Genomic DNA, 57,671 nt, shown 5'->3' on the forward strand with positions numbered 1-57,671 from the left:
TCGCGCGCGAGACCGCCTATGTCGGCGCTGGAACGGTCGAATTCCTGCAGGACGCCGACACCGGCAAGTTCTATTTCATCGAGGTCAATCCGCGCATCCAGGTCGAGCACACCGTCACCGAGCAGGTGACCGGCATCGACATCGTCAAGGCGCAGATCCACATCCTCGACGGCTTTGCCATCGGCACGCCGGAATCGGGCGTGCCGGCGCAGAAGGACATAAGGCTGAACGGCCACGCGCTGCAGTGCCGCATCACCACCGAAGACCCCGAGCACAATTTCATCCCGGACTATGGCCGCATCACCGCCTATCGCGGCGCCACCGGCTTTGGCATCCGTCTCGACGGCGGCACCGCCTATTCGGGCGCGGTCATCACCCGCTTCTACGATCCGCTGCTGGAAAAGGTGACGGCGTGGGCGCCGACGCCGTCCGAGACCATCGCCCGCATGAACCGCGCCTTGCGCGAATTCCGCATCCGCGGCGTGGCGACCAACCTCACCTTTCTCGAAGCGATCATCAATCACCCGAGCTTCGCCGACAATTCCTACACGACCAGGTTCATCGACACGACGCCGGAGCTGTTCCAGCAGGTCAAGCGGCAGGACCGCGCGACCAAGCTGCTCAACTACCTGGCCGATGTCAGCGTCAACGGCCATCCCGAGACGCGCGGCCGTCCGATGCCCAAGGCCGATGCGGCGGCACCGGTGGTGCCCTATCTCAACGGCAAGGTGCCTGGCGGCAGCAAGCAGAAACTCGATGCGCTCGGCCCGGAGAAATTCGCGGCCTGGATGCGTGCGCAGAAAGAGGTTCTGGTCACCGACACGACGATGCGCGACGGGCACCAGTCGCTGCTCGCCACCCGCATGCGCACGCATGACATCGCCGGTATTGCCGGCACCTATGCACGGGCGCTGCCGCAGCTTCTGTCGCTCGAATGCTGGGGCGGTGCGACCTTCGACGTCGCCATGCGCTTCCTCACCGAGGATCCGTGGGAGCGGCTGTCGCTGGTGCGCGAGGCGGCGCCCAATCTGTTGCTGCAGATGCTTCTGCGCGGCGCCAACGGCGTCGGCTACACGAACTACCCCGACAATGTCGTGCAGCATTTCGTCCGCCAAGCGGCCAGCGGCGGCGTCGACCTGTTCCGCGTCTTCGACTGCCTGAACTGGGTGGAGAACATGCGCGTCGCCATGGACGCGGTCGGCGCCGAAGGCAAGCTGATCGAAGCGGCGATGTGCTACACCGGCGACATACTCGATCCGGCGCGGGCCAAATACGACCTCAAATATTATGTCGGGCTGGCGAAGGAATTGCAGGCCGCCGGCGCCCATATCATCGCGGTCAAGGACATGGCCGGCCTGCTGAAGCCAAGTGCCGCGCGCGTGCTGTTCAAGGCGCTGCGCGAGGAGACCGACCTGCCGATCCATTTCCACACGCATGACACTTCGGGCCTGTCGGCGGCTACGGTGCTCGCGGCGGTGGAAAGCGGTGTCGACGCCATCGACGCTGCGATGGATTCCTTCTCGGGCAACACGTCGCAACCATGCCTCGGCTCGATCGTCGAGGCGCTGAAGGGCACCGAGCGCGATCCGGGACTCGATCCGCAATGGATCCGCCACATCTCGTTCTACTGGGAAGCGGTGCGCAACCAGTACGCCGCGTTCGAGAGCGACCTCAAGGGACCGGCCTCGGAAGTCTATCTGCACGAGATGCCGGGCGGCCAGTTCACCAACCTCAAGGAGCAGGCGCGTTCGCTGGGGCTGGAGACACGCTGGCACGAGGTGGCGCAGACCTATCACGACGTCAATTTGATGTTCGGCGACATCGTCAAGGTGACGCCGTCGTCCAAGGTCGTCGGCGACATGGCGCTGATGATGGTAAGCCAGGACCTGACCGTCGCCGATGTCGAGAACCCCAGCAAGGACATCGCCTTCCCGGACTCCGTGGTGTCGATGCTGCGCGGCGATCTCGGCCAGTCGCCCGGCGGCTGGCCGCCAGCGCTGCAGAAAAAGGCGCTGAAGGGCGACAAGCCAATCACGGCGCGGCCGGGCTCGCTGCTCAAGCCGGCCGATCTCAAGGCCAGCCGCAAGGAGATCGAGCAGAAGCTCGAGCGCAAGCTCAGCGAGTTCGAATTCGCTTCCTGGCTGATGTACCCGAAGGTGTTTTCCGACTTCGCCGCCACGCAGGAGATCTATGGGCCGGTCAGCGTGCTGCCGACGCCGACCTATTTCTACGGCATGAAATCGGAAGACGAGATCTTCGTCGACATCGAGAAGGGTAAGACGCTGGTGGTGCGCTGCCTGGCGATCGGCGATGTCGACGAGAAGGGCATGGTCACCGTGTTCTTCGAGCTCAACGGCCAGCCGCGCCGCGTGAAGGTGCCGGACAGGGCGCATGGCGCCTCCGCTGCCAAGGCGCGGCGCAAGGCCGAGCCGGGCAACGAGGCGCATGTCGGCGCGCCGATGCCGGGCGTGGTCTCCGCGCTTGCCGTCGCCGCCGGCCAGGCGGTCAAGGCCGGCGACGTGCTGCTCTCCATCGAGGCGATGAAGATGGAAACGGCGCTGCATGCCGAGCGCGACGGCACCATTGTCGAGGTGCTGGTCAAGGCCGGTGACCAGATCGATGCGAAGGACTTGCTGATCGCCTTCGGTTAAGGTGGGTCGATATTCAGGTGATGCCGGCCTGCAAACGCCGGCTTCCTGCGCTTCCGGTGCTCACGTACTTTAAGTACGCTCCGCTTCGGTTTTCGGAAACCACCTTGTTTGGCCGCTTCGCGTCCGTCTTCGACTCCGGCTCGGCCTGACCCGAATCTTTAGGGTGTGCCCAACCCTTCATGTCGCATCGATAACGGCTTGACCCGCGCCGCCCGCTCGGGCATCGAACCCGCTCGAATTTGCCGCGGCGAGAATCGCCTGAGCGCGGCGCCGAAACGACGTGGAGAAAAAATGGCCGACGACATCACCGAGACCAGCCAGACTGTTGCCGCCGGCCAGTTGCGCGCCTTCATCGAGCGCATCGAGCGGCTCGAGGAAGAAAAGAAGACGATTTCCGACGACATCAAGGAAGTGTTCGCCGAAGCCAAGGGCACCGGCTTCTAGTCGCCCCCTTTTCCTGTAGGCTACAAATCAAATCAACAACTTAAGCAGGCGACACTTCGTCGAATTGGACGACACGCCTCCCGTGCCAGGAAGGGTTCATAAATGGCCGACGACATCACAGACACCAGCCAGACCGTAGCCGCAGGCCAGCTGCGCGCATTCATCGAGCGCATCGAGCGGCTCGAGGAAGAAAAGAAGACGATCTCCGACGACATCAAAGAGGTGTTCGGAGAGGCGAAATCCACGGGTTTCGACACAAAGGCCATCAGGACTATTCTCAGGCTGCGCAAGAAAGATCAGGCCGAGCGCCAGGAAGAGGAAGCGATCCTCGATCTGTACAAGGCCGCGCTCGGAATGGTGTAAGTTCCACTCGTCTGTGGAGCGATCTTTTCGCGCCATTCTGCGTGGTGTGGGATTCTCACAGCTGCTGGTTTGCAGTTCAAGATGCTGGCTGGACGGAGGCCAGCATCTGATCGCGAGCCCTTTCTAACGATCTTCGTGAACGTGTTGTTGAGGCAGTGGGCGCCGGCGAGAGCTGCCGTGTGGCGGCATCTCGCTTTGCGTTGCTGTTTCCTCGGTGGTGAATTGGTCGCAACGTTACCGTTCCACGGGGTAGGTGGCAGCCTGGCCGCAAGCGAGCTCTGGAACCGCCTCGGACCTTCATCGTGGCGAGGGCCTATCAGACCGCTGATCTGACGCTGCATCGGCTCCGATGTCATCAGGTCGCAAGACGATTGCTGCCGCGAATGAAGAGCCAGGTTGAGAAATTCCGCGAGTTGGCGTGCAAAATAGGCGCGTCTGAAACCGAAGAGCTTTTGAATGAGGCGCCACGGAAGGTGGCCGCGAAGCGAGTGGTGAAGGTTGAGAAGGCGAAGCCAAAGGGATAAACTGGCTTACGAGATGGGGCCTGATGGTTTGGCGAGTTTCACTTTTTAGGTGGACTTTTTCGCGGAATGGCCTGTATGTTTTTTCGGAACGGTGGCGCTGGACCTCTTATAAGTTACCCAGGGGCCGTTTCACTAAGAGGCTGCCTTCGGGCAGCCTTTACTTTTTCGGCGGCTTTTTGTGATCCCCCTTTGGGGATGACTGAAAACAATTCCGCCCTAGGCTTCCGAGCGGTCATTTCGTATACCGCCCGATCATTTACAAGGTTGCCGTACGCATCAGCCCTAGATGTCGGGTTGCGTGTGCATGACATCTTATGCGTGATCATAGCTACGGCATCCTCGCTTAGAGCGCTGACAATCTGATGCACAATGTCATCAATGGTGTATCCGTCCTTTGAGCGGCTGCCGTAAATATGACCACCAATAAAAAGAATCTCATTTTCCTCGAGGGCTGGTTGCTTGAAACTAGCCCGCCCCGCGTTGATTGCGGGAAATCGCAGTTCAGTGAATGACCCTATGAATAATTGGGGCTTTCTGGCCATTCTGAATGGACGGCGCAGCATCGGGTATTATTGGCACAATCGGATTTTCCCCAAAGTTATCCGACCGTCGCAAACTGGCGGGTGACTTGTCTACCTGTACTTTCTAAAAACAGTTGGCGGCTTTCGGCGTCGGTGGCGCTCCGCCGAAGGCGCGTTATGACCGATAGAAAAATGTTGAGCGCAATTTTCAATGCCGTTTGCGGATTGTCGGGGAAACTCACAAACGAGATCATGATTGTTGGCGTCATCGGCGGAGATGGGCGAATCCTGAGAACGATTGCTGCCGCGAATGAAATTATGCCACCGCCAGAGGTTTGAGCTGCATTTGTTGTTTTGGCTGGGCTCCCAGATTTGCGCCGGCAGGTTACCATCAAGGGCAAAGTGGGGGTGGAAGCCATGTTAACGACAACGATAGCGTATGTGCACCAGACATCTTCCTTAGGCAAAGAAGATCGGCTTGAGTTGTTACGGAAAATGATCAGGGATTATGCGACCAATGAGATGGTCGATATAAGAACGCCGCAGTTCCTCTGGCCGATCCTTTGCCCGCTGGAAATCGGCTTGACTTCCGAACTCGGATGGGAACTCGGGCCAACTCCTGACCACCAGAAATATGGCTGGGAGAGCTCTTATGACTGGGTCATCGAAGCTGTGACGGAAATCTATCCCGGATGGAACCGTGTCGAAGAAGAATTTGGCTGGGGTGCGATGCTGAACATCGAAAAGCCCAATATCGCGCACGCGATCGCGCGCCCTGCTGGAGCAGAATTCATCGGCGTTGAAAGGATCAAGAATGCCCGCAAGCTCAGGAGCGCGAAGGGGATAAATTGGTATCGAAAGGCCTTGGATTTCCAGTTCGCGGGTCTATGAACGTCATCAATTCAATGAGGCTGCTGGTCGTGAATACGGCTTTGTCGGATGCCGTATTCACAGTCATGCAAACCTTGGTGTCGTATCTGTCGATACGAATCTTGCGATCCCCTAGCATGCGCACATACCTGCCATGCTCCTCCTGAAAATGCTCCATAAGTATTTTTCGGAGTACAGTGTTTCGAACGGCCCCTAAAACTTTTCCAAGGCCCTCGGGGCAAAGCCGCTCTCCTCGCCACCATCGTCAAGTTTCAAGGAGAAGAATAGCTTCCCCTGCCTGACTTCTACGAGAATGTTCACTGTATTGCCTCCCATGGAAAGAAGCGCCTATAGCGCGTTCCGGTAAATATTTCCGCGACGAAATTCGACCCTATGCCCGGGAGAGTTTCCAAGCGCTGGTCCGGAAGTTCATGATAAAAACGGGAACACAGAGTCTACCCTACTGGAGTCGAGGACACCCTGACCGCCTCGGCCGCCGCAGCTCCGGCAATGTAGTCAGACGATAAGCGCCACCGAACCGGAGATGGCTGGTTTTAGCAGGTGTTGTCCCGCTGCTTCGCCGCGTTTTGCCATGCGTTGCAATGTGCGCGCTTGGCCGCTGCATGCACAGGATGACTGGCCGCGCCTGCCCGGACGCTTCCCTCAATGGACCGCCAACAGGAGCTTCGAATCCGAAAGGTCAGGACTGATGCTCGTCCGTATCCAAGACGAGCCGGCGGCTTGGTGCATTTCGTAGTCCTCGCGTGCGAATGCGACAGGTGCATGAGCGGCCTGCATCTCCCGGTGACAGCACCCTTTCTCAATCTTTCGCGACGATGGTCCTCGACGCAATCGGAGAGGATTCATGGTTTCACTGGGCTCTTATTTGAATGACGGAAAGAGGTGGTTTTTCGCGATAACGGAAGGTGGGGTGACGGCGACAGACGCATACGAGGGCAGGCAAGGAGCCCTAAAGGCATTGATGGAGGCAGGGTTTTTGGAAGATGCGGCACGCGTTATGCTCGTGAGCATCGTTGTGCGCCGGTTCAACGATGCAGATACTCCAAACGTTCTGGAGGATTACCGAACGCTCGAAGACGAGGAAGGGCTGGAAAACTATGTGACGTTCGGTCCTGGCGGCAGAGTCATTGGCACCGTTCGCCACACGCTCGCGTCGGCTTTAGACGAAGCCGACGACCGCCTTCAGCTAGGAACGCGCTGACTTCCTAGCCTTCTCGCGCTCTATGGCTTCTATGTAACCGGGAGGCAATTTCAACCAAGCACGGAGGAATTGTTGATTGAGAGGGTGGTCCAGCTTGAACAGGCTGCCCTCCCCGTGGAGGCGTTCATAGGCGAACGCTTCTTCCGCACGCGTGAGGAGCTTTTTGTACTCCGTCACGACATCGGGATCCGCCGACGCTTCCAGGTGATGCCCGGTTCGGTTGATGAAACCTCGCAAAGTTCCATAGGAGCCTCGATCCTCCTTCGAGAGCATGGCTCCCAGCAAGATCCGGTCGTGATTTGGCAGTCGTTGTCCTAGCTTTTGCATCGAAGCTTCCCGCATGACGATCCCGATGGCCAATCAGAACCTGGGATCTTGTCAGGCACAAGGTATCTCGATGGGACGCTTCGTTTGAAAGCCTGACGTCAGCGGTTTCGCCAGCCTTCAGTGTCGATCACAACGTCGCCGTCTTGGTGAACCGAGCGATAGGTTGTCCATAGCTACAACAGGTTCTGCCTGCGGAGAGCGACGCCTGGCCCCCGCTCCGGAGTTGACGGAAGAAACTCTACGCCTTCCTTCTCAAATGCGAGCCGAAGTTTTTCCACCGCATCAAGTGCGATTCCTTTTCCGCCTGACTCGATACGAACGACCGTCCTGCGGCTCACGCCTGCGCGCTCAGCGACTTGCTCCTGGCTGAGGTTCACGAGCGCCCGCGCTGCACGTAGCGCCCGCAGAGTGTCAGAAATTGAATCCATGGAGCAGCAAGTCCGCCCTCGGTTTATTTTGTCAACAATTGGCGCGTGGAGTGACATAGCTATGGACCTACACGGGCGAATCATGCACAAAAAGTGACATCTAGCGTGAGCGCTGCGAACCGATAGGTTCCCGGATCGAATCCTTCGTTCCCCAGGACTTGTAGGTCTGACGGCGTTGGGAAGCAGGATAGGAGAGCCAACCGTGTACTATTTTGGAAACAAGAACGGCGATGTCGACTACGACGGCATCCGGCGAGAGATCGAAAGGTTAGAGAAGCTCGTCGTCGACCTCTGGCTGGTGGCCTCGCCGTTCGACTGCCGCCGCCTGTATAGCGAGAAGGCGTTGTCAGACGCTCCGCTTCTGGAGGACTGGCGACAGGCTGTCCGCCCCGTCCCTTGCCTAGTCGGCTTCTCGACCGGGCACCCGCTTCTGCCCGGTTGCGAGCGACCGATCGTGACCTCTGATATCTGGCTTTTCTCCGAAGAGCTGCGCATAGCTCGATCAATGTCCCGTTGGTACCGCTTGGGGAATCCTTCCCGCGACATGTCGAAGGACAACTGAGATGGCATGTCCGTGCAAGAAAGGAACTCGAACTCCCGCTCCCTTTGGTTGCCTGTCTCGCCTGCAGCGCGGCGCGCGCGTGGCGAGCGGGAATCCTGCAGACAAGCATTCGAGCCTTTGGGCTGCACGGCGCCGATCCAGAGGCGCCCCGGCGTTTGGCCGACTGAGATGACTGGAGCCAGATATGAAACTTTGGATCTGGTCTGACCTCCATCTCGAGATGCAGAATCCTTCGTTCGTGGATAGGGCACCTGAGGGCCGACCTGATCGTATGCGCGGGTAACCTCTGCCACGCCGACACGCTTGGCGATCACGCGCGTTGGCTTATCGAGCGATACAAACTGCCGATGGTTTTCGTGCCCGGCAATCACGAGTTCTTCAGCGATCGCGGAGTCTGGCCACTGCGAACGAAACCTTCCGACCATCTTTTGATGAAGGACGTGGCCGAAGCGTCGCGATCGTGGCGGCAACGACTTTACGTTCTAGACGACGACGTCGTGGAGCTCGGCGGAGTGCGGTTTGTCGGAGGCACGCTTTGGACCGATTTCAAGACGGACCTAGTGAACGACGCCGGCCTTCCGCGACGGATGCAATCGGCACTCACGAAACTGGTGGACTTCTCCAGAATCTGGCTGGGCGACGGCGAACTGCTGACACCGCAGGTCATGCTTGGGTTTCATTTGCTGACGAGCGGCTTCATCGCGCGAGAGCTGGCTTTCCCTTTCGACGGCAAAACGGTTGTCGTCACGCACCATCTGCCCCATCGGAATTGTACTCCTTCGGCTTACGTCGGCCGGGAAACCAATTTTCTGTTTGCCTGCGCGAAGGAAGCATTCGAGGGGATCCTGAATTCGGATGCGGCTCCCCCGCTCTGGATTTGCGGTCACACGCATCATCCAAGCGACTTCAGGGTCGGCCGGACCCGGATCGTCTGTAACCCGATGGGCCGCCTAGGGGTCGCCAGCGAGCGCGATGGCTTTCAGTGGGACTTCGTGATCGACACGGAGGATCTCCCGTGATGGCTCCGAGTGCCGGACGGTCGAATCCTCAGGGCTTCGGATGTAGGCGTTGCCCTGGCCCGAGATGGCCGCGCTACGCCGCGCGCTGTTCAATGCCTTATGATCGGAGAACGTGATGCCCGGTTCTAAGCCGAGATCGGCTGCCACCAACAAATCTAACGGTATCAAGCATGATCTGCCGGCTAGGGCGTGTCTCGACACTATCGCCCGCGAGGCGGGCGCGAAGCCGCGTTGCGGTCATTGTTGAAACGGGGAAGCGAATGACCTCGCCTAGATGATCGCGTGACTGTCGAAATGAGGAAATCCAATCAGCGCCGAGGTGTGAATTCTGGCGGCCTTTCTGCGCGGATGAAATCCAAGGACTCAATCCTATGAAGATATGGTTGCTCTCAGATTTGCATCTGGAATTTGCTGACCTGGGAAGGCCACTGACCATTCCGGACGCCGACGTCTGCGTGGTCGCTGGTGATCTCTGCCGGGCCCCCGCCAACGGTGTTTTTTGGCTCGCAAAGCATATCGCTCCGGCGATGCCCTGCATCTATGTCGCCGGCAATCATGAATTTTACCGAGGATCGATCCGAGAGGGACTTGAGGACGGGCGCGCTGCGGCCGAACAGTTCCCGAATGTGCATTTCCTCGAAGACAATTTCGTCGTCATCGACGGCGTCCGTTTCCTCGGCGCCACACTATGGACGGATTACCGAATCCAAGGGCATCCGGAACTGGCCATGGCCTACGCGCGCGAGCGCATGAATGACCACAAACTGATCGCGAAACGGCGGAATCCTTGGCAAAGATTCGTGCCGGAGACGGCGTTTAAGATGCATCAGGAATCCCGTCTGTTCATCACTTCGGCGCTGAAGGCAGATCCGATTACCACGATCGTCGTCACGCACCATCTACCGCACGAGAAATCGATTCCTTCTAGATTTGAGGGCGATCCGCTGAATGCCGCCTATGCGAGCGACCTTTCCGACTTGATCGAACAGGGACGTCCAGCTTTGTGGGTGCATGGGCATACCCACGCCAGCTGCGACTACCAACTCGGCCAAACGCGTATCGTCTGCAATCCTCGCGGCTACGACAGCGAAAACCAAGATTTCAACCCTGCGCTCGTCGTTGAAATTTGATTGTCCGATATTCTTGCAGCATCGGTTTCATACGCACACGTTGCAACCGGCCGCAGAGCCGATCCGACCCATCATGTTTCAGACGCAGGTCGAGTTTCAGCGCACTTTCTACTAAGCGATCGTGAAGAGCGGTATTGGAAGTTCCAGCAGGACGTAGGCGAGGATTTCGGATTCGCGCCGTGCCCGGCGATCATGTTGCCATCTGATTCTTGACTCTGGAAAGGCCGTATAGCGACATCATGCGCCGATCGGTTTTTCGCATAGGCGGCGGGCACAAGCGCCAACCGCGGTTGGACGCGACCAGGGATATGGCTGTCGCCAAATTGTCCACCCCATGATCCAGTCTGATGTCGACCCGGAGAGCCGTTCTTGCAGCGCGAGATTGAGGTATTCTGCTGCTTGGACCACCTTCGCCGCCGGTTTCATAAGACGCGATGGGCTGCCAGGGCACTCTTGCGCCATTTCTCGACGAATCTGAGAAAGACCTGAAGCGGCATGGGCGTTTGACGACGGCTGGGATGATAAAGGAAAACGCCAGGCAGCGTGCGATTCCAGCCCTCCAGCAACGTCACCAGCCGGCCTCGCGCAAGGTGCCTCGCTACAATCTGCTCTGGAAGGTAGCCAATGCCAACTCCTTGGAGGGTGGTGCTCAGTAGCACGTCAAGATCATTGACGATGAGCGAGCCTTCGACGGAGATCTCGGTATGCTGGTCGCCCTTGGTGAGAACCCAGGGCTGTACGGAGCCATCAAAGGGCGAACGGAATTGGATGCAGTCGTGGGCGTGCAGATCTTTTGGAAGCGACGGTTTCGAACGGCGCGCCAAATAACTCGGAGCGGCGACCGCAATCATTCTGAACTCGTCCGCAATGCGCAAGATCGTCATGTCGCGCTCGATTCTGTGCCCGACTCGAATTCCGGCATCGAACCTGCCGCTGACAATGTCGCTGTCCGTGTCATCGACATGGATTTCAAGGTGAATGGCAGGGTATTCCGCGAGAAACGGCTGAATGAGTGGCGCGAACATCATCGGGGCCAATATCGCGGCGGTCGGCCGCGAGAGAGCCAGGCGCAATGTTCCAATTGGCTTGTCGCGGAACGAATTGACACTCTCTAGAGCGTGATCGATGCCTTGGAGGATCGGCTGTACTTCCGCCAGAAGGCGAAGCCCAGCCTCCGTCATGGCGACGCTTCGCGTGGTGCGATTGAACAGCCGAACGCCGAGCCGGTCCTCGAGCGACCGGATGGTCTGGCTCATCGTAGGCAGGGCGATTCCGACCTCCGCCGCCGCTTTCGTGAAGCTGAGATGTTCCGCGACTGCCACGAAGGCGGTCAGTTCAGTGAGTTGGACAGGAGCCATTCGTCGTCGAAGCCAAACAGTTCCTTCCAATACTCGCGATAGCCAATGCGTCGGCCGATCCCGAAGTTCCCAATCGGGCGGTTCGGCCTGACGCGGAAGGCGACACCCGTCGCACATATGTAGCGAAAGCCAGGCAATCAATGACCGCGCACCAGGCGAGAAGGCCTCGTCGCGACATTGTGATGGTCAGTACCGAACGGTTCAGACCGATTTATTCCCATCGGTCACTTTCCGTGGGTCGCGGCCTCAGGCCGCGCCGGGGTGCGGCGCCAAGCGGATCCGGAGCGGCATATTGACCGCAGTCAAGATTTGGCAGCGGCCGGTTCGGTGCGCGGGAGACAGGATAGTCTTCGTAGAATCCAAATACCCTCTTCCGGGTATCTCCAATTATCATTTGCCGGCCAATCCCCATCTCGAATCCACGCGGATCGTGAACCGCGTGCGGTGGCCCTATCGGACTCGACATGACGGCAGGATCCCGAACTCAGCTATGCGATGCCGAAGGTTTCCCTTCTCGGCGACCAGCCTGAACTGGAAGGAGTGCTTCATGAGAACCTCAACGACAATCCTGGCGACGATCGCCTTGAGTGCTGTGCTGGCGATCGGCTCGGCAACGGCGTCGATGGCTCGCGGCGGTGGGGATGGCGGCGCCATATTCATCAGGAACCAAGGTGGCTTCGGTGGCGGTCGCAGCTTCGGCGGCCATAGGTTCACCATGAGCCATGGTGGCTTCGGTATGCGTCATGGCTTCAACCGGGATCATCGCTTCGACGGCAGGCGCCATTTTGGTCGTTTCCGTGACCATGACCGTGACTTCGACAACTTCCTTGGGTTTGCCCCATTCTTCGGACTTGGCCAATACGGCTACTGCGAGAACTACCGTTCGTATGGCCCGGCCAGCGGTACGCATCTCGGGCGGAACGGGCATCGCTATTACTGCCCGTGATCCACCGTAGCCTCTTCAGACCCGGTCTCTGCAGCGCGTGGGAGTTGATTGAATGCGACGAGGTGTGTGACCTACGAGACCACTGCGCCGGGAAATGGCGGGCATGCAGCTCCGGCAGGGCAAGCCAAGCAGTTGTTGCATCAACTCGATGATCTGAGCCAGAAGCTTCGGGTCGACACCGGCAGCGCCTTCTTGATGGGCAATGGCGGCGATGGCGGATACCATCCAAACGGCTACGGTCCAAACGCCTGAAATCATCCAGCTGAGGGAACTGCCTGACGCCCCCGGACTTTTTGCTCGCGGGCGTCCTTTTTCACTGGTGCCATCACAGAACTGAAATCCAAAGCGGGCCTTGTGGCGATGCCGAAGGCATAACGCGAGACGGAGGTTGGATCTCGGCTTCTCTCCCTCCGCCAACGCACCTTGTGCGCGTGCCTCGGCAGCTATCGACCGAGGTGATTGACGACGCTGGAAGAGAACTCTCGACAGCCTCAGCTGCAATTGATGATCGCGGTTGGCCGGTAAGCTCGGAATGATCGGGCAACCGTCTAGCACCTTTCTCACAGGGTGCCTGCAGATGTTCGGTAAGCGGAGAAGGGCCAATCTTCGCAAAAGCCAAATAGCCTCTTCTGGGTATTTGCAATTATCAAATTGGTGGCCAGGGCCCATCTATGTGCATGATGATAATAAGCATGCTCACTAAAGTCGCGCCGATAATTCGGTCCCTTCCATGACCTCTTCACCCAACATCAGCTTCGTGCTGCACGATGCCGCCCGTTTGCTTCGAAAGCGTTTCGAGCAGCGCTCGCGGACGTCAGGGCTGACCCGCGCCCAGTGGCAGGTGCTGGCCTATCTCTCCCTGCATGAAGGCATCCACCAGAACAAGCTGGCCGATCTTATCGAGATCATGCCGATCACGCTCGCCCGGCTGCTCGACAAGATGGAAGCCCGCGGCTTCGTTGAGCGCCGGACCGATCCTGCCGATCGCCGGGCATGGCTGCTTTACCTCACACCTGAGGCCCGTCCGCTGCTCGAAAACATGCAGAGCAACGGCCAGAAAACACGCGACGAGGCCTTTGTCGGCCTTTCCGCGGATGCACAGCAGCGTCTGCTGCAAAACCTTTGCTTGATCAAAACCAATCTGCTCGAGGCTTGCGCCAAGCCAGTCGTCGACCGGGAGAAAGTACATGACTGAACCAATCTCTTCAAAGAAGCCGGCCGGGAATGAACCTTCCGCGGATCGGTCGGACGACCAGATAATCCGGCTGGATAGCGAGCGCGAGCAGAGGCGAGCCAACATCGTCATCGATGACGACGAGCTGGAATCGCCGGTCGCCCTCGATCCGGCAGCACTTGAGGCTCCGTCCAAAGAGCCGCAGCCACAAGTCACGGCCGCCCTGGCGCCTCCTCCGGCGCCGGCCAGGCCCAGGCGGAGCCTGACGCGGCCTATCCTGTTCGCCCTGCTTCCGGTCGCGCTGGTCGTCGGCGGCTATTACTACGTCATCGGTGGCCAGGTCATGACGACCGACAATTCCTACATCCAGGCCCAATCACTCGGCGTTTCCACCGACGTGTCCGGCACCGTCTCTGAGATCGACGTGCACGAGAACGAGGCGGTGAAGAAGGGCGACGTGCTTTTCCGCTTGAGGCCGGCCCGTTTCGAAACCGCTCTCGCCGCGGCCCGGGCGCAGCTCGGGACGGTGCGCAACCAGGTACTGACCTTGCAGGCGAGCTACCAGCAGTCGTTGGCGCAGATCGAGCAGGCGCAGGCCGATATTCCCTATTATGAGGCCGCTTTCAAACGCCAGCAGGATCTGCTCAAGACCTCTACCGCCTCCAAGGCGAGCTTCGACAGCGCTCAGCACGACCTCGATGCGGCCCGCCAGAAAGTGTCCGTGGCCAAGGCGCAGGCACAGGCGACGGTCGCCCAACTGGGGGGCGACGCCAACCAGCCCGTCGAAAAGAACCCCTTCTACCTCCAGGCCCAGTCGGCCGTGGACGACGCCCAGCGCAACCTCGATGATTCCGTCGTCAAGGCGCCGTTCGACGGCGTCGTCACCAATGTGGATATGCTTCAGGTCGGCAAGTACCTGCCGGCCTCGCAGCCAGCCTTCAGCCTGGTGTCGTCGACGGATCTCTGGATCGCGTCCGAGCCGAAGGAAACCGAACTGACCTATGTGCGGCCGGGACAGACGGCGACGATCAGCGTCGACGGCTATCCGGGCGATGTCTGGCACGGCACGGTTGCCAGCATCAGCCCCGCCTCATCGTCGAGCTTCTCCTTGCTTCCGGCACAGAACACCACAGGCAACTGGGTCAAGGTCGTGCAGCGGATCCCGATGCGCGTCACGGTCGACGATCCGGAGAGCAAGCCGCCGCTGCGCGGCGGGATGAGCGTCGTGGTCAGCGTCGACACCGGCCATGCGCGTGGCCTGCCGGACTTCGTGACGGATCTCTTGAAACTGTTCGGGCAAAAGTCATGACCAGCGCGTCCGCGACAGCTAGCTCATCGGTGGTCGCCAATCGCGGCGCCATCACCGCTTGCGTGATCCTGGCCACCATCATGCAGGCGCTGGACACGACCATCGCCAATGTGGCGCTTCCCTATATCCAGGGCAGCGTTTCGGCGAGCGCCGACCAGATCAACTGGGTGCTCACATCCTACATCGTCGCGGCGGCCGTCATGACGCCACCGTCGGGCTACCTTGCCAACCGTTTCGGCCGCAAGCGCATCCTGCTGTTGTCGATCACCGGCTTCGTGGTCGCCTCGGTGCTTTGCGGGTTCGCGCAGTCGCTGCCGCAGATCGTTGGCTTCCGCCTGCTGCAGGGTTTGTTCGGCGCGGCCCTGGTGCCGCTGTCGCAGAGTATCCTGCTCGATATCTACAGCCTGGAAGAGCGCGGCTCGGCCATGGCGCTTTTCGGCGTTTCGATCATGGTCGGCCCGGTGCTCGGACCGGTCATTGGCGGCTGGCTGACCGAAAATGTCAGCTGGCGCTGGGTCTTTTACATCAATGTCCCGATCGGCGCGCTGGCTTTCGCTGGGGTGTCGATGTTCGTACAGGAAACGAAGACGGACCTCAAGGCAAGGCTCGACTGGCTGGGCTTCGGCATGCTCAGCCTCACCATCGCTTCCTTGCAGGTGTTTCTCGATCGCGGCGAGCAGCTCAACTGGTTTGCGTCGTCCGAGATCATCGTCGAGGCGCTGATCTGCGCGTCGGCCTTCTACATCTTCCTCGTCCACACCTTCACCGGCCGCAATTCGTTCGTGAACCCACGGCTCTTCCTCGACCGGAATTTCGCCGTCGGCATGGTCTTCATTTTCATCGTCGGCGTCACCTACCTGGCCTCGCTGGCCTTGATGACGCCCTATCTGCAGACGCTGATGGGCTATCCGGTGGTGACGGCCGGCATCGTCATGGGGCCGCGTGGACTCGGCACCATGGCCTGCATGTTTCTGGTCGGTAGGCTGGTCGGCAGGGTGGATACACGCTGGCTGCTGTTGACTGGCCTGCTGATCACCGCACTGGCCATGTACGACATGACCGAATGGACTCCGGATGTATCGCAGTGGACGATCATCAGCACCGGCTTCATCCAGGGCGCGGGGCTCGGCTTCCTGTTCGTGCCGCTCACCACCATCACCTTCGCGACGCTGGCGCCGGAGCGGCGTGCGGAGGGAACCGGACTTTACAATCTCTCGCGAAACATAGGCTCCAGCGTCGGCATCTCGGTCGTCACCGCCCTTTTGACGGAAAACGTGCAGGTCAACCACGCCAACATCGCCACCTATGTAACGCCCTATAACCAGGCGTTCGGTAACCCGGCGATCTTCCAGGCGATGAACCCCTACAGCGCCGCCGGCCGCGCTGCACTGGACGGCGTGGTCACGCTGCAGGCGACGATCATCAGCTACATGGACGACTTCAAGCTGATGATGATCCTGTCGCTTGCCGCCATCCCCCTGATCCTGCTTCTGCGCAAGCCCTCGCATCCTGCCGAAGTTGATCACAATGCTGTCATGGAGTGATCCCGCGGATCCGAATTCGGTCCGACGTTCAAGTGGAGAAGATTGGTCTCCAGCGCCGTTCCCGACCGCGGCTTGGGCTCATGTTTCCGAGGAGTGGTGTGCTCTTGCCAATGACGCTGGAGCATCGAGACTCAAAGCCGTCGCGACCAGCTCTTGGTCTCTAGACTAGCCGACCGTCGGTTTCGCGTCAGCCTTGATCGCAGCAAGGCGACGCGGTTCAGCGCGGTTCGATAAGTCCGCCGGGCTCCAACCAACTTAGCAGGAGGCGAGGCGTGATGGACAATGCCTATGTATCCGCTGTCGCAGCTCTCGCTGGTTCGGCGATTGGTGCGATAGCTTCATTCGCGACGACCTGGCTAACTCAGCACGGACAGGCGCGCGCCCAACGCGTGACTCAAGCAATAGCTCGCCGCGAACATCTGTATGGAGAGTTCATCGACGAAGCTTCGAGATTGTTCACAGATGCCCTATCCCATGAGTTCGACGATCCATCAAAATTTATCCGCCTTTACGCGCTGACCGGGAAATTGCGGCTCTTCGCCTCTGCTGACGTCGTCTCGAAGGCTGAGGCGGTCATGCGACGCATTGTCGAAATCTACGACCGCCCCAACTTAGATTTTCGCAATCCAGACAGCAGGCGGGCCGACGAGGTCGATTTGCTTCGCGCGTTCAGTGATGCTTGCCGAGAAGACTTAAACGTCTAGATCGTGGCCGACGGCCCAGTTCGCTGCTAGAGATGTGCCCTAGCGTTCAGGCCGCTCGCCGCTGAAAGCCTCGGGCTTTCGCCATCGGATGTAAGTTCGTGCCGTCCAAGCACAGAATGTTCAGGCGGCGACGCTGTATGTGAATCGAGCGAGCCAGCGCATCCTCGACCTGTTGCCGGCGCCGGTGCACCCAGTGCAAATGTAGGGAAGGCCGTCAATCAACCAGGGTCCAGTCTAGGCCTTTTATATGAGTACCTTGGCAAGACCGAGCGGCGTAGGAAGAGCCGATTGTGGGAACGGTGCTGATAGGTCTCAACTCAATGGGTGTTGAGCACTACGTTTGTCTCATAGTGTCAGGACTGCTTCTGGTGGAGGCCGTGCGATCGACAGGCTGATCGAAAAGGCCATGGGCCAGCAGAATATCCGATTTGCTTTGAGTCCAACCCCAATCATTAGGAGCGGCTGAGCCCGGATTCTTTGCGGTCGTTCGGTTTCGAAAGTTGCACGACACTCGTTGCCGACCTCCACACGATAAGGCTGCAACGGAATGGGTGCCCTTGATCTGAGCCGCCTGGATGAGACAGGCGCTCCAGAGTATCTTAGGATCGTCGGTCGGATCGAGGTGGGTGATGCCCCAATGGACCCATGCCGCACGGCAACGAGAAGAAGTTGCCGACGGGTAACGGGGCAGCCTTGCTCTTATCCGTGGCCTATCCCGTCCACTCCAGTCGCTTTGGCACCAGTCTCGAAAACGGACCTCCCGTCGATGACCTAGCCGGCTCCTCGCTGGAGCCAGCGCTCTTGCTCGGCCAACCGGTCTACCAGCATGTCGATGAACACGCGAACTTTGGCGCTCAGGTGCCGACGATGGGGATAAAGCGCTTTTACATCAAAACCTCGCGCACGATAGTCGGATAGCAGCGGCACTAGCGCTCCCGAAGCCAATAGATCCGCGATGAGAAACGGGACCGTCAACACCAGACCGATCCCGGACGCGGCGGCCGCGCGCATCGTTTCGAGGTTGCTGGTGATCAGGTTTCCCGATACGCGCACTACCACTGGATTGTCGGCGGTGTCGAGGAAATGCCACTCGTCTGGAGATGGTGGTGCGTATGGATGGCGCAGGCAGTTATGGTCGGCCAGATCGGCCGGGGATTGCGGTGCCGGATGCTTTTCGAGGTAGGCGGGAGCGCCGCACACAATTGGGCTCAAACTCCCAAGGCGTCGTCCGACCAGAGTGGCGTCGGGAGGCGAGAGCGGGCTGATCCCCAGATCGAACGCTTCCTGAACCAGGTCGATCATCCCGTAGCCGAAACGAATATCCACCGACGCTTCAGAATGGCTGGTCAGGAAATCGGTGACGACCGGTGCGACGAATCGGGCGATGCTCTGGTGGCAATAGACGCGGAGCTGGCCACGTGGGATAGCCTGTAGTGCACCGGCCGCTTCGTCGGCTTCCTGCAGATCCTGCAGAATCTGTACGCAGCGCTCGTAATAGCCACGGCCAATCTCGGTCAGGCTAATCCGCCGGGTCGTGCGGTTCAGCAGTCGTACGCCAATGGCATTTTCCAGTGCTTGGACCTGATCGCTGATCGTCGCCTTGGATCGGTTCAGGCGGCGGCCCGCAGCCGAGAAGCCGCCACTCTCAGCGACCCGCACAAATGCCGTGATGCTTGCGAAGCGGTCCATCGGGTTGGCTCCTATTGTCAGGAAATTTCGGACAGTGTGTTCGGCTATGGCATGATTGTCTGGCCAGATTATACGCATATCTTGCCTTTCAGATACAAGATCGGCAGCGGTGCCGACCCGCGTGCGGCAATGTGGACTTTCGACGTCACCCAGGACGGCCGCGAGTGATGAATTCTCAGAAAAAGACGAAGTGCGTCAGTACTGGTTGAATGAAGAGGTGAGGCGTTGACCGAGAAAGAAATTCGCGTCGGAATCATTGGTGCGGACACCAGATCAAGTTGGGCGAAGGTCTCGCACGTTCCGGCCATTAATGGTCTTCCCGGGCTCAAGCTCGCAGCTGTGGCGACGCGCAACGAGCAGAGTGCACGCGAGGCGGCACTGGCCTTCGGTGCGGAGCGCTGGTTTTCCGATCCCTTCGAGATGATCCGTGACGACCGGATTGACCTCGTCACGATCGCCGTCAAGGTGCCTGCGCACCGCGACCTTGTTCTGGCGGGGCTCCACGCCGGCAAAGCGGTCTATTGCGAGGCGCCTCTGGGACGGAGCGTCGCAGAGACTGAAGAGATGGCTCGCGCAGTGGGTTCAAACCACACGGCGATAGGATTGCAAGGCCGGCACAATCCCGCCGCACGGCGCGCAGCCGAGTTGGTGTCCTCTGGAAAGATCGGGCGGCCGCTAAGCGCCAGAATCGTCTCGCCAACCTTTGGATTCGGGCCACAAATCCCCTTGGCGCATGACTTTTTTAATAAGGCATCCTCTGGCGCCAACCTCCTAACCATTTGCGGCGGGCATACGGTCGATTTGGTGGAAGCGGTCCTGGGACAGATTGTCGAGGTTGACGCCCGGACCGAAATTCGGTGGCCCAGCGTCAAACTGACAGAGACCGGGGAAGAGAGCGTCCGCGAAACCGCCGACTACGTCGCCATTGTCGGAAATACGCGCTCCGGCACTGCGTTCACGGCCGATTTTGACGGAGGCCAGCGGGAACAGGTTCGTTTCACATTCGATATCAGGGGATCGGAGGGATGGCTCAGCCTGACCAGCGATCACCCCTATGGCTTCCAGGCGGGGGACCTCAGGCTCGTCTCGAACATCCCATTCGAGGCACCCGACCGGGCCGCAGTCACAGGTGGGCTGATGGGCGCGGCGATAAACGTTGGAGAGATCTACGCTAGTCTTGCCCGTGATCTGCGTGCGGGGACCTACACTACGCCCGGGTTTGGACACGCTGTTCACAACGCCCGTCTCATCGAGGCTGTAAGGCGCGCCGCCGATGGGGGCGCGCGGCAAATCATTACCAATCGAGAGGAATGACCATGAATGACTTGAGCGGCCGGATCGCGAGGTGATCGGAACTGCGACATCCACAAGGGGGTGTCTTCCTCAACGTTGTCGAGCTCACGCCTCGGAGGGTTCGCCGGAAGGGGTCAGGAAGCTTAGGCCGACCAGCACTGGAGGCACCACGAAGCACCAGGTCGGAGAGGCGACGACGGCGAGTGCTGCGGCCGCGCATCCGATTGCAAAGCTGAGGAGGCTGGTTGCCATGCGCTTCAGCCGCTCCGTGACCTCGAGCGCATGGCCGCTTGCCGTGCCGGACATGAGGTCGGCGAGATCGATCATGATTTGCGTCGTCGTGCCGGTCATCAGCGTCGTCGGCGGCAGATTGGAAAGATGGGCGCGATGCAGCCCGTTCTGGATCGCCATGGCCGTTACGAGGGTCATCCCGATGGCGATTGCGGCAGGCAAGTCGCCATTCGAGACAGGGCCGTGAACGAAGGCGGCGATGGCGGCGATCGTGAACAGCACAAGCTTCAGGGTGAGGAGTGTGACGATGGCTCTTCGTCCTTCGAGCTTGAGGCGAAGCGCAAGCGCTCTGGACAGCAGGACAACGATACAGAAGACCGGCAATGCCAGCAGCTTCGCGATAACCCCTGTCGTTCCGAAGACAAGCGCAGCGCCCAGCGTCACGAAATTCCCCGTGACATGGGCAGTGAAGAGGCCAGCAAGGGCGAGGAAGCCCATCGTGTCGACGTAACCGCCGTTGAGACCGAGGAGGATGCCGAGCGATGGTCTCGTCATGAAGATGTCCGCTTACACAATGTTCCCCTGGCGCATGCCGAATTCACAGCGTGGGGAGTGGCATTCAACGGCATGGTTGTCCTCGTTTGAATGGTTGATGTTGATGCAAAGCCTTGACCGGCGAGCATTCCGTGCTTGCGCTCCTCTCCGTGGGGCGCACTGGATCACTCCTCGAAATTCAAGGCTTGTAGGAAGCGTCCGCGCTTTTGACGTTTCTCGCTGGATTGTTGAGCATTCAGCAGAGGGTGCTTGGGCGATACCGACCATTCGACCTCTCCACGGCGAAAGCGTTTCAACCGTCCGCGCGTGTCGCTCGGTTCACCTTCTTCGCGACGTCAGGGCCGCTCGCCACGATTGGCTGGTCCAAATGGATTGGGACAGTTCGGATGTCGATCATGCATGAGACGTCAAAATACCCAATGCTTTGTACAAGCCCGGAACACCCGCCTGTGGTCAAAGGATCTCTCGTAAGCACCGCCGGGCGTCGAGACAGTTGAGGAGTGACTTGCCGCAAGCCCCTCTCGCTTGTCGCAAGCTGCTTGAGAGAGGAAGGATCCATGACGACAGTCCGGACCGCATGGTCATCGGAAGGCAGCTTGTCCCAGTTATTGTCTTCCTGCCTTGCCAATTCAGCCCGTTCTGCCATCGCCATGCGCCTTCAGCATGTCTGCAACCCGTTGCGCAGCTCCAAAAGAGCAGGAACGCTCGCGCGAATGATCGCGTTTAGCCTCTGCACAACCCAGCTCACCGCATGCATTGCAGCCTTTCCGCGCGATAGCGTGCCCCAGCAATTTGCGTCGGCGGCCGAGCCGCCCGGCTATCAGCGTGACATCCGGGTCTGGGGCGATTCCTACGCCAGCTATCCGGCTGGCCGCCTCGTCCGGCTACGCGACGAGCGACTGAAAGCGTCGAAGACCGATCCATCCATAAATATGAGGGAGCTAAACGCTCTTACGCTGTCGGGCGGTGGCAGCAGCGGTGCCTTCGGAGCCGGGATTCTTGCCGGCTGGGCGAAAGCCGGGACCAGGCCAAAGTTCGACATCGTCACCGGGATCAGCGCCGGCGCGCTCATCGCGCCCTTTGCGTTCCTGGGGCCAGCCTATGACGGCGAGCTCAAGGATGGTTTCACCGAGGTCAGCGACGCAAATATCTATAAAAGGTACAGTTTACTCGGAGCGCTCTCGAGCGGCTCGTTCACCAGCAATGCGCCGCTCGCCAAGATGCTCGACGAACACATCACTGACGCCGTGCTTGCGGCGATCGCCAACGAGTACTCCAAGGGACGCCGCCTATTTATCGGGACGACCAATCTCGATGCAGACCGCGCCGTCATCTGGGACATGGGGGCCATTGCTGCGAGTGGGCGGCCGGATCGCAGGAAACTGTTCAACGAAGTCATTCTTGCCTCGACGTCCGTTCCCGGCATCTTTCCGCCCGTCAATCTGGAAGTGACCGCAGCCGGCAGGAACTATCACGAGATGCATGTCGATGGCGGCACTGCCAACGAGGTCTTCCTCATGCCTGCAGGGCTTACGCTCGGGGAACTCGACAAGACCTTCCACACCAGGGTCAAGGCGCGGCTGTACGTGATCCGCAACGGTCGAACCACGCCGGAGTACAGCTCGGTCAAGGCCACCTTGCCGGATATCGCCGAGAAGGCGGTTTCGTCGCTGATCAAAACGCAAGCCATTGGCGACGTCTATCGGCTCTACGCAGACGCCGAACGTGATCGGATTGACTTCAACTACATAGACATCCCGGCCGACTTCACGGTTGAAGCCAAGAGCCCGTTCGACAACAGGTTCATGCGTGCGCTGTACGCAGAAGGCTACGAGATGGGCCGCAACGGCGTGCCTTGGAAAAAAACGCCACCTGGATTTTTGAGGTGAGGCTGCCGGGGAATGGGTACGCGTCGACGGCCTTCGAAGCCACGCGTCCCGACGAGCGGGCAGGCTCATTTGAGAGAGCAAGGCCGAGACGACAGACACGATGACAATCGCCATCAAGCATTGTCCAGACCAAACGGAGACACACGGTGTCGGACAAGTCGCGTGACCCGATAGGCAAGACTTTAAATTCGACCGATCAGTCATCGGGGCCCGGTCGCGTTGCGGCGGTCGCCCGTCTTGAAGGTCTTGGAGCTTCGGACCGAGGCCTTGGAAGCCCTCAAGCTGAATTGCGGCAATCGGATCCTCGCGCGCCCACACCAGTGCAACTCGCCGCCGCCGAGCCTCCCAAAACCTCGAAAATGGCGGCGATCATTGTTGCGCTCAGCGTGCTGGCGATCGTCGGTTTGTCATTGTGGTATCTCGTTCGCCCGCAGCCGCTGCTGGTGCAAGGCGAAGCCGATGCCACCCGCGTTGACATTGCGGCTCGTGTCGACGGCAGGGTCGGACAGCGGCCGGTTTCGCGCGGCGACAATGTCACGGCCGGACAGCGACTGGTGGCGATCGACAATCCGGAGCTATTGACACAGCTTCACGAGGCGCAGGCCGCAGGGGTCGTCGCCCAGGCCGACTTCACCCGCATCCAGGTCGGCACGCGCGCCGAGGAGGTCGCGGAACGTAAGGCCGAGGTGGCGTCGGCGCAGGCCAGCCTGACGCTTGCCCAGCAGACATATGACCGGGTCAAGCAGGTTGCCCAGAGCGGCTTCGAATCGGTCGAAAAGCTTGATGAGGCGACCGCGTCGCTGGACGTAGCGAAGCGAACATTGGAGCAAGCGCAACTCGCCTACCAGGAGGCTGTCGCAGGCCACACCCCTGAAGAGCGCGGCGTAGCGCGAGCTGCTGTCGCCAAGGCCGCGGCCGCGATCGCGACCCTGCAGGCGCAGGTCGACGAAACGACCGTCAAGGCGCCGATTGCCGGGCAGGTCTATCAGGTCGGCGCCGAGGTAGGCGAATATGTATCGCCTGGGGTGCCGCTGCTCTCGCTGGTGGATCTCAATGACGTCTGGGTGCATTTCGATCTGCGCGAGGATCTGGTCAAGGGTCTGAAGGTAGGGGACCGGTTTACGGTCAAGATCCCGGCGCTTGGCGACATGCCCGTTACCGTCGAGGTGCGGACCATCGCAACGCGCGGCGAGTATACCGGATGGCGTGCGACGCGCGCGACGGGCGACTTCGATCTCAGGACCTTCTCGGTACGGGCCTATCCGGTCGACAAGCTACCCAACCTCAGGCCCGGCATGAGCGCGTACGCGGATTGGAACGAGGCGCGCTGATGCCGGGAACCCGTCGCTTCGGCATTGTCGATGTCGCTGTCCGCGAGGTGGCCTGGATCTGCCGCGACAAGGTGGCCCTTCTGCTCGTCCTCGTCATCCCGTTGATTGCCTTTGCGGTCCTTTCCGCAACGTTCAGCAATGCTGTTATCCGTGACTTGCGGATCGACGTTGTCGATCAGGACAGGACGAAGACCTCCGAGGCCTTCGTCCTGGCGATCAACTCGGCACCGAGCGTTGCCGTGGCGAGACGTTCCTCCGACCTCAATGGAGCCACGCATGCCATTCGCTCCGGCGACGCCATAGCCGCGGTCTATATCCCCGCGAATTTCGAACGCGACATCATGGGCGGGCGCCGGCCGCAAGTCGTGATCTTCTTCAACAAGCAGTTTTTCACGCCTGGCAATGTCGCCTCGAGCGCGCTGCAGGCGGCGATATCGGCGGCTATCGCCGACCTGCCGGCTGGGCCGCCCAGCACGGCCTTCACGCCGGGTCCGCTTGTCGTCGAACAATACGTTCTGACGAATCCGGCGCTGAACTATGCGCAATTCCTTTTGCGGGCGATTCTGCCGACCGTACTCCACATCGTGATCGCAATTTCCGCCGGCTATGCGGTCGGCACCGAGTTCGGATCACGCAATATGCACGAATGGCTGGCGACGGCTGGGGACAGCATGCTTGTCGCGCTTGTCGGCAAGCTGGCTCCCTATTTTGGCATCTTCCTCGTCATGATGGTGGTCGGGCTGGGCATCATTCACGGCATCTTCGATATACCCTTCCGCGGCGACCCGCTGCTGATCGGCGCCGGCGCTTGCCTACTGATCATTGCCTATCTGTCGTTGGGGGCGCTGCTGCAGCTTCTCGCCAAAAACCTTGCCTTTGGTCTCAGCCTGACCGGCATCATCTGCTCGCCGGCGTTCGGCTTCGCCGGTGTAGGTTTTCCAGTGCTCGCCATGAACCTCTTCGCCCGTAGCTGGGGTGCGATCTTGCCGCTGCGCTGGTACATCCAGATCCTGTTCGACCAGGCGGCTCGCGGCGTGCCGGCAGGAGATTCCGCCGAGCCTTTCATGGTGCTGGGGGGATTGGCCGTCATCTATTTCAGTTTGGCCTGGCTGAGACTGCGCGCCGTCGGCCATGACCCGCTGCCAAAACCGACCGAAGCCTCTCGGCAATCTGACCTGGCCAGGATCGGCATCGTTCGAGCATTCACCGACGAATATAGTCGAGTGATCCGCGACCGCAGCGCCTTCAGCCTGATTGTCCTGGCGCCTATCATCTACGGCGTATTCTATCCGCAACCCTATCTTAGCCAACTTATCAAGGACATCCCCATTGCCGTCGTGGATGACAATTCTTCCGACGTTAGCCGCACGATCATCCAGGCAGTCAATGCCGACGAAGCGGTGAAGGTGGCGCTTCGGCCGGCCACGTTGGCGGACGCGCAGGCCGCGCTCGCACGTCGGGAAGTCTTCGGCATCCTGAGCATTCCGGCAGGAACTGAGCGCGAGATCCTGAAGGGCGATCAGGCCAAACTCCCTGCCTATGTCAATTCAGCCTACTTCCTGCTTTACAACCGGACGCTGGAGGGCATTCAGGAAGGAGTGGGTGCGGTCGCGACAGATCTTGCGGCGCGCAGCGCCCGCCCAGATGGAAGCCTCTATCGGGCAGCTCTCGCAAAGACCTCGCCTGTGGAGATCTTGAACCAGCCTCTGTTCAATCCCACCGGCGGCTACGGCAGCTACATCGTCCCGGCCGCTTTTATGTTGATCCTGCAGCAGACGCTGCTGATGGGCTCGGCGACGCTGGGTGGGGTGCTCTACGAGCAGGGCGGACGCAGCGCTCGCCGTCGTCGTGGCGCCGTGTCAGCGGTGATCGGTCAAAGCCTCGCGCATCTGCTGCTGACGTTGCCGGGCTTCGCGCTATTCCTCGTCGTGCTGCCGAGGATGTATGGTTTCTCGGCAAACGATCATGTGCTCGACCTGATCGTCCTGGCCATTCCCTTCATCCTCTCGGTCAGTCTGCTCGGCCAGTTCGTCGGCAGTTGGTTCAAGCGGCGCGAAACGGCGGTTCTGCTGTTTGTTGCGGTCAGTCTTCCGATGTTTTTTCTCGTTGGCGTCGCATGGCCGCTGGAAGCGATCCCGCCGATGCTTCGAACGGTCAGCTTTATCCTTCCAAGCACCTCCGGGATCGATGGCCTGGTGCGGGTCAACCAGATGGGGGCGACTTTGACGGATGTCTCGAAAGACTGGGTGCGGCTATGGGTGCTGACAGGCGTTTACGCAATTCTCGCCATCGCCTCGGCCAGGATCACTGCAGGTTGGAGGGAACCCGATGCTCGCTAGATCGCGATGTGGTTTTGCAATCGCACTGGCTGCGGCATGTGCGATGATGTGCAGCGCCTGGCGGGCGTCAGCAGAACAGGCGACGCCCCTGATCGCCGGTATGGTCCGGCAGACCGAGATTCGCATCGCGCCGGACGCCACGGGTCGTCTGGCGTCGGTGGCCGTCATTCCAGGACAGCATGTGCACAAGGGCGATCTTCTTGCCGTGCTCGACAACCCAGAACTGACGGCATCCGTTGGTGAAGCCAAAGCCGCCGCGGCGAGCGCCAAGGCGCAGCGGGACAACGTCTATTCGGGCGTGCGTACGGAAGAGGTGGCAATCGCTGCACAAGCCGTGCAGACATCGCAGGCCAATCTTTTGCTCGCCCAGCAGCAGTATGACCGTGCGGTGGCACTCGCCGGCAAGGACTTCGCCAGCAAACAAGCGCTCGACACGAGCACGACCTCCCTCGCGAAAGCGAAAGCTGATCTTGATCTCAAGCAGGCGCAAGCGGCCGAAGCAAGCGCGGGTCCTACCGCCGAGGAGCGTGTCCTGGCGGATGCTGAAGTGGCGTTAGCCGAGGCGACGGTCGCGGATCTGCAGGCCCAGTTGGACAAGACCAGAATAACGGCACCTGCCGACGGAAAGATCGGCATACACATTGCCGAGCCCGGTGAGGTCATTGGGCCGGGAAAGCCGGTGATGACGATGGAAGCAGAAGGTCAGGCCTGGTTCGCGTTCACCTTGCGTGAAGACGATCTGCACGAGATGACGCTCGGGAAAAGGGTGGTGCTGACGGCGCAGGGCGGGCGTCAAATCGATGCTCGCGTAACTGAACTGCGTCCGTTGGGGGAATTCGCGACCTGGCGCGCGGCCCGCGCCGTCGGCGACCATGATCTCAATTCCTTCCGAATGCGCCTTGATCCAAGCGGCAGTGCCGAAGGGCTGGAGCCCGGCATGACCGTTTGGCTCACCGCCCAACCGTAAGTCTCCGAGGTTCGTCGGTTGAGGTCGGTCGTGGCCGCGGCAGGAAGGCCCGGAAAGTTGTCGTCGGCTTGGCGCGCCATACTCAGAAATGCAATCGTCCACGACCTTCCGGTCGAGGTGGTCGATCGAGACGGACCGAAAGTCTCTGGAAGGTTTGTGGACGCGATCCGTTCGTCACCGTCTTCTTCAACCAGCAGTTCTTCGCAGCCAGCAATATGACTTCCAACCCTGTTCAGGCGGCAGTCTCCGCCACCACCGCCGACTTCGGGGGGGCGCACAGCAGGACTTCATACCGGGTCCTCTTGTCGTTGAACAATATGTGGCTCCCAATCCCATGGTTAACTACGCACACTTAGCCGAAATCATAGCGGATCCCATTGTCCAGACCGGCGTGCTTGCTGCGATGGGCGCACTGGTTACACGCATTCTGCGCCACAGCCGCCCGACCCTGCGTCTGGTCGGTCAGTTGGCATTCTTTTTGGTGCTTACGGTGCTGCTGTTGTATCACGGGATCCTCCCGTATGAGGTCGATCCGGCCGGCACCTCACTGGTGCAGCGCGTATTCCTGGATATCGTCAAGGTGATCTGGTGGATCAATGCCGCATGGTCGCTGATCGGCTTGGTCCGCGTATTTCTTATCCTCGAACGTCAGCCCCGTGAGGGGCGGCTTCTCCAAGATCTTGTTGTGGGTGTCATCTACGTAGCTGCATTCCTCTCGATTATCGCTTACGTATTCAACGCCCCGGTCGGAACGCTGATAGCCACATCCGGCGCGGTCGCCATTGTCCTTGGCCTTGCCTTGCAAAACACTCTGGGCGACGTCTTCTCGGGCATCGCACTCAACCTTGCGAAGCCTTACGGGATCGGCGACTGGCTTGTGCTGAGCAGCGGCATCGAAGGCAAGGTGGTCGAAACGAATTGGCGGGCCACTCATCTCCTGACAGGGACAAACGACCTGGTGGTCGTCCCCAACAGCGACCTCGCGAAGGCAAGGCTGACCAATGTCAGCAGCCCCGAGCGGAGCCACGGCGTGACGCTCACAGTCCGTTTTCGGCCGAGCACAGGGCCGTCCACGATGGCCGATGTGATGCGCGCGGTTCTCTTGAGCAGCAATTCGATATTGGCGCAACCCGAGCCGAGTGTACAAATAGTGTCGCTGGACGGAGGCGCGGTGGAACTGGAGCTTGCTTTCAGGGTCGCAGACAGAACCCTTGCCGGCAAGGCAAAGAGCGAGGTCTTCGACCTGATCTTTCGTCATGCAAAGGCGGCCGGGCTCACTCTTGCTGCGCCCTTGGGAGCTGGTGGTCTGGCATCCCCGGAACCGAACGAAGTCGAAGTGCCATTCGGCTTCCACACCACGCCACGGCGTCTTCTGGACGCGATCCCCCTCTTTGCCCCGCTGACGGAGGATGAGAAGGAAGCGCTCGCTTCGACAATGACGCGCCAGACCTTCCGAAAAGGTGAGACCCTCGCAGAGCAGGGGGAGGTGCTGAAGTCGCTCATGATCATTCGCAGCGGCGTCGTAACCGTAAATCGGCGCGACGGCGCGCGCGAGACGGTACTGGGGCGTCTTGCGCCAGGTGACTGCCTCGGCGAAGGCGGTCTTCTGACAGAAGCCGGTGAGTTGGGCAGAGTCAAAGCTCTCACTTTCGTGGTCGTTTATGAGATCACACAGGAAGGCTTGGCGCCGTTGATACGCGATCGCCCAGCGATCGCCGACGAGTTGGCCTTGCTGCTCTCGAAACGAAACGCATCCGAACAGCTCCGGCTCGGCCGGGGCGACGGAGCGGACGCCGCGACGACGATACCGCCGCTCCGCGCGCGTATCAGGCAGCTGTTCAATCTCTGACTCAACCAATCAATCCTTGATCGCCGCGCGAATGTTAGCTCCGCCGAACGGTCAGCAATTCTGCGAGAAGCGTCCAAAGCGCAGACGCTTCCTACAAGCTTTGAGCGCACCTGGTGGTGCAGGATCGATCGCGTAGTTCTGCCGGTTGCGCGCGCGACTGGCACTCGATCCGCTGAAAACGGAAGAGAAATTATCGCCCTACAGTTCGCCGCCGGAGACGAGCATCCGAGTTCAAAGTCCCCGTCCAGTAGTCCTGGCGGAGGTTTTCTTGCGATAGGTGAGGAAAGTTGTGAGCAAAACTGCATCCGAATATTTGGTCGAAACTCTTGAGAAGACGGGCGTGAAGCGCGTCTATGGGGTGGTTGGAGACTCACTCAACGGCTTTACCGATGCGTTGCGGCAGCGAAAGTCAATCGATTGGATTCATATGCGCCATGAAGAGGCCGCAGCCTTTGCCGCCGGGGCTGAAGCTCATCTTACAGGAAGCCTTGCAGTGTGCGCGGGTAGCTGTGGCCCAGGCAACCTTCATCTGATCAACGGCCTGTTTGATTGCCAGCGCAACGGTGTGCCGGTGCTGGCAATCGCCGCCCACATCCCCAGCAGCGAAATCGGGATCGATTATTTCCAGGCAACACATCCGGAGAACCTGTTCAGAGATTGCAGCCACTATGTCGAGTTGGTTTCCAATCCCAAGCAGCTTCCACAGATTTTGAAACGGGCCATCCGGGTCGCCATCGCCAAGCGAGGTGTTGCAGTCGTTGTACTGCCTGGGGATGTTGCGCTGATGAAAATTAATGCCGATGTGCCGGAATGGATAGCGCCCACTGTGCCTGTCCTGCGGCCAAGCGAGGCCGAGATCGGGCATCTTGCGGACTTTCTCAACAGGGCATCGCGGGTAACCTTGTTCTGCGGCGCCGGATGCGCAGGCGCCCACGCAGAGGTCATCGAACTCGCCCGCAAACTGAAGGCCCCGATCGTGCATGCGTTCCGCGGCAAGGAGTTTGTCGAATACGACAACCCCTACGACGTGGGAATGACAGGCCTGGTCGGCTTTGCATCCGGCTACGCGGCCATGAAGAACTGCGATGCTCTCTTGATGCTCGGCACCGATTTCCCATATCGGGCGTTCTTTCCGGAGCATGCAAAAATTGCTCAGGTGGATGTGCGCCCTGAGGCGCTCGGCAATCGATGCTCGCTTCATCTGGGCTTGCTCGGCAATGTCAAGGACACGCTCGAGGCCGTGCTACCTTCGGTCGAGGAGAATAAGGATTCAGGTCATCTCAGCGATGCGCTGATCGATTACAGAAAGGCGCGCAGAGACCTCGATGCCCTGGCGGAAAGTGGTCCCAACAGCAACATCATTCATCCCCAATATGTCACCCGCCTTGTCAGCGAACTGGCGGCCGACGACGCGATCTTCACCTGCGATGTGGGAACGCCGATCATCTGGACGGCGCGCTATCTGAAGGTCAACGGCAGGCGCCGCATTATCGGCTCGTTCAATCACGGATCGATGGCCAATGCGATGCTACAAGCGATCGGCGCACAGGCGACCTATCCGGATCGCCAGGTCATATCAATGTCGGGCGACGGCGGCTTCAGCATGATGATGGGAGATTTTATCACGCTGACCCAGATGGGGCTTCCGGTGAAGGTCATCGTCCTCAACAATGGAACGCTCGGCTTTGTCGAGATGGAGATGAAAGCGAACGGATTTCTGGATACGGGCTGCGATCTCAAGAACCCCAATTTTGCCCTGATAGCGGAAGCCACGGGTGTCCGCGGCATCAGGGTTGAGAAGCCGCAGGAGTTGAAGGGCGCCATCGAGGCAGCATTGGCGCACAAGGGACCGGTTCTCGTCGACGTGGTGAGTGCTCGACAGGAGCTTGCCATGCCCCCCAAGACCACGCTGGACCAGGCCTATCATTTCGGGATGTACACGATGAAGGCCGTTCTGGACGGCCGGGCGACCCAGCTTGTCGACCTTGCCAAGGTAAATCTCTCTCGCTGACTGTGGAAGTAAGAGAGCAGAGCCACGATTGGAACGAGCGTCCGCTCGCCAGCCAAGGCTGCTTCTGCGCCCGCCGCGACCTCTTCGTGGCGGACGTGCACCCAGGAGACGTTGCTGCGCCTACGCAGGATTCAGTCAAGCCACTGAGGGTGTCCCCACGAAACCGCAGACGCCTGTCGCGTCATGAGGTCGGCGATTTTGCGGCCATGTGCTGTGAATATCGACCGAGCAATCAGAAAGCCTGCGAGAAACGTCAAAAGATCAGATGCTTCGTACAAGCCCTGAATCTTGAGACGTGATCAAATGCTACTCACGGAAAGAAGACTTTGCGAAGCTCTCGATGGAGAGAATCTATGGTTGACAATCTCAACAGGAAGTCCGGGCGGCGCGTTACTGATGACAATATTGCCGCGCCGATAGTTCCTGATCCGCGCGTGTTGCTCACCTCCATCGTTCACGATTTCAACATATTGCTGACGCCGATCGTGTCCGTCCTTGAGGAAATGCAAGGTCGCGGAGCCCTGACGGCGCGGCAACTGAAAAAGATTGACGGCGCGATTTACTGTGTCTTTCGAGCCAAGACGTTGGCACGGCAACTGCTCGATTTTGCAAGCCCCCGACCAATCAAGCTCGCTGCGGTCGATGTCGGTCGGCTTCTAGAACGACTTGAGGCACCGCTTGCGAGCTTGTTGTCGACGCACATTCGCCTTGACCTCGACATCGCCCCAGATCTCCCCGAGGCCTTCATCGACCAGCAGCTTATCGAGCGGGCTTTGCTCAATCTTGTTTTGAACGCCCGTGACGCGATGCCGACCGGAGGCCATGTGACGATCGCTGCTGCGCTGGATTGTCTGTCCAGCAATCGGGCGCGGGGAGGTGACTCGATGATCCGCCTGACAATCTCGGACTGCGGCATCGGGATGGATGCGGCGACCCTGAGAATGGCGGGGGAACCCCACTTTTCGACCAAGACAAATGGAACGGGCCTCGGTCTCGCAACTGTCAGGCAACTCATGGAACGCCAAGGTGGCGGGCTTTCGATCGCCAGCGCGCCTGATCGCGGCACCACCATCGATTTGTGGCTTCCGGTGATGTCAGCGTCATTCGCCGATTAGTCTTGTCGATCAGCAGGCCGAAAGGAGAACGTGCAATGGATGTCCGCGCTCTGATCATCAAAGTTGGTTCGACAACCAGTGATTTCTTCTGGCCGCGCTACCGGCCGGAGCTGCATTACATGCGAGGGGCTGGACCGGCCACTGCTCGCCGTGCCGTCCTGGCTCAGTCGCGCCAAGTGCTGCCGACGCTGCGCAAAGAGCAGCGGCAGCCTCTGCTGACGATGCGCTCACTACCTCCCCAGGATCTCCAAGCATCCGTTGAGCTCGCCACCGTACGAACGCCGCAAGTGCGTTCCGCTCGCGGCAGATCAGTACAAGAGAGATGTGCATAGGGAAGGTATCGCATTGCATGGTCTTCAGGTCGGCCAGTTGCACGACCCCCAGCTAATCATGAGGTGGTGAGCTATGTTGGCTGAAACTGATGCCTCCGAAAACGCCGTCGACGGTAAAGGCTCACGCCCCCGGCGACCGCGGGTCGTCATCCTGGGCGCCGGTTTTGCCGGAGTTGCAGCGGCGCGGGCCCTTAAGAGATCCGATGCGGACGTGGTTCTGATCGATCGCCGCAATCATCATATCTTCCAGCCGCTGCTCTATCAGGTGGCGACCGCACTGCTCGCACCGTCCGAGATCGCGGCGCCGATCCGGCAGCTGGAGGCGAAGCAAGCCAATTTGAATGTGATGCTCGCCGACGTCGCCGACCTCGATTTGACCCACCGCACGGTCGATGTACTTTGCCCCGGGATCGGTATGCGTAAGGTGCGGTTCGATTTCCTCGTGGTCGCTACAGGCATGCGCCCGAGCTATTTCGGCCACGACGACTTCGCAGCCTTTGCACCGGGGCTCAAGAATCTCACGGACGCCGAGGCGATCAGAACCAAGATCCTGAGCGCATTCGAAATGGCCGAGGCGACCGACGATGAGAACGAGCGCGCCCGCCAGATGAATTTTGTGCTCGTCGGTGCCGGACCGACCGGTGTCGAACTCGCGGCGTCGATTGCACACATGGTGAAGGTCACGCTGCGTGGGAATTTCAGGCAGATCGATCCGGCAACCAGCACGATTACCTTGATCGAGGGAGGTGATCGGGTTCTTCCGACCTTTGTTCCGTCGCTGTCGAGAAAGGCCGCCAGACGCCTTGCCAAGCTCGGCGTGAAGATCTTGACCGGCGTCAAGGTCGACCGTGTTGACGCACAGGGTGTGATCGCAGGCGGCGAAAGGATTCCGAGCGCGACCGTGTTGTGGACGGCAGGCGTGGCCGCATCACCCGTCATACAGCTGCTTGGCGCCAAGACCGACCGGGCGGGCAGGGCATTGGTCGAGCCTTTCCTCAATTTGCCAGGTGAACCAAACGTGTTCGTGGTTGGCGATGCGGCGTTCATACAGCAGGGCGGGCGACCCGTACCCGGGGTTGCGCAGGCTGCCATCCAGCAAGGGCGCCATGTGGGGGGTCTGATCTCCGATAAAATCAGGGGGCGCGAACCTAAGCGGGCGTTCCGGTACCGAGACAAGGGCAACATGGCAGTCGTCGGCAAGAATTTCGCCATCTTGGAGGCCGGTCATCTGAGAACGAGTGGCTTCCTCACCTATTTTGTGTGGGCTTTCGTTCACCTGTTGGCTCTACCCCAACTCCAAAACCGTTGGAGGGTTCAGTCGCAATGGCTATGGTCGTATCTGACCGGTCAGCGCAGTTCCCGGCTCATTTCTGAAGCGCCACGACCCACAAATGCCCCTGTCACGACCAAACAAACTACAGTGCCGTGATCACTCCCTTGCGTGAAAGCGACGATCTCTCAAGGCAGCCACAGCAGTGGTCGGGCGTGTCTTCGCCTGGCTACGGCGACTTCTTTGCCGCGGCACTTGCGCGGCTCTGCGAAGAACAGCGCTACCGCGTGTTCGTCGAGATCGAGCGAATTGCTGGCTGCTATCCCCTTGCCATCTGGCAGTCTCCGGAAGGCCCCCGGGAGGTTGTGGTCTGGTGTTCGAACGACTACCTCGGAATGAGCCAGCATCCGGCTGTTGTGGGTGCCATGTGCTCCACCGCGAACAGAGCGGGAGTGGGCGCTGGCGGGACGCGCAATATAGCCGGAACAAACTCGCCGATCGTCGAGCTCGAGCGTGAACTTGCCGATCTTCATTGCAAGACGGCCGCCTTGGTTTTCACCTCTGGGTACGTGTCGAACCAGACGGGCATTTCGACTATTGCCAAGCTGATCCCGAACTGCCTGGTCCTGTCGGACGAGTTCAATCACAATTCCATCATCGAGGGTGTCCGACAGTCCGGCGCGGAAAGGATGATTTGGCGTCACAACAACATGGCAAATCTGGAAAGCCTGCTCGCGGCGGCGGGACGGGGGCGTCCGAAGCTAATCGTGTTTGAAAGCCTCTACTCCATGGACGGCGATGTCGCTCCGATCTCAGAGATATGCGAGCTAGCCAAAACGCACGGTGCCATGACCTACTGCGATGAAGTTCACGCCGTCGGACTGTACGGTCCGCGCGGCGCAGGGGTAGCGGCACGCGAAGGCGTCATGCACCGCATTGACGTGATCGAAGGAACTCTTGCAAAAGCTTTCGGCTGTCTCGGCGGATACATTGCTGGCAGCAGGAACCTGATCGACGCGGTCCGCTCATACGCGCCCGGCTTCATTTTTACGACCGCCCTTCCTCCGCCGATCTCAGCGGCAGCGACCGCGGCGATCCGGCATTTGAAGGCCTCCGACCGGGAGCGCTTCCATCACCGAAAGCGCGTTGATGAGGTAAGATCACATCTATCTAATGCCGGTCTGCCGGTTGGGCACACCGATACCCACATCATTCCCATATTTGTCGGCGATCCCGAGAAGTGCAGGGCGATCAGCGATTTGCTGTTGACCGAGCACAGTATCTACATCCAACCGATCAACTATCCCACGGTTCCTAGGGGAACAGAGAGGCTTCGGATAACGCCGTCACCTTTGCACAACGACCGCATGGTTGGCGAACTTGGTGATGCGCTGGTAGACGTATGGTCCCGCTTGGGATTGCCTCTAGGAGACGATCTGCCAGCGACAGAGTGACCATCGTCGAGACATCAACGCGTAGCCTTGCTGCTCCCGATCTCGGCGAGCACGGATCCTAGATTCTCAGACTGCTTGACATTATGGGCGCCACTGGAGCGTACCATTCATGGCCGTAAATGCGGTTCGCATCGTGGCAACCGCTTCGGAGCGGCCAGCACTTCGCCCCAAGCTCCTGATGCTGGTCAGCGCAGATCTTGCTGCCAACCTGGGTGAAATCACCATTGCAGTTTCCGGTCTCGGCGTGGAGCAGCCGGCGGCTCGGCAGCGAGGGCGACAGGTTTCTTTGGCAGTTGCTTTAACCGTCGAAACGAACAAGCCGGCGCACGTCGATCAAATCCAGCGACGATCGGTCCCGGTAAGCTCCTGCTGAAGCCGAGAAATGCGCAGCAGCTCGCAGGAGTACGACAATGGTCAAGAAGCCCACGACCAACGATGGTTTTGATCGTGCGAGGCTCAGAGAGGCCGCCAACCACCTGACAAATGGCCTGATTGAGCAGCTGCACGACATCCTCGAACACAGCGCACAGGAAAACCTGAAAGGCGCGCGAAGATGCGGCCAGACAGCGGTCAATTTGATGCAGGCCGCCGCAGTCCTCAGGACTGTTCACGACTACGCCGACATGACTTCCAGGCGGCTTCGGCAGATCGCATCGCTCATGCGGTTGGGGGAGGAGGCGGGTGACAAACCTGAGTACTTCGAGCTCTGCGACAGTGAAGGCCCCGGCTGCGACTGCGAGGTGGTGTGCAAACATAAGCCGAAACACCTTCTTAGCGAGGGAGAGAACACGTTCGGCGACGCCTTCCAACGGAGCCGTCAGTTCTTTCAGAACGAACCGCCGAACGGATAGTGATATTGAATTTCCGGTTGATGGCCTGGATGCGGACACAGAAACCGGGTCAGCATGGCGGTTGGACAGCCGACCATTCGCCATCCGCAAGGTCGGCTGTCCACCGCCCTGTTTTGGATGAAAGTCGATCCCCTCCCGATTTCCTCGCGACTAGCGAACCATCATCAATCCGGACTGGTTGCGCCGCGCACAGCGGCTGGTGGAGCATACCATTCGTAGGCCTTGCCATTCCGGTGCCATCTCGCGAACCGAAGCAGGCACCGCTGAGATTATGAGGATTGGGGGCACAGGCGTCCTACCCGCCGCAGAGTTCTCCAAGAAGAAAGCGCCGGCCGAAGCCATAGTCCCACTCACACTTCATTCCGAGAGATCGGGACAATCGAGCAGGAGAACGAAGGATGGCAATGGCGGTCGCAACCAAGGAAGACAAGAAGGCGAAGCCTTTGCCGGCGCCGAACAGCGACTTCTACCAGCTTGTCGATGTCCTGACTCCTGACGAATCGGCGGTGGTCAGGAAGGTGCGGGCCTACATGGAGAGCAAGGTCCAGCCGATCATCAACAAATACTGGTCTGAAGACGCGTTTCCGTTCGAGCTGCTACCGTCTTTCAAGGAACTCGGCCTCGGCGGCCTTGGATATGAGGGCTACGGTTGCGCCGGCGGCAGCCAGAAGCTGTTCGGCTTCGTCGCAATGGAGCTGGCACGCGTTGACGCTTCGTTCTGTACCTTCTTCGGTGTGCACAGCGGGCTCGCCATGGGCTCGATCTATCTCGATGGGTCGGAGGAGCAGAAGCAGAAGTGGTTGCCGCCTATGGCGCGCTGGGAAAAGATCGGCTGCTTCGGCCTGACCGAGCCACTGGTCGGTTCCGGAACGAGCGGAGGGCTGACCACGACCGCCAAACGCGAGGGCGATACCTGGGTGCTCAACGGCCAGAAGCGCTGGATCGGCAACGCGACGTGGTGCGACGTGTCGATCATCTGGGCGCGCGACCTCGCCGACAATCAGGTGAAGGGCTTCATCGTCGAGAACAAGACGACGCCGGGATTCAGCGTCGAGAAGATCGAGCACAAGATCGCGCTCAAGGTCGTCCAGAACGGCGTCATTACGCTGAAGGATGTCCGCGTTTCGGAAGCCAACCGCCTGCAGGGCGGCAACTCGTTTCGCGATACCGCGCGGGTGCTGCGGATGACGCGCTACATGGTCGGCTGGGCGTCGACCGGCATCCAGATGGGCGCGTTCGAGGCAACGCTGAAATACACGCAGGAACGTCTGCAGTTCGGCAAGCCGATCGCTTCGTTCCAGTTGGTGCAGGATATCCTCGCCAAGATGCTCGCCAACGTAACCGCGTGCCAATGCCTGATGGTCCGCCTGGCGCAGATGGATGACGAAGGCAAGCTTGCCGACCACCACGCCTCGCTGGCCAAGGCGTTCTGCACGGCAAAGTCACGCGAGACGGTTTCGTGGGGCCGCGAGTTGCTCGGCGGCAACGGCATCGTCGCCGACTACAATGTGGCGCGCTTCTTCAACGACGCCGAAGCGCTCTACTCATACGAAGGCACCTATCAGATGCAGAATCTGATCGTCGGCAAAGCCATCACCGGCCTTGGCGCATTCGTGTGAGCAGCGGCGAGCCAGGGTCGCTCCCCCCACCCTGGCTCGCCCCCCCTTTTTTCCTAAGCAGGAGATTGATCATGGCCGTTGAAGCGGCGGGCCTGGCGCTCGCAAACGTCCTCTATGAGAAGAAGGGTGCAATTGCCTACGTCACCGTCAATCGCCCAAAGGTTCTCAACGCGCTCAATACGCCGACGTGGTCGGATTTGGGAAAGGCCTTCGCGGACGCTCGGGACGACGCTGCGATACGTGGCGTCATCCTGACGGGTGCCGGCGACAAGGCTTTCATCGCGGGCGCCGACATCAGCGAGCTTGCACAGGTATCAGCGTTCGAAGCTGAACAGTCCAGTCGCTTCGGGCAGGGGGTGCTCGATCTCATTGAGAATCTCGGCAAGCCGGTGATTGCAGCCGTGAACGGATTTGCGCTCGGCGGCGGTTGTGAGACGGCGATGGCCTGCACCATCAGGATCGCGGTGGAAACGGCGAGGTTCGGCCAGCCGGAAGTCACACTGGGATTGGTACCCGGTGGCGGTGGAACGCAACGACTGCCGCGGCTGGTCGGAAAGGGCCGCGCCCTTCAGCTCATCCTCTCCGGGGACATGATCACAGCGCAGGAGGCGTATCGGATCGGGCTGGTCAACGAGATTGTTCAAGCCGCCGAGCTCATCACCCGTGCCGAGGCGATCCTGGGGAAGATCGCCGCCAACGCTCCGATTGCCATCAGGTTCGCGCTCGAGGCGGCAAACAAGGGGATGGAGACGAGCCAGGGCGAAGGCCTTCTGCTCGAGGCCTCCTACTTCGGGCTGTGCGCGGCAACCGAGGACAAGAAGGAGGGGACGACCGCCTTCCTCGAAAAGCGCGCGCCACAGTTCCGTGGACGCTGAACAAACCCGACGCACACGGCAATTCAGAAAGGACAGCCCATATGGCAACCGACAACATTTTCGCCGGACTGAAGGTGGTAGACTTGGCCAGCTTCATAGCGGGGCCAGCCGCCGCGGTGATCCTGTCCGACTTCGGCGCCGACGTCATCAAGGTCGAGCCGCCAACCGGCGACACGTGGCGGATCGGATACAAGGTCCCGCCGCAGCCTCGGTCAAAGGATAACTATCCCTGGCATCTCAACAACCGCAACAAGCGCGGATTGGCGCTCGATCTGAAGTCGCCCGAAGCGTGGGAGGTTCTGCGGCGGCTGGTGGAGTGGGCCGACGTTCTGATCGTCAACACGCCGCATCCGGCTCGCGAAAAACTCAAGCTCGGTTATGACGATGTCGTGCCGTGGAACCCGCGTCTGATCTATGCGGACGTTACCGGCTATGGCGACAACGGGCCTGATGCACAGCTTTCGGGGTTCGACATCACGGCCTACTGGGCACGAAGCGGACTGCTGTCATTGACACGAGATGCCGGTGCCCCGCCGACACTGCCAGTAGCAGGCAGCGGCGACCATGCGACGGCGGTCAGCCTCTATTCGGCAATCGTCACGGCGCTCTACCGGCGGGAACGCACGGGGAAGGGTTCGTACGTCACCACCTCGCTGCTCGCTGCCGGCGTCTGGGCCAGTGCTGTCACGGCACAGGCTGCGCTAGCCGATGCCACGTTCTTCCCATTGCACGATCGCGCCAACCCGCCGAACGCGACCTTGAATGTCTATCGGGCGGCCGACGAGACATGGTTCTTGATCGTGCTGACACCCGACAAATGGCCGGCTCTGGTCAATGCGATTGGTCGTCCGGATCTCCTGACGGATGCCCGTTTCGCGGACCCTGCGAAACAGGCTGCGAATTCAGGGCAACTCACCGCGATTCTGGATCAGATCTTTGCTGCGCAGCCGATGGCACACTGGGGCGAAGTCTTCGAGCACGGCCATCTTACCTTCGGCGTGGTGCAGGCACCCAGCGAAGTGATCAAGGACCCGCAGCTGAGGGCGAATGATATCGTCGTGCCGCTCGAGGGCGCCGGTGGAAACCTCAATTCCACGATCGGCAGCCCCCTCCAGGTGCATGGCGTTGCCAAGGCGCCGGCCCGACGCGCGCCCGAGCTCGGCGAACACAGCGAGGAAATCCTCAAGCAGCTCGGCTTCAACATGAACGAGATAGACACTCTGCGTACCAACGGTACGGTTCCGAAGGCACCAGGACGCGCCGCTTAGAGCGACGTTCGAGCCTTTCCGAGCTCAAGCAACTGTTGGACCAACTGGATTGAAGACGATGGATGACATAGCTACGGAACGGTCCGAAGGCATACTTCGCGTCGAATTGAATCGGCCGGAAAAGAAGAATGCGCTAACTTCGAGCATGTACGCGAAGCTCGCGGATATCTTCAATGACGCGGCCAAGGACGACAGCGTACGTGTCGTGCTTTGGCACGGTGCGGGAGATGTATTCAGCGCCGGCAACGATATCCAGGACTTTCTGAAGAATCCTCCGGGTCCTGGAGAATCTCCCCAGGCTCGACTCATGAATGCGCTGGCTGATTTCGGCAAGCCGATCGTTGCGGCCGTGCGTGGCGCCGCGGTGGGAAGCGGAACCACCGTGCTGTTGCACTGCGATTTCGTCTATGCCGGCGAAAGCACCAGGTTTCAGATGCCTTTCATCAACCTTGCCTTGGTGCCGGAATTTGGCTCGAGCTACGCCGTTCCGGCTGCGATCGGGCACATCCGCGCAGCTGAGTTGATTTTGCTGGGATCGGCGTTCGATGCTAGGCGCGCCACGGAGCTGGGATTGGTCACGCAGGTCGTGCTCGATGAGAACCTGCTGCCGGTGGCGACCGAAACGGCGCGCAAGCTGGCCGCGAAACCCGCTGGTGCGCTGCAAGCGTCCAAGCGACTTCTGAAGCGTCCCTTTCGCGAACAGATCAAGGCGGCAATGCGGGCCGAGAATGAGGCCTTCAGCGCTCATGTCCGCTCCGAGGAGGCGATGGAAGCGCTGACAGCCTTCCTGGAAAAGCGTCCTCCCGACTTCACCAAAACCAGAAAGCCTTTGGCGGCCGTGTAGGCCGTTGGGGACGACCGAACTTGCAGGATGCGGCGCTTCGGCATCGCAGCCCTGAGCTTGTGAAAGGAAGAGCTATGAATGACGCTTTCGCGACGAAGTCGAATCCAAAATCGGGCAGCAAGGATACGGTTGGCCGACTGTTCGTTCTTGAGCTGAGTGGCGACCGTATCCACTCGATGACCCCGGACGGCTCCGACCGGAAGGTCATCGTCACCGGATGTCATCTGCCCGACGGCATCGTGGTCGATGTCGAGGCCGGCCATATCTACTGGACCAACATGGGGGTGCCCAACCTCAACGACGGTTCCATCGAGCGCGCCGACCTCGATGGCAGCAATCGCAAGGTGATCGTCCCCCAGGGCATCACACACACGCCAAAGCAGCTTCACCTGGAGAAGCGGAGCGGCAAGCTTTACTGGTGCGACCGCGAGGGCATGCGGGTGATGTGCGCAAATCTCGACGGTTCGGATGTCGAAACGCTGGTACAGACAGGCGAGGGCGAGGACGATAGCCGCGACGCCACCAATTGGTGTGTGGGTATCACGGTCGACCCTGTGCGTGGGCAAATTTACTGGACACAGAAGGGTCCGGACAATGCCGGCCTCGGCTGCATCTTCCGGGCGGGCATAGGCATACCCAAGGGCGAGGACGCCGCCAGTCGAACGGACATCGAACCATGGTTCGACGAGCTGCCTGAACCGATCGACCTCGAGCTCGACCTCGAGAGCCGCGTTCTCTACTGGACGGATCGCGGCAATCCGCCGGCCGGCAATACGGTCAATCGGGCCTCGATCGATGCACCGGCCAGAAATGGATATGCACCTGAGCTCGTCGTCAGCGACCTGATGGAAGGTATCGGTATCGCGCTCGATGTTCCCGGCGATCGGATGTTCGTCACCGACCTTGGCGGCTCCGTCTATTCGGCAAAGCTCGATGGCTCCAAGAAGCGCGCGCTTCTCTTCGCCCAAGGCAATCTGTCCGGCGTCGCGTACGCCGAAATCCCCTCGAAGGAGCAATGACCATGGCTGGCAGCAAGCAGATCTCTCAGGTCGCCATTATCGGGACGGGTGTCATCGGCGCGAGCTGGGCAGCACAGTTCCTTGCAAAGGGCCTCGATGTTGTGGCGACGGATATCGCTCCTGATGCGGAAGCCTCGTTGAGACGCTTTGTCGATGCGGCCTGGCCCGCCCTCGATAGGCTGGGGCTCTCCCCCGGGGCCTCTCCAATGCGGCTGGCCTTTACCGCCGACATGTCGGAGGCCGTCAAGGGAGCCGATCTCGTCCAAGAGAATGGACCGGAGAGGATCGACTTCAAGAAAAAGCTATACGGTCAGCTCGACGAACTGCTGCCGTCCGATGTGATTATCGCCTCAAGCTCATCGGGCCTGACAATGAGCGATATCCAATCCGGTTGCCCGTTTCACCCCGAGCGCTGCGTCATCGCGCATCCGTTCAATCCGCCGCATCTTGTCCCGCTGGTCGAGATCGTCGGTGGCGCCAAGACGTCCGAGGAGACGATCCGGCGCGCATCGGAATTCTATACGGCTCTGGGCAAGAAAACGGTCCGCCTGCACAAGGAAGTGCCTGGGCATGTCGCCAATCGATTGCAGTCTGCGCTTGCACGGGAGGTGTATCATCTGGTTGGCGAGGGCGTCGTCAGTGTTGCCGACGTCGACACCGCGCTCTCCTGGGGACCGGGACTGCGGTGGGGCATTATGGGCCAGGTAATGCTCAATCATCTCGGCGGCGGCCAAGGCGGCATGGAGCATTTCCTGCAGCAATTCACCGGTCCGATGACAGCCTGGTGGAAGGTCCTCGGTTCGCCGGAATTGACACCTGAGCTCCAGCAGAAGCTGATCGATGGCGTTCACGCCGAGGTGGGCTCGCGGACGATCGACGACTTGGCCGCGGAGCGGGACGAGGTCCTGCTTGGGCTCTTGGAATTGCGAAACAAGGCGGATGAGGAAGCGGCGCGGCAGAGAAAGGCCGATCGCGTCGCCTAGGGCATTTACAGCCAACTATTTGGCGTCCGTACAAGGGACGGCAACACGAATAGCCAGAGCGGTTCGCGGGTTCCAAGCCAACCGCAGCCGCTCTGGCGACGAGGCGCGTCAAAGCGAAGGCCTGACGACAGGAGACGCGCCGTCATCAACGCCAGGCCGGCGTCATCGAGCGCAGACGCGCGATATATCATTGGGGACGCCGCCATGGCCGCAAGACCGATACAAGCCACCAAGTCCGCATATGAGTATCCGTTGCTGATCAAGCAACTGTGGCATAGCCCGCTCTTGCAGGCGCCCGATCAGGAGATCGTCTATCGGGATATCAGGCGCTTCACCTACCGGCAGCTGCACGAGCGCATCGGGCGGCTCGCGTACAGCCTCGACAGGCTTGGCGTCCGCGCCGGAGACACCGTCGGCGTGCTGGACTGGGACAGCAACCGGTTCCTGGAGGCCTACTTTGCCGTTCCGATGATGGGAGCTGTCTTGCAGACGGTGAACGTCCGTCTGTCACCGGAACAGATCGCCTATACGATCAATCACGCGGGCCCGTCGGTGCTTCTCGTCAACGACGACTTCGTCCCGGTTCTGGAAGGCATCAGGCAGCAACTGCCCAAGGTGAAGACGCTGATTCTGATGTCGGATCGAGCAGTGCCGCAAACAGGCGGACTTTCATTCGCAGCCGAATACGAGGAGCTGCTGCTCGGCGCTTCGCCCGACTACACCTTCCCAGACTTCGACGAGAACACCCTTGCCACCACCTTTTATACGACCGGAACAACGGGTTCGCCGAAGGGTGTCTATTTCAGCCATCGCCAGTTGGTGCTCCACTCACTCGCCGAAATGGCTTTCCTGGGCAGCGCCGCCAAGCAGGGGAGGTTTTGCCGCGACGACGTCTATATGCCGATTACCCCGATGTTTCACGCTCACGCCTGGGGGTTTCCGTGGACGGCGACGCTTTCCGGCGTCAAGCAAGTGTATCCAGGGCGCTACGATCCGGCTTTGCTCCTCAAGTTGATCAAGACCGAAGGCGTGACCTTCACGCACGGCGTGCCGACGATCCTGCAGATGTTGCTCGGCGCCGCCACGGCGGCAAACACCGATCTCGCCGGCCTGAAGATGGTGGTTGGAGGTTCCGAACTTCCGAAGGGGCTTGCCAAACAGGCGCTTGCGTTGGGTGTCGACGTCTATGCCGGCTACGGCATGTCGGAGGGCGCACCGTTACTTTGTCTGGCGCAGGTGAAATCAGCAGATCTCACGGGCGATTCCGACAAAGAGATCGATATCCGAACCAAAGCAGGGATGGCAGCACCACTGGTCGATATCCGTTTGGTCGACTGGGACCGAAACGAACTGCCGCATGACGGGACGACGCCTGGCGAAATCGTCGTGCGCGCGCCGTGGCTCACGCAGGGATATGTCGACAACGCGGAAGCATCCGAGCAATTGTGGGCGGGCGGCTATCTGCACACCGGCGACATCGGCGTCATCGAGCCGGGCGGGTACGTTCGGATCATCGACCGGATCAAGGACGTCATAAAAACGGGCGGCGAATGGGTGTCGTCGCTGCAGATCGAAGACCTCATTTCGCAATGCGAGGGTGTGTCGGAAGCCGCTGTCATCGGCGTCAAGGACGATAAATGGGGAGAGCGACCGCTGGCGCTGGTCGTCAGGGACGCCCACACAGGCGGCGATGTCAGCGACACGCAGATAGAGGCGCACCTGAAAGCCTTCGCCGATGCCGGCGTGATTTCGAAAATAGGAATCCCGGACAGGATCCTGTTTGTCGATGCGCTCCCCAAGACAAGTGTCGGCAAGTTCGACAAAAAGCAGCTGAGAGAGAAATACGGCGAACGCTAGCTCATATACACTCGCGCCTTGCGATGACGAACCGCAGCGCGGTGCAGCGTCGCAAGCTGCGCAATCCGGGTTTCTCGAGAGGAGGGAGCGACTATATGGGTCGCCCTCCTCTTTGCGATGGAGTGCGCAGAAACAACCAAATCGCAGCACGTCGATGCAAGCGATCGGGAACCTCCCAGGCTAGATTTCTCGCTAGTTCCGGTAGCGGATAGGCCGTCTCCCGCCAAGGACTCGGAATGCTGAAGGAGTTTGCGGTCGCGCTGTCTTCCCTGGGCTATGCCGTACGGACACCGTCGCCGCCACGGCCTTTCACGGTGGCGTTCTGGCGGTCGAGTTTCTAGCGTGACATGGAACTGCCGGCCAATCTGTGACACGGGCGCTATTTTCTGCGGCTCTCCGCAGGAACGCGCGATGAGCCGACGGTGGATGAGCCGGTTCGCCGCATGTCGAACGAGCCCCTCGTCGCAGACATATGGATAGGCGAGGGCGAACTCACCTTTCCAGAGCGCATTCGCATACGATTGCTATACCAGCTTTGCAGAGCGTCTTTTTCTGAGGATGAGGCGGAACCCCGGAACGCTTCGCCAATCATCTGAAAAGGCCCGAAGGACATGGCCGAAAGGACATGGTCCGTCTCTGCCGCAGGGGCTAAGATGATTGTGCCACCTTTGCCGGGTCATCAGCGATCCTCTGCGACATGGCGCTCCGACAAAGGCAGGTCCGAATCTGGAGGCCGGCCATGGAGCGACCTGTGTCAAAGGACGGTGATGGAGCCGGGGTGGGGCTCTTCAGCGCAGAGCAAGAGCTTCGTCTGTTGGTGGAGACGATTCCAACGCTCGTGTGGAGAGCCGGGCCAGACGGCAATATTGAGTATGTCAACCAACGTGTGCTCGACTATTTTGGAGCGCCGCTTGGCGAAATCACCGGCTGGGGATGGGCGGAAAGAGTCCATCCGGATGACGTCGCCTTCAAGATGAGGAGCTGGCTCGAAAATCTCGAAACTGAAAATCCTCACGATGTGGTCTGCAGGTTTCGCGGAGCGGACGGTCGATACCGCTGGTTCAATGTACGCGGAGCACCGCTGAAGGCCGACGACGGCCGTGTGCACCGCTGGTACGGCGTCCTGATCGACATTGACGATCAAAAGAAGGCGGAGGAGGCTCTTCGAGAAAGCGAATACAAGCTCCGTCAAATCTTCGAGACGGTGCCAGGCTTGCTCTGGTCAGCGGATCCCGCCGGCGACCCGACCCAAATCAATCAGCGCCTGGTGGACTATACCGGCATGCGACTTGAGGACATCCAACATGGCGGTTGGGAGGCCTTCCTGCACCCCGACGACTTTCCAGAAACCGCAAGGGCTATCCAGCACGCAATTCAGACCGGAACGTCGTACCAGGCTGTACACCGTTTGCGCCGGGCGGGCGGGGAGTTTCGTTGGCACCACGCTCGTGGTGAGCCTCTGCGCGATCGGCAGGGACGCATTGTCCAGTGGTACGGCCTGTCAGTCGACATCGATGAAGCCAAGAGAGCCGAAGACCGGCTGCGCCGCAGCGAAGCTCTCCTGGCCGAAGCGGAAAGGCTGAGCCACAGCGGCGCGTCGGCCGCCAACGAATCGACAATCCTCTATTTCTCGGAGGAAGCTTACCGGATCTGGGGGTTTGATCCGGCGCTGGGTATTCCGAGCCCTGAAGCCATGTTCCAACGGATTCACCCAGACGACCGAGACCGGGCGCGCGCCACGGCTGAGCGCTTGTTGAGCGACAAAAAGGGCTATTCGCACGGGTACAGAATCGTGCTGCCCGATGGAACGGTTAAACACATCGAATCAACCAGGGAACCTGTGTTCTCGCCAAGCGGGGAGCTTGTCGAAATTGTCGCCACACAGATCGATGTGACGGAGCGCCAGCGGGCCGACGAAGCCCTGCGGGACAGCGAATACAAGCTTCGTCAAATTCTTGAAACAGTGCCAGGTCTCATCTGGCTGACGGATCCCAACGGCAACCCGACCTATGTCAACCAGCGCATCCTCGACTATATCGGCGCGCCATTTGAAGAATTTGTTGGTCGTGGCTGGGAGGCATTCATACACCCCGACGACCGTCCAGAGACGGCAAACGCTTTCGGCCAGGCAATCCAGACTGGAACTTCCCATGAGATTGTACACCGTCTGCGTCGGTCGGACGGCGCGTATCGCTGGCACCATACCCGTTCTGAACCTATGCGTGATCAACAGGGAAGCGTCATCCAGTGGTATGGCCTGTCCGTCGACGTCGATGAGGCCAAGAGAGCCGAGAACCTGCTACGCCGCAGCGAGGCCCTTCTGGCCGAAGCACAGAGGCTGAGCCACAGCGGTGCGTCGACCTACAACGCGTCAACGCTGCTCTATTGGTCCGAGGGAGCCTACCGCATCTGGGGGTTTGACCCGGCACAAGGCATTCCGGACCGCGAAGCCGTCTTCCAACGGGTTCACCCCGACGACCGAGATAGGATGCGTGCAGACATCGACCGCGTGCTCGTCGATCCAATAGGCTCCTCGAACGAGTTCAGAATTGTACTGCCCGATGGAACGGTCAGGCATCTCGAATCCATCCGGGAGCCTGTGTTCTCCGCAAGCGGGGAGTTTCTCGAAGTCGTCTCCACACAGCTCGACGTGACGGAACGCAAGCGTGCCGAGCAAGCGCTGCGGGAGAGCGAATTTAAGCTCCGTCAAATTATCGAAACAGTGCCAAGTCTCCTCTGGTCGTTGGCCCCCGACGGCGAGCCGACCCACTACAACCAGCGCATGCTGGACTATTTCGGCATCCAATATGAGGACTTCAAGCATCGTGGTTGGGGCGCGTTCGTACACCCCGACGACCTTCCAGAAGCCGAGAAGGCGTTCTTCCACGATATTCGAGCCGGAATTTCACACCAGGCTGTGCTCCGTCTGCGCCGGGCGGACGGTGAGTTCCGTTGGCACCAGTCGCGCTGTGAGCCTCTGCGCGATCAGCAGGGACGCATTGTCCAGTGGTATGGCTTGTCTGTCGACGTCGATGACGCCAAAAAGGCCGAAGACCGGCTACGCCGCAGCGAAACCTATCTGGCGGAAGCACAGAGACTGAGCCACAGCGGTGTGGCCGCCTTCAACGAGACGAAGGTTCTCTATGGGTCGGAAGAGATATACCGCATCTGGGAGTTTGATCCCGCGCAAGGCGTGCCGAGCCTCGAAGCCGTATTCCAACGGATCCACCCCGACGACCGCGACGGGCTTAACTCAGAGGTTCAGCGCGCGGTGGGCGAGAAGAGAGGCTATTCGCACGAGTACAGAATCGTACTGCCCGATGGAAAAATCAAACACCTCGAAGTGATCGGCCAGCCTGCGTTCTCGTCGAGCGGGGAACTGGTCGAGATTGTCACGACACAGATTGATGTGACGGAGCGCAAGAGAGCGGAAGACCGGCTACGCCGTAGCGAAGCCCATCTGGCCGAAGCACAGAGCCTGAGCCACACCGGTTCCACGGTCTATAACGAGAAGACGATTCTCTATTGGTCGGACGAGACTTACCGCATCTATGGGTTTGATCCGGCATTGGGCATTCCGAGTCTTGAGGATGTGTTCCAACGGATTCACCCCGACGACCGGGACCGCACGCGCGTAGAATTCGAGCGCGCGTTCACCGAGAAAAGAAGCTTCGCGATCGAGCTCAGAATCGTACTCCCCGATGGGACTGTCAAAAATCTCAAATCGATCAGCCGACCTGTCCTTTCCGCGGACGGAAGGCTTGTCGAGTTTGTGGGCACAAACATCGATTTGACGGAGCGCAAGCAGGCCGAGGAAGCCTTGCGGGAAAGCGAACACGCGCTCCGTCAACTCTTTGAAACGGTACCCGGCCTGCTCTGGTCAGTGGATCCCGCCGGCGAACCAACACAGCTCAACCAGCGCATGTTGGATTATACCGGCATGCGATTTGAAGACTTCAAGCATGGTGGTTGGGGGACCTTCCTGCACCCCGACGACTTTCCAGAAACTGCAAGGGCCTTCCGAGGCGCAATTCAGGCAGGAACTCCCTTCCAGGGCGTCTTCCGTCTGCGCCGGGCGGACGGCGAGTTTCGGTGGCACCATGCTCGTGGCGAGCCTCTTCGCGACCGTCTGGGGCGCATTGTCCAATGGTATGGCCTTTCTGTCGACATCGATGAAGGCAAGAGAGCAGAAGACTTGCTGCGCCGCAGCGAGGCCTATCTGGCCGAAGCACAGAGCCTGAGCCACACCGGCTCCGCGGCCTTCAACGACACAGCGATTCTCTATTGGTCGGACGAGACTTATCGAATTTTTGGACTTGATCCGAGCAACGGTGTCCCGAGCCGCGAAGCTGTGGTGCAAGCGATCCATCCCGATGATCTGGAGCGGGTGCGCGAGGAGGCCCAACGAGCGGTGCAGCAGAAGAGCGACTACGAACTTGAGTACAGAATCGTACTGCCCGCAGGAATCATAAAACATATCGAAGTGACCTCTCATCCCAAGTTTTCAGAAAGCGGAGACCTTGTGGAGGTTGTCAGCACTATCGTCGATGTGACAGAACGCAAAAGTGCCCAACAGGCATTGCGGGAAAGCGAATACAAACTCCGTCAGCTGATGGACACGGTACCAGGCCTCACCTGGTCAACGGGCCAGCCCGGATTCATGGCACAGGTACAAGCCATTCTGAATGTGCTTCCGGCATTTACATGGTACGGAACTCCGTCGGGCAGCCTGATCTTCGTGAATACACGACAAGCGGATTTCCTTGGTGTTCCGAAGGATCATCCCCTGCGTTTCGGCATCGACACCGGAGCACCGTGGGACGTCCATATCCCGTTCCTGCATCCGGACGATCAAGAAGACGGGCGCAAACTCTGGTCAAATAGTCTGCGCACGGGCGAGGGCTACGAACATAACTATCGAGTCCGTACCGCCCAAGGCGACTACCGCTGGTTCCACACTCGCACCGAGCCGCTCCGGGCAAGCGATGGAACGCTTCTGCTATGGGTAGGGGCAACTCTCGATATTGAAGAGCTCAAGCGCGCTGAGGAAGGATTGCGGGAGAGCGAGGCGAAGTTCCGCGACTACGCCGAAAGTGCCTCCGACTGGTTTTGGGAAATCGGTCCGGACTACAGATTCACGCTGCTGACCAAGAATGCGTTTGGTTCAGACGCGGCTGATCGAATCGGCGCGACGTGCTGGCATCGCGCTCTCGATCTCGAAACGGAACCGGAAAAATGGCGGGTTTTCCAGGCAACCCTCGATGCGCGCAAACCGTTCCGTGACTTCGTATATTGCTGCGCTCGCCAGAACGGCCCTCCCATCCATGTGAAGGCCAGTGGCAAGCCAGTGTTTGACGCCGACGGAGAATTCCGTGGCTATCGCGGCACCGGCACCGACGTGACGGCACTCGTGCGCGCGCAGGAGGAACATGAGAGGCTGCGCCAACTGGAGTCGGATCTCGCGCATATGAACCGGCTCAGCCTAATGGGGGAACTGACCGCCTCGCTGGCCCACGAAATCACGCAACCGATTGCCGCAGCGCGCAACAACGCCCGTGCCGCAATGCATTTTCTGGACCGGAATCCACCGGATCTGGGAGAAATCCGAGAAGCGGTCGCCAGTATCGTCGATGATGCCGACAGAGCCGGAAATATCATCGACCGTGTCCGTGATCACATAAAGAAGGCGCCTCCTCGCAAGTCTCGTTTTGACTTGAACAAGGCGATGGACGAAGTGATTGAGTTGGCACGAAGTGCGATCGCCACGAATGGTGTCTTCGTCCGGACCCGCCTCACGGAGGCGCTGGCTCCCGTCGAGGGGGATCGTGTCCAACTGCAACAAGTGATGCTGAACCTGATCCTGAACGCGGTCGAAGCCATGAGCACGGTAGAGGCGGGGCCGCGGGAGTTGTCGATCCGCACCGAGCAAACCCAGAACGGTGGTGTTCTTGTGATCGTGCGCGACACAGGACCGGGCATTGACCCGAACCATCTCGATCGCGTTTTCGAGGCCTTCTACACCACGAAGCCGAGCGGAGTGGGGATGGGACTGTCGATCTCTCGGTCGATTATCGATGCCCACGGGGGCCGGCTGTGGGCAGAAATGGACGCTTCGAGTGGGGCCATACTTCGGTTCTCTTTGCCCGGCGCAGGCAACGAACTTTCGACTTCTCGCCGCTCGGCCCACTCAACCGGAGAGCCCAACGACGACATCGTCATGCCGGCGTCAAAGAGGCCCGCGCCGTGACGACTCCATGTGGACATGCGTCTGAGACCGATTGGGAGGACGGGGAGTTCGTCCTGTCCCGTGACCTGCAGGATGGCGAATCCCTGCCTCTTCTCGCAGCTATGCCTTCATCGGCGAAGTCCTCGCCTGAAACCCTCGCGCGGCTGCAGCACGCCTATGCGCTGAGGGATGAACTCGACCCTGCCTGGGCAGTCCGCCCCTTGAGGCTCGAGCTTCACCAAGGGCGGCTTACGCTCTTGAGCGAGGACCCCGGCGGCGAGCCCCTGTTGCGGCTCCTGGGGCGGCCTTGGGACATTACGGCGTTTCTACGCCTGGCCATCGGCGCGGCTACGGCGCTTGGTCAGCTTCACCGGCGTGGCCTCATCCATAAGGACATCAAGCCGGCGAATATGCTGGTGAATTCCGTCACCGGCCAGGTCTGGCTCATGGGCTTTGGCATCGCCTCGCGTCTCCCACGCGAGCGCCAGGACCCCGCGCCGCCGGAGGTGATCGCGGGGACACTTGCCTACATGGCCCCCGAACAGACGGGCCGGATGAACCGATCGATCGATTTCCGCAGCGATCTCTATGCCCTTGGGGTCACCCTCTACGAGACGCTGACGGGCGAACTTCCCTTCACCGCCTCCGATTCGATGGGATGGGTACACTGCCACATTGCCCGCCAACCGCCGCCGCCCGACGAGCGGGTATCGGGCATCCCCGGGCAGGTCTCGGCGATGGTGATGAAGCTTCTCGCTAAGACGGCCGAGGATCGCTACCAGACCGCCGCCGGACTCTCGGTCGATCTGCGCAAATGCCTTGCCGAATGGCAGTCGCATCGTCGCATAGAGCCGTTCCCGCTCGGCGTTAACGATGTGTCGGACCGACTGATGACGCCGGAGACGCTCTACGGCCGGGAGAATGAGATCGGGACGCTGCTTGGCGCCTTCGACCGGGTCGTGGCGAATGGGGCAACAGAGCTTGTGCTCGTGTCCGGGTACGCTGGCATCGGCAAGTCTTCGGTGGTGAACGAACTCCAGAAGGCGCTCGTTCCGCCGCGTGGCCTGTTTGCGTCGGGCAAGTTCGACCAGTTCAAGCGCGACATTCCGTATGCCACCCTGGCGCAAGCCTTCCGGACCCTCGTGCGGCCTCTTCTCGGAGAGAGCGGGGCCGAGTTGGAGCGATGGAAGGGCTCCCTGAGCAAGGCGCTAGGCCCGAACGGCCAGCTTATCGTCAACCTCATTCCCGAGATCGAACTCATTATCGGAACGCAGCCGCCTGTCGCGGACTTGCCTCCGCAGGACGCCAAGAATCGCTTTCAGATGGTTTTCCGGCGCTTCCTCAGCGTGTTTGCGCGCAAAGAGCACCCCTTGGCGCTGTTCCTCGACGATTTGCAATGGCTGGATGTGGCGACGCTCGACCTCTTCGAACACCTGGTCACTCATCCGGAGGTGCGGCATCTGCTGCTGGTCGGGGCCTACCGTGACAACGAGGTCGGCCCAGCGCATCCGCTCATGCGGACGCTCGGCGAGATACGCGAGGCGGGAGCAAGGATCGAGGAGATCGTGCTGACGCCTCTGGAACTCGACGATATTGGCCGGCTCGTCACGGACGCGGTGCATTGCGAGCCGGAACGCGCGAGACCACTGGCGCAACTGGTGCACAAGAAGACTAGAGGCAATCCATTCTTTGCGATCCAGTTCCTGATGGCGCTGAACCAGGATGAGCTCCTCGTGTTCGACCCGGTCGCGCCAGCCTGGCGGTGGGACATCAATCGCATCCGCGCCAGGAGTTACACAGAAAACGTCGCGGCTCTCCTGGTCGAAAAGATAAAGCGGCTCTCCGTACCCACCCAGGAAGCGATGAAACACCTCGCCTGCCTCGGCGACGTCGCCGAGATCGCCACGCTGAGCCTGGTCTACGAGGAAACCGAGGAGGCGATGCACGCAGCGCTCTGGGAGGCCGTCTGCGCAGGTCTCGTCCTGCGGCGGGAGACCGCTTACACGTTCCTACACGATCGGATCCAGCAGGCGGCCTATTCATTGATCCCAGAAGAGCGCCGTGCCGACGTCCACTTGCGACTGGGCCGCGCGCTGCTTGCGAGTATGACGACGGACCAACTCACCGAGCATTTGTTCGATGTCGCGAGCCAGTTCAGTCGAGGCGCCGCACGGCTGATCGACCGGAACGAGAAAGCGCAAGTGGCGGCGATCGATCTGCGTGCCGGACGAAAAGCAAAAGACTCAGCGGCTTATGAGTCAGCATGCCTATATCTCGAGGCGGGCATGGCGCTGTTGGACGAGAGGAGCTGGAGTAGCCGGTACGAGTTGACGTTCGGCCTGTGGCTCGCAGGCGCGCAGTGCCATCTTCTGAGCGGCAACTTCGAAAGGGCCGAACAACTGATAGGGGAGTTGCTGGCGCGCGCGGCCTCGAATGTCGACCATGTCGCCGCCTATCACCTCAGGGTCCAGTTGAATACAGTGAAGGGAGAATACCCTGAAGCCGTGGACAATGCGCTCACGTGCCTGGCCTTATTCGGCATCGACCTGCCGGCACACCCGAGTTGGGAAGAGGTCCAGTCTGAATACGAGACTGTCTGGCGGAGTCTCAATGGGCGGACGATCGATCGTCTGATCGATCTGCCTTTGATGACCGATCCAGAACTGCAGGGTGCGATGCAAGTATTCTCGATCCTTGCCGAAGTCAGCTACTTTTCCGACTTCCATTTGTTTTGCATGCTCATCTGCCGGATGGTGAATATCAGCGTTCGGCACGGCGTGAGCGGCGCTTCGGCGCACGGCTTTGCTTATTTTGGGTGGATCCTTGGACCGGCCTTTCATCGTTACCAAGAGGGCTACCGCCTCGGAAGGCTCGCCTGTGACCTGATCGAGAAGCACGGCTTCATCATGTACAAGGCAAAGGTTTACCACGATATGGGACTCGTCAGCGTCTGGACGCAGCCGATCACAAGCGTGATCGAACTCCGTCGGGCGGGTACTCGCACTGCCACCGAAACAGGCGATCTGACGTATGCCTGCTACAATATGCACCATTCCGTCACGGCCCTTCTCCTGCGGAACGACCCGCTCGAAGTGGTCTGGCGCGAGTCGGAGATGGCGTTGAATTTCGCGCGATCAACGAAGTTCCGCGATGTCGCGGATCTCATCGTGAGCCAACAACGCTTCGTCGCGACGATGCTGGGTCGAACCGCGGCGTTCTCTACCTTCAGCGATGTGCAATTCGACGAGGCAACGTTCGAAGCCCAACTAACAGCCGACCGGATGAGCCAGATGACTTGCCTGTACTGGATCCTCAAGCTGAAGGCACGATTTTTATCAGGCGACTACGCCGAAGCGCTGGCAGCGGCCGACAAGGCGCGAGCGGTGCTTTGGGGGGCAGCCGCCCAGATCTATTTGCTCGACTATTCCTACTACTCCGCGCTGACCGTGGCGGCGCTCTTCGAGAAGGCTTCGGCCAACGAACAGCAGGCGTGGCGCGACCTCCTGACGGCGCACCAGGAGCAACTGCGCGAATGGGCCGACAACTATCCACCGACGTTCGCCGACAAGCACGCGCTCGTGTCAGCCGAGATCGCACGCCTGGATGGGCGAGATGCCGATGCAATGCGCTTGTACGAGCAGGCGATTCAGTCGGCTCGGGAGAACGGTTTTGTCCAGAACGAAGCGCTGGCCCTGGAGGTGGCCGCGTGGTTTTATGCAGCGCGAGGTTTCGAGCGGTTTGCGCACGTCTATCTGCGGGACGCCCGGCACTGCTATCTCCAATGGGGCGCGCTCGGCAAGGTCAAGCAACTCGAGGAACGCTACCCGCACTTGCAGGAGGAAGGTGTCTCGATCTCACGCGCCACGACCATTGGCGCGCCCGTCGCGCAGCTGGACGTCGAGACGGCGGTCAAGGCTTCGCAGACCGTGTCGGGTGAGATTGTCCTCGAAAATCTGATTAGGACACTCATGGTGCTCGCAGTTGAGCACGCGGGCGCTGAACGAGGCCTGCTGATCCTGCCTCGGGGTGATCAGTTACGGGTCGAGGCGGAGGCGACTACCGGTAGAGAGGGTGTGACCGTGCGTCTGTTGAACGGCGATACAGCCGGGATGCCGGAGGCGCTCGTTCGCTATGTAATGCGCACCCAGGAAACCGTAATTCTCGATGATGTATCATCTCAGAATCCGTTTTCTAGCGATCTCTACATCGTTCAGCGTTCCTCCCGTTCCATTCTCTGTCTACCACTGATTAACCAGGCCAAGCTCGCCGGCATTCTCTATCTTGAAAACAATCTGACCCGACACGTCTTCACTCCTGACCGCGTCACTGTGTTGAAGGTGCTTGCGTCGCAAGCAGCAATCTCGCTCGAGAATTCGCGGCTTTATCGCGATCTCGAAGATCGCGAAGGGAAGATTCGACGCCTCGTCGACTCCAACATCATCGGCGTCTTCGTCGGGGACTTCGATGGTCGGATTCTCGAGACCAATGACGCGTTTCTCCAAATCGTCGGCTACGACCGTGAGGACCTTGCGGCGGGCCGCATCAACTGGAAGGATCTGACCCCCCAGGACTGGCGCGAGCGCGACGCCCAATGGATCGAAGAGCACAAACGGGTTGGAGTGCGGCTGCCGATCGAGAAGGAATACTTCCGGAAAGACGGCAGCCGCGTCCCCATTCTGCTGGGCTCAGCGACCTTCGAAGAGGGAGGAGACCAATCTGTGGCCTTTGTGCTCGATTTGACAGAGCGCAAACGGGCGGAAGAGGCACTCCGCGAGCTGGAGTCAGACCTCGCCCACATGAGCCGCCTGAGCGTAATGGGGGAACTGACCGCCTCGCTGGCCCACGAAATCATGCACCCGATTGCCGCGTCGCGAAACAATGCACTTGCCGCCCTCAATTTTCTAGGCAAGCAACCGCCAGACCTGGACGAAGTCGGCGACGCGCTTCACTCTATTGTGGGCGATGCTGATCGAGCCGGAGATATCGTCGACCGCATCCGTGACCAGATCAAGAAATCGCCTCCCCGAAAGTCCCGTTTCGATCTGAACGAGGCGATCAACGAGGTGATTGTATTGACGCGAAGCGCATTCGCCAAGAATCGCGTCTCGGTCCAGACTCGCCTGACGGAGGCGCTGTTTCCCGTCGAGGGGGATCGTGTCCAACTGCAACAAGTTGTGCTGAACCTGATCCTGAACGCGGTCGAGGCAATGAGCACAGTCGAAGCGGGACCACGGGAGTTGTCGATCGGCGCCGAGCAGACCCAGACCGGTGACGTTCTCGTGTCCGTGCGCGATTCAGGGCCGGGCATTGATCCGGACCATTTCGATCACGTTTTCGACGCTTTCTACACCACGAAGTCCAGCGGAGTTGGGATGGGGCTGTCGATCTCCCGATCGATTATCAAAGCGCATGGGGGCCGGCTGTGGGCTGACAGCAATGCACCGCGCGGGGCCGTACTTCGGTTCTCCTTGCCCGGCGCAGGCAACGAACTCACGACTTCTCGTCGCTCGGCCGACCGGACTGGACAGCTTCACGAAGACACCGTATCAGATGGCGCTCGTCAAACGGCTTACGAAGGTAACAAACAACCCCATCGTTCAACGCGCGGGCCTGGTCGACGTCGTTGGGATAGGCCGTAACGAGGATCGTTGGAATCGCATGACCCGCCTCGATGAGCTGGTCATAGAGTTCGAGTCCGGTCATCGCTGGCATATTGACGTCAGCGATCAGGCAGACGGTTTCGGCGAGACGAGGCGATGCAAGGAAATCGCTTGCCGACGAGAAGGCCGCGACGTCGTAGCCAAGCGATCTCATGAGCCTCCTCATGGATTCGCGAAAGAAATGATCGTCCTCGACGACCGAGATTAACGACGCCACCGGCATATGTGCTCCGGAAGTGCGCACGAAACTGCGACGCGGGCGCTCCGACAACACCGCCGCACCCGCTTGCGATGGGTCAGCCTGCGCCCAAGGTGATGGTGGAGCAATACCAGCGTTTGTAAATTTTGGCTTATGCCTGGACGCGATATCCGCTGTTTATGCGGCAGGATGCCCACCAGGCGGATCGTAGAGCGCATAAACTTTGGTTTACGCCCGCGCGCACGCTGGAGGGAAAATGAGACTGTTCACGACCATCGGTCGGGATTAAGTTTGCGGCGGAGGAGCCACGCGAACTTGCAAACCGAGACAAAGGCTCATTTGCCCGCCCTTTGATCGTGAGCAGCATTGATGTCGGACGCGAACGCTACCATCCTGGTCATCGACGATGATGCCGCCCTGCGAGCCTCGATCGGTCGTTTGTTGCGATCGCTCGACCTGGAGGCCCGGCTGTTTGCCTCAATCCCGGAGTTTCTCGAGGCAGATCCGCCGACCGGTCCCACTTGCCTGGTGCTCGACGTCAGATTGCCGGGCCGAAGCGGCCTTGATCTTCAACGTCAGCTCGCCATGGCGAACCGGGACATCCCAATCATCTTCATCACAGGCCATGGCGACATTGCCATGTCGGTGCAGGCGATGAAGGGCGGTGCCATTGAGTTCCTGACCAAACCGTTCCGCGACCAGGAGCTCCTCGATGCCATTGAACTCGGCCTGTCTCGCGATCGTGCGCGGCGGGAGAATGAAGAGGTTCTGGTCGTTCTCAGGGAGCGGTTCGCGTCGCTGAGCCCCAGGGAGCGCGAGATCATGATCCACGTCGCGCGTGGTCGCCTC

The 57,671-nt window shown here is 60.1% G+C and carries 41 protein-coding genes and 4 pseudogenes (2 of these 45 only partly in view); 37 read left to right on the forward strand and 8 right to left on the reverse strand.

The genetic code is table 11. The features are described 5' to 3' along the window. From pyc to AC1RUK_RS30040, 7 genes and pseudogenes are all read left to right on the forward strand, one after another. Positions 1 to 2,651, forward strand: the 3' portion of a protein-coding gene (gene pyc / locus AC1RUK_RS30010) for a pyruvate carboxylase (RefSeq protein WP_481837736.1). 808 nt of this gene lie to the left of the window's left edge; only the last 2,651 of its 3,459 coding nucleotides appear in the window; its start codon lies off the left edge, out of view; it ends in the stop codon at positions 2,649 to 2,651. A gap of 291 nt (positions 2,652 to 2,942) precedes the next feature. After that, positions 2,943 to 3,092, forward strand: a pseudogene (locus AC1RUK_RS30015) (GapR family DNA-binding domain-containing protein); the annotation flags it as partial. A gap of 105 nt (positions 3,093 to 3,197) precedes the next feature. Beyond that, the gene (locus AC1RUK_RS30020) at positions 3,198 to 3,458 is read left to right on the forward strand and encodes a DUF2312 domain-containing protein (RefSeq protein WP_481837735.1); all 261 of its coding nucleotides are present in this window, start codon (positions 3,198 to 3,200) and stop codon (positions 3,456 to 3,458) included. Positions 3,459 to 3,613: 155 nt separating this feature from the next. Further along, positions 3,614 to 3,826: pseudogene (locus AC1RUK_RS30025) on the forward strand (IS630 family transposase); the annotation flags it as partial. Positions 3,827 to 4,680: 854 nt separating this feature from the next. After that, on the forward strand, positions 4,681 to 4,842 hold the full coding sequence (locus AC1RUK_RS30030; protein ID WP_481837734.1) for a hypothetical protein: 162 nt from the start codon (positions 4,681 to 4,683) through the stop codon (positions 4,840 to 4,842). A gap of 78 nt (positions 4,843 to 4,920) precedes the next feature. Further along, a complete protein-coding gene (locus AC1RUK_RS30035) occupies positions 4,921 to 5,394 on the forward strand; it encodes a hypothetical protein (protein WP_481837733.1) in 474 nt (157 codons plus the stop codon). A gap of 844 nt (positions 5,395 to 6,238) precedes the next feature. After that, positions 6,239 to 6,595 (forward strand): hypothetical protein, encoded by a 357-nt coding sequence (locus tag AC1RUK_RS30040; RefSeq protein WP_481837732.1) that lies wholly within the window; start codon positions 6,239 to 6,241, stop codon positions 6,593 to 6,595. Here the strand turns inward: AC1RUK_RS30040 and AC1RUK_RS30045 are convergent. Both AC1RUK_RS30045 and AC1RUK_RS30050 read right to left on the reverse strand, forming a co-directional pair. Then, positions 6,581 to 6,922 (reverse strand): hypothetical protein, encoded by a 342-nt coding sequence (locus tag AC1RUK_RS30045; RefSeq protein ID WP_481837731.1) that lies wholly within the window; start codon positions 6,920 to 6,922, stop codon positions 6,581 to 6,583. The genes AC1RUK_RS30040 and AC1RUK_RS30045 overlap by 15 nt on opposite strands. A 173-nt stretch (positions 6,923 to 7,095) precedes the next feature. Beyond that, positions 7,096 to 7,434, reverse strand: a complete 339-nt coding sequence (locus AC1RUK_RS30050) for a helix-turn-helix domain-containing protein (RefSeq protein WP_481840320.1) — start codon at positions 7,432 to 7,434, stop codon at positions 7,096 to 7,098. A gap of 118 nt (positions 7,435 to 7,552) precedes the next feature. Here AC1RUK_RS30050 and AC1RUK_RS30055 point away from each other — a divergent pair, with 118 nt between their 5' ends. The 3 genes from AC1RUK_RS30055 (at position 7,553) to AC1RUK_RS30065 (ending at position 10,061) form a co-directional block, all read left to right on the forward strand. Then, positions 7,553 to 7,912, forward strand: a complete 360-nt coding sequence (locus tag AC1RUK_RS30055; RefSeq protein ID WP_481837729.1) for a DUF6634 family protein — start codon at positions 7,553 to 7,555, stop codon at positions 7,910 to 7,912. A 266-nt stretch (positions 7,913 to 8,178) separates the two neighbouring features. Then, entirely contained in the window at positions 8,179 to 8,931 is a 753-nt protein-coding gene (locus tag AC1RUK_RS30060; protein ID WP_481840321.1) for a metallophosphoesterase, read from the forward strand. Between the two features lie 371 nt (positions 8,932 to 9,302). Next, positions 9,303 to 10,061 (forward strand): metallophosphoesterase, encoded by a 759-nt coding sequence (locus AC1RUK_RS30065; RefSeq protein WP_481837728.1) that lies wholly within the window; start codon positions 9,303 to 9,305, stop codon positions 10,059 to 10,061. Positions 10,062 to 10,483: 422 nt separating this feature from the next. Here AC1RUK_RS30065 and AC1RUK_RS30070 read toward each other — a convergent pair whose 3' ends face one another. Continuing rightward, positions 10,484 to 11,419, reverse strand: coding sequence for a LysR family transcriptional regulator (locus AC1RUK_RS30070; RefSeq protein ID WP_481837727.1), 936 nt, complete (start codon positions 11,417 to 11,419; stop codon positions 10,484 to 10,486). A gap of 556 nt (positions 11,420 to 11,975) precedes the next feature. Next, positions 11,976 to 12,278, reverse strand: coding sequence for a hypothetical protein (locus AC1RUK_RS30075; RefSeq protein ID WP_481837726.1), 303 nt, complete (start codon positions 12,276 to 12,278; stop codon positions 11,976 to 11,978). A gap of 153 nt (positions 12,279 to 12,431) precedes the next feature. Here AC1RUK_RS30075 and AC1RUK_RS30080 point away from each other — a divergent pair, with 153 nt between their 5' ends. The 5 genes from AC1RUK_RS30080 (at position 12,432) to AC1RUK_RS30100 (ending at position 17,096) form a co-directional block, all read left to right on the forward strand. Further along, a complete protein-coding gene (locus AC1RUK_RS30080; RefSeq protein WP_481837725.1) occupies positions 12,432 to 12,617 on the forward strand; it encodes a hypothetical protein in 186 nt (61 codons plus the stop codon). A gap of 478 nt (positions 12,618 to 13,095) precedes the next feature. Further along, positions 13,096 to 13,560, forward strand: a complete 465-nt coding sequence (locus tag AC1RUK_RS30085; protein WP_481837724.1) for a MarR family winged helix-turn-helix transcriptional regulator — start codon at positions 13,096 to 13,098, stop codon at positions 13,558 to 13,560. Then, on the forward strand, positions 13,553 to 14,848 hold the full coding sequence (locus tag AC1RUK_RS30090; protein WP_481837723.1) for an HlyD family secretion protein: 1,296 nt from the start codon (positions 13,553 to 13,555) through the stop codon (positions 14,846 to 14,848). The genes AC1RUK_RS30085 and AC1RUK_RS30090 overlap by 8 nt, the downstream gene beginning before the upstream one ends. Further along, the gene (locus AC1RUK_RS30095; protein WP_481837722.1) at positions 14,845 to 16,392 is read left to right on the forward strand and encodes a DHA2 family efflux MFS transporter permease subunit; all 1,548 of its coding nucleotides are present in this window, start codon (positions 14,845 to 14,847) and stop codon (positions 16,390 to 16,392) included. Before AC1RUK_RS30090 ends, AC1RUK_RS30095 begins: the two co-directional genes overlap by 4 nt. Positions 16,393 to 16,667: 275 nt before the next feature. Beyond that, a complete protein-coding gene (locus AC1RUK_RS30100) occupies positions 16,668 to 17,096 on the forward strand; it encodes a hypothetical protein (protein WP_481837721.1) in 429 nt (142 codons plus the stop codon). Positions 17,097 to 17,867: 771 nt separating this feature from the next. Here the strand turns inward: AC1RUK_RS30100 and AC1RUK_RS30105 are convergent. Beyond that, positions 17,868 to 18,785 carry a LysR family transcriptional regulator gene (locus tag AC1RUK_RS30105; protein WP_481837720.1) on the reverse strand — a complete coding sequence of 306 codons (918 nt, stop codon included), beginning with the start codon at positions 18,783 to 18,785 and terminating at the stop codon, positions 17,868 to 17,870. Between the two features lie 225 nt (positions 18,786 to 19,010). On the opposite strand from AC1RUK_RS30105, the gene AC1RUK_RS30110 reads away from it, so the two are divergent. Beyond that, positions 19,011 to 20,099 (forward strand): Gfo/Idh/MocA family protein, encoded by a 1,089-nt coding sequence (locus AC1RUK_RS30110; protein ID WP_481837719.1) that lies wholly within the window; start codon positions 19,011 to 19,013, stop codon positions 20,097 to 20,099. Between the two features lie 84 nt (positions 20,100 to 20,183). Here the strand turns inward: AC1RUK_RS30110 and AC1RUK_RS30115 are convergent, their stop codons facing one another. Beyond that, positions 20,184 to 20,864 carry a DUF1275 family protein gene (locus AC1RUK_RS30115; protein ID WP_481840153.1) on the reverse strand — a complete coding sequence of 227 codons (681 nt, stop codon included), beginning with the start codon at positions 20,862 to 20,864 and terminating at the stop codon, positions 20,184 to 20,186. Between the two features lie 557 nt (positions 20,865 to 21,421). Here AC1RUK_RS30115 and AC1RUK_RS30120 point away from each other — a divergent pair. The 6 genes from AC1RUK_RS30120 to poxB all read left to right on the forward strand — a co-directional run bounded on the left by AC1RUK_RS30120 (position 21,422) and on the right by poxB (position 31,250). Next, positions 21,422 to 22,753: a patatin-like phospholipase family protein gene (locus AC1RUK_RS30120; RefSeq protein ID WP_481840154.1), complete on the forward strand. Its 1,332-nt coding sequence runs from the start codon at positions 21,422 to 21,424 to the stop codon at positions 22,751 to 22,753. A gap of 359 nt (positions 22,754 to 23,112) precedes the next feature. Beyond that, positions 23,113 to 24,084: an HlyD family secretion protein gene (locus AC1RUK_RS30125; RefSeq protein ID WP_481837716.1), complete on the forward strand. Its 972-nt coding sequence runs from the start codon at positions 23,113 to 23,115 to the stop codon at positions 24,082 to 24,084. Continuing rightward, positions 24,084 to 26,423, forward strand: coding sequence for an ABC transporter permease (locus AC1RUK_RS30130; protein ID WP_481840155.1), 2,340 nt, complete (start codon positions 24,084 to 24,086; stop codon positions 26,421 to 26,423). The genes AC1RUK_RS30125 and AC1RUK_RS30130 overlap by 1 nt, the downstream gene beginning before the upstream one ends. Further along, the gene (locus tag AC1RUK_RS30135) at positions 26,413 to 27,390 is read left to right on the forward strand and encodes an HlyD family secretion protein (RefSeq protein WP_481840156.1); all 978 of its coding nucleotides are present in this window, start codon (positions 26,413 to 26,415) and stop codon (positions 27,388 to 27,390) included. The genes AC1RUK_RS30130 and AC1RUK_RS30135 overlap by 11 nt, the downstream gene beginning before the upstream one ends. A gap of 334 nt (positions 27,391 to 27,724) precedes the next feature. Further along, complete coding sequence (locus tag AC1RUK_RS30140; protein WP_481837713.1) at positions 27,725 to 29,239, forward strand: cyclic nucleotide-binding domain-containing protein; 1,515 nt, start codon at positions 27,725 to 27,727, stop codon at positions 29,237 to 29,239. Positions 29,240 to 29,528: 289 nt separating this feature from the next. Beyond that, the gene (gene poxB, locus AC1RUK_RS30145; protein ID WP_481837712.1) at positions 29,529 to 31,250 is read left to right on the forward strand and encodes a ubiquinone-dependent pyruvate dehydrogenase; all 1,722 of its coding nucleotides are present in this window, start codon (positions 29,529 to 29,531) and stop codon (positions 31,248 to 31,250) included. 50 nt (positions 31,251 to 31,300) lie between these two features. Here poxB and AC1RUK_RS30150 read toward each other — a convergent pair. Next, positions 31,301 to 31,407 (reverse strand): annotated as a pseudogene (locus AC1RUK_RS30150) (thiamine pyrophosphate-binding protein); the annotation flags it as partial. Positions 31,408 to 31,603: 196 nt separating this feature from the next. On the opposite strand from AC1RUK_RS30150, the gene AC1RUK_RS30155 reads away from it, so the two are divergent. The 14 genes from AC1RUK_RS30155 (at position 31,604) to AC1RUK_RS30220 (ending at position 56,602) form a co-directional block, all read left to right on the forward strand. Then, the gene (locus AC1RUK_RS30155) at positions 31,604 to 32,365 is read left to right on the forward strand and encodes an ATP-binding protein (RefSeq protein WP_481837711.1); all 762 of its coding nucleotides are present in this window, start codon (positions 31,604 to 31,606) and stop codon (positions 32,363 to 32,365) included. A 405-nt stretch (positions 32,366 to 32,770) separates the two neighbouring features. Further along, on the forward strand, positions 32,771 to 34,126 hold the full coding sequence (locus tag AC1RUK_RS30160; protein ID WP_481837710.1) for an NAD(P)/FAD-dependent oxidoreductase: 1,356 nt from the start codon (positions 32,771 to 32,773) through the stop codon (positions 34,124 to 34,126). Positions 34,127 to 34,182: 56 nt separating this feature from the next. Beyond that, complete coding sequence (gene hemA, locus AC1RUK_RS30165) at positions 34,183 to 35,421, forward strand: 5-aminolevulinate synthase (RefSeq protein ID WP_481839355.1); 1,239 nt, start codon at positions 34,183 to 34,185, stop codon at positions 35,419 to 35,421. Positions 35,422 to 35,530: 109 nt separating this feature from the next. Then, a complete protein-coding gene (locus tag AC1RUK_RS30170) occupies positions 35,531 to 35,794 on the forward strand; it encodes a hypothetical protein (protein WP_481837709.1) in 264 nt (87 codons plus the stop codon). Positions 35,795 to 35,831: 37 nt separating this feature from the next. Further along, a complete protein-coding gene (locus AC1RUK_RS30175) occupies positions 35,832 to 36,272 on the forward strand; it encodes a hypothetical protein (protein ID WP_481837708.1) in 441 nt (146 codons plus the stop codon). Between the two features lie 398 nt (positions 36,273 to 36,670). Further along, positions 36,671 to 37,891, forward strand: a complete 1,221-nt coding sequence (locus AC1RUK_RS30180; protein ID WP_481837707.1) for an acyl-CoA dehydrogenase family protein — start codon at positions 36,671 to 36,673, stop codon at positions 37,889 to 37,891. Positions 37,892 to 37,962: 71 nt separating this feature from the next. Continuing rightward, positions 37,963 to 38,766 (forward strand): enoyl-CoA hydratase-related protein, encoded by an 804-nt coding sequence (locus AC1RUK_RS30185; protein WP_481837706.1) that lies wholly within the window; start codon positions 37,963 to 37,965, stop codon positions 38,764 to 38,766. A 41-nt stretch (positions 38,767 to 38,807) separates the two neighbouring features. Next, positions 38,808 to 40,034: a CaiB/BaiF CoA transferase family protein gene (locus tag AC1RUK_RS30190; protein WP_481837705.1), complete on the forward strand. Its 1,227-nt coding sequence runs from the start codon at positions 38,808 to 38,810 to the stop codon at positions 40,032 to 40,034. A gap of 58 nt (positions 40,035 to 40,092) precedes the next feature. Further along, positions 40,093 to 40,878, forward strand: coding sequence for an enoyl-CoA hydratase (locus tag AC1RUK_RS30195; RefSeq protein WP_481837704.1), 786 nt, complete (start codon positions 40,093 to 40,095; stop codon positions 40,876 to 40,878). A 74-nt stretch (positions 40,879 to 40,952) separates the two neighbouring features. After that, positions 40,953 to 41,897 (forward strand): 3-hydroxyacyl-CoA dehydrogenase, encoded by a 945-nt coding sequence (locus tag AC1RUK_RS30200; RefSeq protein ID WP_481837703.1) that lies wholly within the window; start codon positions 40,953 to 40,955, stop codon positions 41,895 to 41,897. A 2-nt stretch (positions 41,898 to 41,899) separates the two neighbouring features. Then, positions 41,900 to 42,880 carry a 3-hydroxyacyl-CoA dehydrogenase NAD-binding domain-containing protein gene (locus AC1RUK_RS30205; protein WP_481837702.1) on the forward strand — a complete coding sequence of 327 codons (981 nt, stop codon included), beginning with the start codon at positions 41,900 to 41,902 and terminating at the stop codon, positions 42,878 to 42,880. Positions 42,881 to 43,084: 204 nt separating this feature from the next. Continuing rightward, positions 43,085 to 44,737, forward strand: a complete 1,653-nt coding sequence (locus tag AC1RUK_RS30210; RefSeq protein ID WP_481837701.1) for a fatty acid--CoA ligase — start codon at positions 43,085 to 43,087, stop codon at positions 44,735 to 44,737. 739 nt (positions 44,738 to 45,476) lie between these two features. Beyond that, positions 45,477 to 50,984, forward strand: a complete 5,508-nt coding sequence (locus AC1RUK_RS30215) for a PAS domain-containing protein (protein ID WP_481837700.1) — start codon at positions 45,477 to 45,479, stop codon at positions 50,982 to 50,984. Between the two features lie 101 nt (positions 50,985 to 51,085). Beyond that, positions 51,086 to 56,602 (forward strand): trifunctional serine/threonine-protein kinase/ATP-binding protein/sensor histidine kinase, encoded by a 5,517-nt coding sequence (locus AC1RUK_RS30220; RefSeq protein WP_481840322.1) that lies wholly within the window; start codon positions 51,086 to 51,088, stop codon positions 56,600 to 56,602. Here the strand turns inward: AC1RUK_RS30220 and AC1RUK_RS30225 are convergent. Continuing rightward, positions 56,562 to 56,846: pseudogene (locus AC1RUK_RS30225) on the reverse strand (response regulator transcription factor); the annotation flags it as partial. The gene AC1RUK_RS30220 and the pseudogene AC1RUK_RS30225 sit on opposite strands and share 41 nt — an antisense overlap. A 345-nt stretch (positions 56,847 to 57,191) precedes the next feature. On the opposite strand from AC1RUK_RS30225, the gene AC1RUK_RS30230 reads away from it, so the two are divergent. Beyond that, positions 57,192 to 57,671 carry the 5' portion of a response regulator transcription factor gene (locus tag AC1RUK_RS30230; RefSeq protein ID WP_481837698.1) on the forward strand. It continues 159 nt past the right edge of the window, so only the first 480 of its 639 coding nucleotides appear in the window; its start codon is at positions 57,192 to 57,194; its stop codon lies off the right edge, out of view.

Source organism: Mesorhizobium monacense, from assembly GCF_056781675.1.

What these genes read in the sequence shown, in the direction of transcription:
- AC1RUK_RS30210 (WP_481837701.1), top strand. Translation starts at nt 43,085, where the DNA reads ATGGCCGCAAGACCGATACAAGCCACCAAGTCCGCATATGAGTATCCG.
- AC1RUK_RS30190 (WP_481837705.1), top strand. Translation starts at nt 38,808, where the DNA reads ATGGCAACCGACAACATTTTCGCCGGACTGAAGGTGGTAGACTTGGCC.
- AC1RUK_RS30215 (WP_481837700.1), top strand. Translation starts at nt 45,477, where the DNA reads ATGGAGCGACCTGTGTCAAAGGACGGTGATGGAGCCGGGGTGGGGCTC.
- AC1RUK_RS30095 (WP_481837722.1), top strand. Translation starts at nt 14,845, where the DNA reads ATGACCAGCGCGTCCGCGACAGCTAGCTCATCGGTGGTCGCCAATCGC.
- AC1RUK_RS30185 (WP_481837706.1), top strand. Translation starts at nt 37,963, where the DNA reads ATGGCCGTTGAAGCGGCGGGCCTGGCGCTCGCAAACGTCCTCTATGAG.
- AC1RUK_RS30030 (WP_481837734.1), top strand. Translation starts at nt 4,681, where the DNA reads ATGACCGATAGAAAAATGTTGAGCGCAATTTTCAATGCCGTTTGCGGA.
- AC1RUK_RS30135 (WP_481840156.1), top strand. Translation starts at nt 26,413, where the DNA reads ATGCTCGCTAGATCGCGATGTGGTTTTGCAATCGCACTGGCTGCGGCA.
- AC1RUK_RS30105 (WP_481837720.1), bottom strand. Translation starts at nt 18,785, where the DNA reads ATGGACCGCTTCGCAAGCATCACGGCATTTGTGCGGGTCGCTGAGAGT.
- AC1RUK_RS30045 (WP_481837731.1), bottom strand. Translation starts at nt 6,922, where the DNA reads ATGCAAAAGCTAGGACAACGACTGCCAAATCACGACCGGATCTTGCTG.
- AC1RUK_RS30140 (WP_481837713.1), top strand. Translation starts at nt 27,725, where the DNA reads ATGGTTAACTACGCACACTTAGCCGAAATCATAGCGGATCCCATTGTC.
- AC1RUK_RS30130 (WP_481840155.1), top strand. Translation starts at nt 24,084, where the DNA reads ATGCCGGGAACCCGTCGCTTCGGCATTGTCGATGTCGCTGTCCGCGAG.
- AC1RUK_RS30125 (WP_481837716.1), top strand. Translation starts at nt 23,113, where the DNA reads ATGGCGGCGATCATTGTTGCGCTCAGCGTGCTGGCGATCGTCGGTTTG.
- AC1RUK_RS30085 (WP_481837724.1), top strand. Translation starts at nt 13,096, where the DNA reads ATGACCTCTTCACCCAACATCAGCTTCGTGCTGCACGATGCCGCCCGT.
- AC1RUK_RS30090 (WP_481837723.1), top strand. Translation starts at nt 13,553, where the DNA reads ATGACTGAACCAATCTCTTCAAAGAAGCCGGCCGGGAATGAACCTTCC.
- AC1RUK_RS30155 (WP_481837711.1), top strand. Translation starts at nt 31,604, where the DNA reads ATGGTTGACAATCTCAACAGGAAGTCCGGGCGGCGCGTTACTGATGAC.
- AC1RUK_RS30115 (WP_481840153.1), bottom strand. Translation starts at nt 20,864, where the DNA reads ATGACGAGACCATCGCTCGGCATCCTCCTCGGTCTCAACGGCGGTTAC.
- AC1RUK_RS30220 (WP_481840322.1), top strand. Translation starts at nt 51,086, where the DNA reads ATGCCTTCATCGGCGAAGTCCTCGCCTGAAACCCTCGCGCGGCTGCAG.
- AC1RUK_RS30205 (WP_481837702.1), top strand. Translation starts at nt 41,900, where the DNA reads ATGGCTGGCAGCAAGCAGATCTCTCAGGTCGCCATTATCGGGACGGGT.
- AC1RUK_RS30180 (WP_481837707.1), top strand. Translation starts at nt 36,671, where the DNA reads ATGGCAATGGCGGTCGCAACCAAGGAAGACAAGAAGGCGAAGCCTTTG.
- AC1RUK_RS30020 (WP_481837735.1), top strand. Translation starts at nt 3,198, where the DNA reads ATGGCCGACGACATCACAGACACCAGCCAGACCGTAGCCGCAGGCCAG.
- AC1RUK_RS30040 (WP_481837732.1), top strand. Translation starts at nt 6,239, where the DNA reads ATGGTTTCACTGGGCTCTTATTTGAATGACGGAAAGAGGTGGTTTTTC.
- AC1RUK_RS30160 (WP_481837710.1), top strand. Translation starts at nt 32,771, where the DNA reads ATGTTGGCTGAAACTGATGCCTCCGAAAACGCCGTCGACGGTAAAGGC.
- AC1RUK_RS30200 (WP_481837703.1), top strand. Translation starts at nt 40,953, where the DNA reads ATGAATGACGCTTTCGCGACGAAGTCGAATCCAAAATCGGGCAGCAAG.
- AC1RUK_RS30065 (WP_481837728.1), top strand. Translation starts at nt 9,303, where the DNA reads ATGAAGATATGGTTGCTCTCAGATTTGCATCTGGAATTTGCTGACCTG.
- AC1RUK_RS30070 (WP_481837727.1), bottom strand. Translation starts at nt 11,419, where the DNA reads ATGGCTCCTGTCCAACTCACTGAACTGACCGCCTTCGTGGCAGTCGCG.
- AC1RUK_RS30170 (WP_481837709.1), top strand. Translation starts at nt 35,531, where the DNA reads ATGGCCGTAAATGCGGTTCGCATCGTGGCAACCGCTTCGGAGCGGCCA.
- AC1RUK_RS30195 (WP_481837704.1), top strand. Translation starts at nt 40,093, where the DNA reads ATGGATGACATAGCTACGGAACGGTCCGAAGGCATACTTCGCGTCGAA.
- AC1RUK_RS30175 (WP_481837708.1), top strand. Translation starts at nt 35,832, where the DNA reads ATGGTCAAGAAGCCCACGACCAACGATGGTTTTGATCGTGCGAGGCTC.
- AC1RUK_RS30100 (WP_481837721.1), top strand. Translation starts at nt 16,668, where the DNA reads ATGGACAATGCCTATGTATCCGCTGTCGCAGCTCTCGCTGGTTCGGCG.
- AC1RUK_RS30035 (WP_481837733.1), top strand. Translation starts at nt 4,921, where the DNA reads ATGTTAACGACAACGATAGCGTATGTGCACCAGACATCTTCCTTAGGC.
- AC1RUK_RS30050 (WP_481840320.1), bottom strand. Translation starts at nt 7,434, where the DNA reads ATGATTCGCCCGTGTAGGTCCATAGCTATGTCACTCCACGCGCCAATT.
- AC1RUK_RS30120 (WP_481840154.1), top strand. Translation starts at nt 21,422, where the DNA reads ATGACGACAGTCCGGACCGCATGGTCATCGGAAGGCAGCTTGTCCCAG.